The 56,849-nt window shown below is 70.5% G+C and carries 48 protein-coding genes and 5 tRNA genes (1 of these 53 running past the window's edge); 33 read left to right on the forward strand and 20 right to left on the reverse strand.

Annotation, left to right across the window (positions count from 1 at the left end; all coding sequences use genetic code 11):
* Window positions 1-87 precede the first annotated feature (87 nt).
* Entirely contained in the window at window positions 88-1,617 is a 1,530-nt protein-coding gene (locus tag ACFXI4_RS26105; protein ID WP_384995212.1) for an MFS transporter, read from the reverse strand.
* 98 nt (window positions 1,618-1,715) lie between these two features.
* On the opposite strand from ACFXI4_RS26105, the gene ACFXI4_RS26110 reads away from it, so the two are divergent.
* A complete protein-coding gene (locus ACFXI4_RS26110) occupies window positions 1,716-2,291 on the forward strand; it encodes a TetR/AcrR family transcriptional regulator (RefSeq protein WP_362731138.1) in 576 nt (191 codons plus the stop codon).
* A 7-nt stretch (window positions 2,292-2,298) separates the two neighbouring features.
* On the opposite strand, the gene ACFXI4_RS26115 is transcribed toward ACFXI4_RS26110, so the two are convergent.
* Window positions 2,299-2,868, reverse strand: coding sequence for a hypothetical protein (locus ACFXI4_RS26115; protein WP_384995215.1), 570 nt, complete (start codon window positions 2,866-2,868; stop codon window positions 2,299-2,301).
* 58 nt (window positions 2,869-2,926) lie between these two features.
* Window positions 2,927-4,183 carry a PucR family transcriptional regulator gene (locus ACFXI4_RS26120; RefSeq protein ID WP_384995218.1) on the reverse strand — a complete coding sequence of 419 codons (1,257 nt, stop codon included), beginning with the start codon at window positions 4,181-4,183 and terminating at the stop codon, window positions 2,927-2,929.
* A 181-nt stretch (window positions 4,184-4,364) separates the two neighbouring features.
* Here ACFXI4_RS26120 and ACFXI4_RS26125 point away from each other — a divergent pair, with 181 nt between their 5' ends.
* The 3 genes from ACFXI4_RS26125 (at window position 4,365) to ACFXI4_RS26135 (ending at window position 7,579) form a co-directional block, all read left to right on the forward strand.
* Window positions 4,365-5,345, forward strand: coding sequence for a proline dehydrogenase family protein (locus ACFXI4_RS26125; protein WP_384995221.1), 981 nt, complete (start codon window positions 4,365-4,367; stop codon window positions 5,343-5,345).
* An 82-nt stretch (window positions 5,346-5,427) separates the two neighbouring features.
* The gene (gene pruA / locus ACFXI4_RS26130; RefSeq protein WP_384995223.1) at window positions 5,428-7,059 is read left to right on the forward strand and encodes an L-glutamate gamma-semialdehyde dehydrogenase; all 1,632 of its coding nucleotides are present in this window, start codon (window positions 5,428-5,430) and stop codon (window positions 7,057-7,059) included.
* 388 nt (window positions 7,060-7,447) lie between these two features.
* The gene (locus ACFXI4_RS26135) at window positions 7,448-7,579 is read left to right on the forward strand and encodes a hypothetical protein (protein ID WP_089098576.1); all 132 of its coding nucleotides are present in this window, start codon (window positions 7,448-7,450) and stop codon (window positions 7,577-7,579) included.
* Between the two features lie 137 nt (window positions 7,580-7,716).
* Here the strand turns inward: ACFXI4_RS26135 and ACFXI4_RS26140 are convergent, their stop codons facing one another.
* On the reverse strand, window positions 7,717-9,264 hold the full coding sequence (locus ACFXI4_RS26140) for a purple acid phosphatase family protein (RefSeq protein ID WP_384995226.1): 1,548 nt from the start codon (window positions 9,262-9,264) through the stop codon (window positions 7,717-7,719).
* Window positions 9,265-9,394: 130 nt separating this feature from the next.
* Here ACFXI4_RS26140 and ACFXI4_RS26145 point away from each other — a divergent pair, with 130 nt between their 5' ends.
* Complete coding sequence (locus tag ACFXI4_RS26145; RefSeq protein ID WP_384995228.1) at window positions 9,395-10,438, forward strand: 3-isopropylmalate dehydrogenase; 1,044 nt, start codon at window positions 9,395-9,397, stop codon at window positions 10,436-10,438.
* A 250-nt stretch (window positions 10,439-10,688) separates the two neighbouring features.
* Entirely contained in the window at window positions 10,689-11,777 is a 1,089-nt protein-coding gene (locus ACFXI4_RS26150; RefSeq protein ID WP_384995231.1) for a branched-chain amino acid aminotransferase, read from the forward strand.
* Between the two features lie 254 nt (window positions 11,778-12,031).
* Here ACFXI4_RS26150 and ACFXI4_RS26155 read toward each other — a convergent pair whose 3' ends face one another.
* Entirely contained in the window at window positions 12,032-13,480 is a 1,449-nt protein-coding gene (locus ACFXI4_RS26155; RefSeq protein WP_384995233.1) for a cytosine permease, read from the reverse strand.
* A gap of 154 nt (window positions 13,481-13,634) precedes the next feature.
* Between ACFXI4_RS26155 and ureA the strand changes: the two genes are divergently transcribed.
* The 6 genes from ureA (at window position 13,635) to cimA (ending at window position 20,981) form a co-directional block, all read left to right on the forward strand.
* Entirely contained in the window at window positions 13,635-14,351 is a 717-nt protein-coding gene (gene ureA / locus ACFXI4_RS26160; RefSeq protein WP_384995236.1) for an urease subunit gamma, read from the forward strand.
* Window positions 14,348-16,060 carry an urease subunit alpha gene (locus ACFXI4_RS26165; RefSeq protein WP_384995238.1) on the forward strand — a complete coding sequence of 571 codons (1,713 nt, stop codon included), beginning with the start codon at window positions 14,348-14,350 and terminating at the stop codon, window positions 16,058-16,060. The genes ureA and ACFXI4_RS26165 overlap by 4 nt, the downstream gene beginning before the upstream one ends.
* Before the next feature lie 39 nt (window positions 16,061-16,099).
* A complete protein-coding gene (locus ACFXI4_RS26170) occupies window positions 16,100-17,137 on the forward strand; it encodes an agmatine/peptidylarginine deiminase (RefSeq protein ID WP_384995240.1) in 1,038 nt (345 codons plus the stop codon).
* 18 nt (window positions 17,138-17,155) lie between these two features.
* Window positions 17,156-17,755 carry a TetR/AcrR family transcriptional regulator gene (locus tag ACFXI4_RS26175; protein WP_384995243.1) on the forward strand — a complete coding sequence of 200 codons (600 nt, stop codon included), beginning with the start codon at window positions 17,156-17,158 and terminating at the stop codon, window positions 17,753-17,755.
* 29 nt (window positions 17,756-17,784) lie between these two features.
* Window positions 17,785-19,086 (forward strand): MFS transporter, encoded by a 1,302-nt coding sequence (locus ACFXI4_RS26180; protein ID WP_362720982.1) that lies wholly within the window; start codon window positions 17,785-17,787, stop codon window positions 19,084-19,086.
* A 284-nt stretch (window positions 19,087-19,370) separates the two neighbouring features.
* Window positions 19,371-20,981, forward strand: a complete 1,611-nt coding sequence (gene cimA, locus ACFXI4_RS26185; RefSeq protein WP_384995245.1) for a citramalate synthase — start codon at window positions 19,371-19,373, stop codon at window positions 20,979-20,981.
* 77 nt (window positions 20,982-21,058) lie between these two features.
* Here the strand turns inward: cimA and ACFXI4_RS26190 are convergent, their stop codons facing one another.
* Window positions 21,059-22,924 (reverse strand): ricin-type beta-trefoil lectin domain protein, encoded by a 1,866-nt coding sequence (locus ACFXI4_RS26190; RefSeq protein ID WP_384995248.1) that lies wholly within the window; start codon window positions 22,922-22,924, stop codon window positions 21,059-21,061.
* 127 nt (window positions 22,925-23,051) lie between these two features.
* Here ACFXI4_RS26190 and ACFXI4_RS26195 point away from each other — a divergent pair, with 127 nt between their 5' ends.
* Together ACFXI4_RS26195 and ACFXI4_RS26200 are read left to right on the forward strand one after the other, a co-directional pair.
* The gene (locus tag ACFXI4_RS26195; RefSeq protein ID WP_384995250.1) at window positions 23,052-26,063 is read left to right on the forward strand and encodes a glycoside hydrolase family 3 N-terminal domain-containing protein; all 3,012 of its coding nucleotides are present in this window, start codon (window positions 23,052-23,054) and stop codon (window positions 26,061-26,063) included.
* A 41-nt stretch (window positions 26,064-26,104) separates the two neighbouring features.
* A complete protein-coding gene (locus ACFXI4_RS26200) occupies window positions 26,105-27,460 on the forward strand; it encodes a hypothetical protein (RefSeq protein WP_384995253.1) in 1,356 nt (451 codons plus the stop codon).
* 88 nt (window positions 27,461-27,548) lie between these two features.
* On the opposite strand, the gene ACFXI4_RS26205 is transcribed toward ACFXI4_RS26200, so the two are convergent.
* Together ACFXI4_RS26205 and ACFXI4_RS26210 are read right to left on the reverse strand one after the other, a co-directional pair.
* Window positions 27,549-28,331 (reverse strand): serine protease, encoded by a 783-nt coding sequence (locus tag ACFXI4_RS26205; RefSeq protein ID WP_384995489.1) that lies wholly within the window; start codon window positions 28,329-28,331, stop codon window positions 27,549-27,551.
* Between the two features lie 614 nt (window positions 28,332-28,945).
* The gene (locus ACFXI4_RS26210; protein WP_384995256.1) at window positions 28,946-29,539 is read right to left on the reverse strand and encodes a YceI family protein; all 594 of its coding nucleotides are present in this window, start codon (window positions 29,537-29,539) and stop codon (window positions 28,946-28,948) included.
* Window positions 29,540-29,984: 445 nt separating this feature from the next.
* Here ACFXI4_RS26210 and ACFXI4_RS26215 point away from each other — a divergent pair, with 445 nt between their 5' ends.
* Entirely contained in the window at window positions 29,985-31,580 is a 1,596-nt protein-coding gene (locus tag ACFXI4_RS26215) for an acyl-CoA carboxylase subunit beta (RefSeq protein ID WP_362729974.1), read from the forward strand.
* A 34-nt stretch (window positions 31,581-31,614) separates the two neighbouring features.
* The gene (locus ACFXI4_RS26220) at window positions 31,615-31,818 is read left to right on the forward strand and encodes an acyl-CoA carboxylase subunit epsilon (protein WP_384995259.1); all 204 of its coding nucleotides are present in this window, start codon (window positions 31,615-31,617) and stop codon (window positions 31,816-31,818) included.
* Between the two features lie 225 nt (window positions 31,819-32,043).
* Here the strand turns inward: ACFXI4_RS26220 and ACFXI4_RS26225 are convergent, their stop codons facing one another.
* From ACFXI4_RS26225 to ACFXI4_RS26260, 8 genes are all read right to left on the reverse strand, one after another.
* A complete protein-coding gene (locus tag ACFXI4_RS26225; RefSeq protein WP_123973912.1) occupies window positions 32,044-32,625 on the reverse strand; it encodes an ATP/GTP-binding protein in 582 nt (193 codons plus the stop codon).
* Window positions 32,606-33,175 carry a DUF742 domain-containing protein gene (locus ACFXI4_RS26230; RefSeq protein ID WP_362724264.1) on the reverse strand — a complete coding sequence of 190 codons (570 nt, stop codon included), beginning with the start codon at window positions 33,173-33,175 and terminating at the stop codon, window positions 32,606-32,608. Before ACFXI4_RS26230 ends, ACFXI4_RS26225 begins: the two co-directional genes overlap by 20 nt.
* A gap of 96 nt (window positions 33,176-33,271) precedes the next feature.
* A complete protein-coding gene (locus tag ACFXI4_RS26235) occupies window positions 33,272-33,685 on the reverse strand; it encodes a roadblock/LC7 domain-containing protein (RefSeq protein ID WP_362724269.1) in 414 nt (137 codons plus the stop codon).
* Window positions 33,686-33,695: 10 nt separating this feature from the next.
* Window positions 33,696-36,998, reverse strand: coding sequence for a nitrate- and nitrite sensing domain-containing protein (locus tag ACFXI4_RS26240; protein WP_384995263.1), 3,303 nt, complete (start codon window positions 36,996-36,998; stop codon window positions 33,696-33,698).
* Window positions 36,999-37,379: 381 nt separating this feature from the next.
* Window positions 37,380-37,955 (reverse strand): ATP/GTP-binding protein, encoded by a 576-nt coding sequence (locus tag ACFXI4_RS26245; RefSeq protein ID WP_046729249.1) that lies wholly within the window; start codon window positions 37,953-37,955, stop codon window positions 37,380-37,382.
* Window positions 37,936-38,334: a DUF742 domain-containing protein gene (locus ACFXI4_RS26250; protein ID WP_019058642.1), complete on the reverse strand. Its 399-nt coding sequence runs from the start codon at window positions 38,332-38,334 to the stop codon at window positions 37,936-37,938. The genes ACFXI4_RS26245 and ACFXI4_RS26250 overlap by 20 nt, the downstream gene beginning before the upstream one ends.
* A 110-nt stretch (window positions 38,335-38,444) precedes the next feature.
* Window positions 38,445-38,858 carry a roadblock/LC7 domain-containing protein gene (locus ACFXI4_RS26255; protein ID WP_005479910.1) on the reverse strand — a complete coding sequence of 138 codons (414 nt, stop codon included), beginning with the start codon at window positions 38,856-38,858 and terminating at the stop codon, window positions 38,445-38,447.
* A 9-nt stretch (window positions 38,859-38,867) separates the two neighbouring features.
* On the reverse strand, window positions 38,868-42,779 hold the full coding sequence (locus tag ACFXI4_RS26260) for a nitrate- and nitrite sensing domain-containing protein (protein ID WP_384995265.1): 3,912 nt from the start codon (window positions 42,777-42,779) through the stop codon (window positions 38,868-38,870).
* 572 nt (window positions 42,780-43,351) lie between these two features.
* Between ACFXI4_RS26260 and ACFXI4_RS26265 the strand changes: the two genes are divergently transcribed.
* From ACFXI4_RS26265 to ACFXI4_RS26305, 9 genes are all read left to right on the forward strand, one after another.
* Complete coding sequence (locus tag ACFXI4_RS26265; protein ID WP_362717338.1) at window positions 43,352-43,540, forward strand: hypothetical protein; 189 nt, start codon at window positions 43,352-43,354, stop codon at window positions 43,538-43,540.
* 131 nt (window positions 43,541-43,671) lie between these two features.
* Window positions 43,672-44,457 (forward strand): fumarylacetoacetate hydrolase family protein, encoded by a 786-nt coding sequence (locus ACFXI4_RS26270; RefSeq protein ID WP_384995267.1) that lies wholly within the window; start codon window positions 43,672-43,674, stop codon window positions 44,455-44,457.
* Complete coding sequence (gene gltX, locus ACFXI4_RS26275; RefSeq protein ID WP_384995270.1) at window positions 44,450-45,934, forward strand: glutamate--tRNA ligase; 1,485 nt, start codon at window positions 44,450-44,452, stop codon at window positions 45,932-45,934. The genes ACFXI4_RS26270 and gltX overlap by 8 nt, the downstream gene beginning before the upstream one ends.
* A 206-nt stretch (window positions 45,935-46,140) precedes the next feature.
* Window positions 46,141-46,863 carry an HAD family hydrolase gene (locus ACFXI4_RS26280; protein ID WP_384995272.1) on the forward strand — a complete coding sequence of 241 codons (723 nt, stop codon included), beginning with the start codon at window positions 46,141-46,143 and terminating at the stop codon, window positions 46,861-46,863.
* 91 nt (window positions 46,864-46,954) lie between these two features.
* A tRNA-Gln gene (locus tag ACFXI4_RS26285) sits at window positions 46,955-47,026 on the forward strand.
* A 39-nt stretch (window positions 47,027-47,065) separates the two neighbouring features.
* Window positions 47,066-47,138 (forward strand) — tRNA-Glu (locus tag ACFXI4_RS26290).
* A 22-nt stretch (window positions 47,139-47,160) separates the two neighbouring features.
* A tRNA-Glu gene (locus ACFXI4_RS26295) sits at window positions 47,161-47,233 on the forward strand.
* Window positions 47,234-47,254: 21 nt separating this feature from the next.
* Window positions 47,255-47,326: transfer RNA gene (locus ACFXI4_RS26300), tRNA-Gln, on the forward strand.
* A 28-nt stretch (window positions 47,327-47,354) separates the two neighbouring features.
* Window positions 47,355-47,427, forward strand: a tRNA-Glu gene (locus ACFXI4_RS26305).
* Window positions 47,428-47,498: 71 nt separating this feature from the next.
* On the opposite strand, the gene ACFXI4_RS26310 is transcribed toward ACFXI4_RS26305, so the two are convergent.
* Window positions 47,499-48,143: a MerR family transcriptional regulator gene (locus ACFXI4_RS26310; RefSeq protein ID WP_384995276.1), complete on the reverse strand. Its 645-nt coding sequence runs from the start codon at window positions 48,141-48,143 to the stop codon at window positions 47,499-47,501.
* An 89-nt stretch (window positions 48,144-48,232) separates the two neighbouring features.
* On the opposite strand from ACFXI4_RS26310, the gene ACFXI4_RS26315 reads away from it, so the two are divergent.
* Window positions 48,233-48,733, forward strand: coding sequence for a DUF4188 domain-containing protein (locus tag ACFXI4_RS26315; RefSeq protein ID WP_384995278.1), 501 nt, complete (start codon window positions 48,233-48,235; stop codon window positions 48,731-48,733).
* Window positions 48,734-48,818: 85 nt separating this feature from the next.
* On the opposite strand, the gene ndgR is transcribed toward ACFXI4_RS26315, so the two are convergent.
* Entirely contained in the window at window positions 48,819-49,535 is a 717-nt protein-coding gene (gene ndgR, locus ACFXI4_RS26320; protein ID WP_003993203.1) for an IclR family transcriptional regulator NdgR, read from the reverse strand.
* Window positions 49,536-49,740: 205 nt separating this feature from the next.
* Here ndgR and leuC point away from each other — a divergent pair, with 205 nt between their 5' ends.
* From leuC to ACFXI4_RS26340, 4 genes are all read left to right on the forward strand, one after another.
* On the forward strand, window positions 49,741-51,171 hold the full coding sequence (gene leuC, locus ACFXI4_RS26325) for a 3-isopropylmalate dehydratase large subunit (protein ID WP_384995280.1): 1,431 nt from the start codon (window positions 49,741-49,743) through the stop codon (window positions 51,169-51,171).
* A 6-nt stretch (window positions 51,172-51,177) separates the two neighbouring features.
* Complete coding sequence (gene leuD / locus ACFXI4_RS26330; RefSeq protein ID WP_362717315.1) at window positions 51,178-51,771, forward strand: 3-isopropylmalate dehydratase small subunit; 594 nt, start codon at window positions 51,178-51,180, stop codon at window positions 51,769-51,771.
* A 288-nt stretch (window positions 51,772-52,059) separates the two neighbouring features.
* Complete coding sequence (locus tag ACFXI4_RS26335) at window positions 52,060-52,290, forward strand: hypothetical protein (protein WP_384995284.1); 231 nt, start codon at window positions 52,060-52,062, stop codon at window positions 52,288-52,290.
* A gap of 140 nt (window positions 52,291-52,430) precedes the next feature.
* The gene (locus ACFXI4_RS26340) at window positions 52,431-53,039 is read left to right on the forward strand and encodes an HU family DNA-binding protein (RefSeq protein ID WP_362717310.1); all 609 of its coding nucleotides are present in this window, start codon (window positions 52,431-52,433) and stop codon (window positions 53,037-53,039) included.
* Between the two features lie 172 nt (window positions 53,040-53,211).
* On the opposite strand, the gene ACFXI4_RS26345 is transcribed toward ACFXI4_RS26340, so the two are convergent.
* Window positions 53,212-53,415, reverse strand: a complete 204-nt coding sequence (locus ACFXI4_RS26345) for a hypothetical protein (RefSeq protein WP_362717307.1) — start codon at window positions 53,413-53,415, stop codon at window positions 53,212-53,214.
* A gap of 9 nt (window positions 53,416-53,424) precedes the next feature.
* The gene (gene cofC, locus ACFXI4_RS26350) at window positions 53,425-54,063 is read right to left on the reverse strand and encodes a 2-phospho-L-lactate guanylyltransferase (RefSeq protein WP_384995287.1); all 639 of its coding nucleotides are present in this window, start codon (window positions 54,061-54,063) and stop codon (window positions 53,425-53,427) included.
* A gap of 178 nt (window positions 54,064-54,241) precedes the next feature.
* Between cofC and ACFXI4_RS26355 the strand changes: the two genes are divergently transcribed.
* The 3 genes in view from ACFXI4_RS26355 to ACFXI4_RS26365 are tightly spaced (at most 59 nt apart) and all read left to right on the forward strand, a layout consistent with a single transcriptional unit that may run on beyond the window.
* The gene (locus ACFXI4_RS26355) at window positions 54,242-55,006 is read left to right on the forward strand and encodes a lysophospholipid acyltransferase family protein (protein ID WP_362721601.1); all 765 of its coding nucleotides are present in this window, start codon (window positions 54,242-54,244) and stop codon (window positions 55,004-55,006) included.
* Window positions 55,003-56,013 carry an NAD(P)H-dependent glycerol-3-phosphate dehydrogenase gene (locus ACFXI4_RS26360; protein ID WP_362721598.1) on the forward strand — a complete coding sequence of 337 codons (1,011 nt, stop codon included), beginning with the start codon at window positions 55,003-55,005 and terminating at the stop codon, window positions 56,011-56,013. The genes ACFXI4_RS26355 and ACFXI4_RS26360 overlap by 4 nt, the downstream gene beginning before the upstream one ends.
* A 59-nt stretch (window positions 56,014-56,072) precedes the next feature.
* Window positions 56,073-56,849 carry the 5' portion of a D-alanine--D-alanine ligase family protein gene (locus ACFXI4_RS26365; RefSeq protein ID WP_384995290.1) on the forward strand. 381 nt of this gene lie beyond the right edge of the window, so only the first 777 of its 1,158 coding nucleotides appear in the window; it begins with the start codon at window positions 56,073-56,075; the stop codon falls past the right edge of the window.

Raw genomic sequence — 56,849 nt, forward strand, 5'->3', positions numbered from 1 at the left:
CTGTGGGTTAACCTGGTATCACCCCTGTGTCAGGGTTTGGGGGGGGGGGGGAGAGACTCTCGGCCCGCCCCGCACCCGTGTCTTCGGCTACTTGCCGATCCTGCGCAGCGTCACCGCCGCCCCCGCCGCCGCAGGCACCAGCAGCAGCGCCCCGGTGATCGCCGCTCCCTGCATGCCGCTGGTGAACGCCTCCCGCGCGGTGTGCAGCAGGGCGTCTCCCGTGGGCCCCGGCAGCCGGCCCGCCGTGGCCAGCGCGCCGCCCAGCGTCTCGCGGGCCGCCGCCGGAGCCGTGGCCGGCATCTCGTGACGGTAGACCGCCGTACCGACCGACCCCAGCACCGCCATGCCGAGCGCCCCGCCGAACTCCGTGCCGGTCTCCAGCAGCGAGGAGGCGGTGCCCGCCTGTTCCACCGGCGCACTGGTCATCGCGAGGTCGGTCAACTGGGACATGATCGCGACCATCCCGCAGGCCAGGACGCCGGCCCCGGCCAGCACCAGCCACAGCGAGTCGGTGCCGACGAGGGCGAGCAGGACGAACCCGGCCGCCATGGCCGTGAAGCCGCCGGCGACGACGTAGCCCCGGTCGACGCCCCGCTGGACCAGCTGTGCCGTGAGCGGACCGGCGGCCCCGATGAAGACCGAGGGCAGCAGGCTCCACAGCGCGGCCTCCAGAGGGCTCTTGCCGAGCACCGCCTGCAGGTACTGCGTGGTGTAGATCGCCGATCCCATCATGGCGAGCGAGGCGACGAGGGTCAGGACCAGTGCCGGGGTGAAGCCGTGCCCCTTCAGCAGGCCCGGCGGGATCAGCGGGGAGGCGCCGGTGCGCTGGCGCCGGACGAAGAGCGCGGCGAAGAGCAGGCCGACGGTGACCGAGACGACGTACAGCGGGCGCCAGCCCTCTGAGGGGATCTCCTTCACGCCGTAGACCACCGGGAGCACGGCGGCCATCGAGAGCGGGACGCTCAGCCAGTCGAAGCGGCCGGGGGAGGGGTTCCTGGACTCGGGGAGCAGGATCGGGCCGAGCACCAGCAGCAGCACCATCGCGGGCAGGTTGACCAGGAAGACCGAGCCCCACCAGAAGTGCTCCACGAGGATCCCGCTCATCACCGAGCCGAGCGCGATGCCGCCCGTCATCACACCGGACCACAGGCCGATCGCCTTCGCCCGCTGCCCGGGGTCGGTGAACATCGTCCGCAGCAGGGCCATCGTGGACGGCATCAGGGTCGCGCCGCCGATGCCGAGGAGCGCACGGGCGGCGATCAGGGTCCCGGCGCTGTCGGCGTACGCGGCGAGCAGCGAGGCGCCGCCGAAGGCCGTGGCGCCGATCAGCAGCAGCCGCCGGCGGCCGATGCGGTCGCCGAGAGCGCCCGTCGTCATCAGCAGACCGGCCAGGACGAAGCCGTAGATGTCCAGGATCCACAGCTGCTGGGTGCCGCTCGGGCGGAGGTCGGCGCCGATCGCCGGAAGCGCGAAGTACAGGACCGAGACGTCCATGGAGACAAGGAGCAGCGGCAGCATCAGCACCCCGAGTGCGGTCCATTCGCGGCGACCCGCACGGTAGTCGGTCTCGGCTGTGCTCGTGGTCGTGCTCGTGGTCGTGCTCGTCGGGTTCGTCATGCCAAGGAATGTACGGGCGTCTTAAACGACTGTCTAGAACGATTGTATAAGTCATCTGTCTGGGACGGTTGTATGGATCCCGGGGTAGGGTGGCCCGCATGGGACACCGTGAGGATCTGCTGGAAGGCGCCAAGCGCTGCCTGCTGGAGAAGGGGTTCGCGCGGACGACGGCGCGCGACATCGTCAAGGAGTCGGGGACCAACCTCGCCTCGATCGGCTACCACTACGGTTCCAAGGACGCGCTGCTCGCGCAGGCCTACATCGCGCTGGTGGAGGAGATGTCCTTCGAGGGCGGCGACGGCGGGCTCACCGGCGCGCCCGGCTCCCTGGAGCGGTTCCGTGAGGTGTGGTCGAACATCGTCGACAGCATGCGCGAGCCCGGCTCGATGTGGCGGCTCGGCATGGAGATCATGGTGATGGGCGACCAGATGCCCGAGGTGCGGGACCAGTTGGCGCGGTCCCAGCGCGAGGGCGGCCGGGGGCTGACCGCACTGCTGATGGGGGTACCGGAGGAGCAGGTGTCCGACGAGACCGCCGACACCCTCGGCCAGTTCTACATGACGCTGATGTCCGGCCTCATCGCGCGCTGGACCTTCGACCCGAAGACCGCACCCGACGGCGAGGCGCTCACCGACGGCCTGCGCCGGATCGTCGAGGCCGCGACCCGCGCCTGACCGGCCGTCAGCCGACGGGGTAGGTGATCACCGCGCGGGCCGGGAAGCGGAGGGAGTCGCCGAACAGCGGTGAGCGTTCGACGGTGACGCCGACGCCGTTCACGGTCCGGTAGGTGAAGACCGGGTCCCGCAGGGCGGTGCCGCACAGCCCCGCCGGGAGGGCGAATCCCTCGCCGGCGACGCCCCTGGTGCCGTACGTCTCGGCGAACAGCTCCCCGTCCCGTGGGACGAGGCCCGCGCTGCGCAGGTAGTCCGCGAGCAGGCCGCTCTCGAAGGTGAGCGCGGCGCTGCCGTTGTGGACGTAGTAGTGCACGTCGGAGGCGTCGGCGGGGATCCGGGTACCGCCGGCGCTGATCGTGCCGGGCAGCCGCTGGTCGCTGCCGGAGCAGGCCCGGTCGTCGCCGAAGGGGTGGAACAGCTCGTCCCGCAGCAGCCACACGGCCCCGCCCGCCAGTACGGCGAGGGCGAGCAGGGCGGCCGCCGCCCGGGCCGGCCGACGGCCCCGGCCGCGCCGGCCGGCCGCGTCCCCCGGGACGTCCTGCGCCGTCGCCGCGGTGGTTCTCGTGAAGTCACCCATGTCAGACCCCCGTTGACAGCCGGACGTACCAGCAGGCTGAGCATACGCCGACCAGCGACTACAGCCGCGCCCTCTTCAACGCCATGTGCAGCAGCAGCCGGTCCTCCCCGTCGTCCAGGTCGAGGCCGGTGAGCTGTTCCACGCGGGACAGCCGGTAGTACAGGGTCTGCCGGTGGATGCCGAGGGCCCCGGCCGTGCGGCCCGCCTGGCCCGCGCAGTCCAGGTACGCCTCGGCGGTACGGGCCAGTTCGCGGTGGGCCGGGGTGAGCAGGGCGGCCACCGCGGGATCGTGCGAGGCCCCTACCGGCAGCGTGGTCAGCAGCCGGTAGGGGCCGATGCGCGCCCACTCGGCGACCGGCCCGAACCGCGGCTCGGCCAGCGCGGCGCGGGTGGCGGCCGCGGCCTCCTGCCAGACCGTGCCCAGGTCCGCGAGGCCCGTCCGGGCCTCGCCCACCCCGGCGGCGCGGCCCTGTGCTGCCGCGGCCGTGCCGGTGAACCCCGCGGTGACGGCGGCGGCCGGGCGCGCCCCGGCCCCGCGCACCGGGGCCGGCCGGGCCTCCTCCGCCTCCCTGAGCAGACGCGTGGCGGCCGTCAGGGCGGGGGTGGCCGTGTCCGTGCTGCGCAGCCGGACCAGGACGGCGAGGCAGTGGCCCGCGGTCCCCCACGGCAGCGTGCACAGGGCGGTGGCGTGCGGGACCGTGCGCGGGGACGGGGCGTCGTCCGGGTCGGCGGACGGCCAGGGGGCGACGCAGACCATCGTGTGCGGACCGTCCGCGCGGACGCCGAGGGCGGTACGGAACTCCGCCACCGCCATGTCCCGCTGCCAGCCGTGCTCCGCGACCAGCACCGCCCGCAGCTCCCGGCCCAGGCCCGCTCCCGCCTGCGCCTCGTCGGCGAGCAGGGCGCCGATCCGCCCCGCCACCCCCATGGCGGCGGCCAGCTGGGCGTCGGTCGGACCCGGATCGTCGTCCAGCAGCCACACATAGCCGAGGACCACACCCCGATGGCGTACCGGCAGGCAGATCCTTCCCCGGTACACCCCCGCCTCAGGCGTCGGCGGGATGCGGACCGGTCCGGTCGCCCGGGTGATGCCGAACCCCTCGAACCAGGTGCGGACCGCCGCCGTGGAGCGCCGGGTCAGGATCGAGCGGGTCCGGACCGGGTCCAGCGCCGAGGGATCGAGGTCGCCCTCGCTGTCGTACGCCCCGAAGGCGAGCAGCTCGAAGTCGCGGTTCTCCAGGGTCGCCGGGACGCCCAGCAGCTCGGAGATCTCGTCGACCAGCTCCTGGTAGTCACCCTTGAATTCCGACGTCACCCGGGCATTCTCCCGCAATTCCCCAGTGCCTTCATACATCTGTCTGAGATCGGCGGCACGGATGCGTGACAGCTGTCGATGGCTCACGATCGGAGGGATCTCTAACTTTCACGGTGGTTCTCCGTGCCGTATCCACCTCGTCGGATCGCGGCCGTTCTGGCATGTGTTGTGGAGGTGCCCCGTGCTGGGTCCCGTGATTCTCGCCGCGTCGCGCAGCGACCGGATGCGTCGTCTCATCTCGGCTGCCCCGGTGACGAAGCAGGTCGTCGACCGCTTCATCCCCGGTGAGTCGGTCGACGACATCGTCCCGATCATCGAGCAGCTCACCGGCCGCGGCCTGGAGCTGACCATGGACGTCGTCGGCGAGGACATCACCACCCCGGAGCAGGCCACCGCCGCCCGGGACGCGTACCTGGCGCTGATCGACCGGCTGCGGGACCTCGGTCTCGGCGAACGCGTCGAGATGTCGGTGAAGCTGTCGATGTTCGGCCAGGCCCTCCCGTCGCCCACCACCACCCTGCTCGAAGGGCCCTCCGGGCCCGCACCTGCATTCCACGGCGGCCACGAGCTGGCCCTCGCCAACGTCCGCCCGGTCGTCGAGGCCGCCGCCGCCATCGGCACCACCGTGACCCTCGACGCCGAGGACCACACCACCCTCGACTCGATGTTCGCCATCCACGAGGAACTGCGGAAGGACTTCCCGCAGACCGGCTGCGTCATCCAGGCCTACCTCTTCCGTACCGAGGCCGACGCCCGCCGCCTGGCCGCGGCCGGCAGCCGGGTCCGGCTGGTCAAGGGCGCCTACAAGGAGCCCGCCGAGGTCGCCTACCAGCAGAAGCACGAGATCGACAAGGCGTACGTGCGGATCCTCGGGACTCTCATGGAGGGCGAGGGGTACCCGATGGTCGGCTCCCACGACCCGCGCCTCATCTCCATAGCGCAGGAACTCGCCCGGCGCGCAGGGCGCAAGCCCAACGAGTACGAGTTCCAGATGCTGTACGGCATCCGCGGCGACGAGCACCTGCGGCTGGCCGCCGAGGGCCACCGGATGCGTGTCTACACCGCCTACGGCACCGACTGGTACGGCTACTTCATGCGCCGGCTCGCGGAGAAGCCGGCGAACCTGCGCTTCTTCCTCCGCTCCATGCTCAGCAAGGGCTGAGGCGAACCCCTCCCGCCCGCCGCACGCCTTACTCCCACCCCCTCCCGGCACACCCGCTCACGTACAAGGAGCTACGGATCTCATGGACGCCGTTACCCAGGTCCCCACCCCCGTCAACGAGCCGGTGCACGGCTACGCCCCCGGCTCACCCGAGCGCGCCCGCCTGGAGGCCAAGCTCAAGGAGCTGGCCGAGAACCCGATCGAGCTGCCGATGACCATCGGCGGCGAGAAGCGGCTCGGCGGCGGCGAGCAGTTCCAGGTGGTGCAGCCGCACAACCACAAGGCCGTCATCGGCACCGGCCGGCACGCCACCCGGCAGGACGCGCAGGACGCCGTCGACGCGGCCCTGGCCGCCGCGCCGGCCTGGCGCGCGATGTCCTTCGACGACCGCGCGGCGATCATCCTGCGCGCCGCCGAGTTGCTCTCCGGCCCGTGGCGCGAGACCATCGCCGCCTCCACCATGCTCGGCCAGTCCAAGACCGCCCAGCAGGCCGAGATCGACAGCCCCTGCGAGCTCGTCGACTTCTGGCGCTTCAACGTCCACTACGCCCGCCAGATCCTGGCCGAGCAGCCCCCGGCCAACTCCCCGGGCGTGTGGAACCGCATGGACCACCGCCCGCTGGAGGGCTTCGTCTACGCGATCACCCCCTTCAACTTCTCGGCGATCGCGGCCAACCTGCCCACCGCCCCCGCCCTCATGGGCAACGTGGTGGTCTGGAAGCCGTCCCCGACCCAGACCCACGCCGCCGTGCTGCTCATGCAGCTGCTGGAGGAGGCCGGGCTGCCCAAGGGCGTCATCAACCTCGTCACCGGTGACGGCATCGAGGTCTCCGAGGTCGCCCTGGTCCACCGCGACCTCGCCGGCGTCCACTTCACCGGCTCCACCAAGACCTTCCAGCACCTGTGGAAGACGGTCGGCAACAACATCGAGAAGTACCGCACCTACCCGCGTCTGGTCGGCGAGACCGGCGGCAAGGACTTCGTGGTCGCCCACCCGTCGGCCGACCGCGCGGTGCTCAAGACCGCGCTGACCCGTGGCGCCTTCGAGTACCAGGGCCAGAAGTGCTCGGCGACCTCCCGCGCGTACATCCCGGCGTCCATCTGGAACTCCGGCTTCAAGGAGGAGTTCGCCGCCGAGATCGAGCACCTCACCATGGGTGACGTCACCGACCTGTCGAACTTCATCGGCGCCGTGATCGACGACCGTGCCTTCGCCAAGAACAAGGCCGCGATCGACCGCGCCAAGGAGGACCCGACCTGCACCATCGTCGCGGGCGGCTCCTACGACGACTCGGTCGGCTACTTCGTCCGCCCGACCGTCGTCGAGTGCTCCGACCCGGACAACGAGGTCTTCCGCACCGAGTACTTCGGTCCGTTCCTCGCCGTGCACGTCTACGAGGACGACAGCTACGACGAGATGCTGACCCAGATGGAGTCGGTGTCCGAGTACGCGCTCACCGGCTCGGTCATCGCCGGCGACCGCGCGGCGGCGGCGTACACGATGGAGAAGCTGCGCTACGCGGCCGGCAACTTCTACATCAACGACAAGTCGACCGGTGCCGTCGTCGGCCAGCAGCCCTTCGGCGGCGGCCGTGCCTCCGGCACCAACGACAAGGCCGGCGCCCCGCAGAACCTGCTGCGCTGGACGCTGACCCGCGCGATCAAGGAGACCCTGGTCGCCCCGACCGACTACTCCTACCCGCACATGGGCTGACCCGCAGCCCACCCGAGCACGGGCCGGGAAGCCTGACCCACGAGCAGGCTTCCCGGCCCGTTCCCATGCGCGGGCGGCCCGGCCGTCCCGTACGGCACCCCGGCCTGACGGCTCGTTCGGGTGACCCCCCGAACGCACGAAGGGGCAGCTCAGAGCGGTGTCACCCGCTCCGCCGTCTCAGATAGTAGGAAGTCCGAGTAATTGTGCAGACAGAAGCGGGCCGCTCCCCTATTTTTGTAGGAGCCGAACGTCTCGCTCGATCAAGCGAATGGCGGTCGTGAGCCGGGCCCCGTGCAGGCAACCCCTGCGGCACCGCTCCCCGCCCCTTCCGGCGTCTCGCAACCCCCCATTGCCGTACTCCCTGTGTATGCCGAAGGAGTCGATTCCCATGGCCGAGACGACCGTCCGCCGCCGCGTCCGCCACGTGTCCCGGACCAGCGAGTCCGAGCGCAAGAACGCCGCCGCCGCACTCCAGCGCGCCCTCGACCGCCGTGACAACGGCGGCGAGACCGGCCACTGATCCCACCCGGGACCGCCGGTAACACGTGTAACGCCCTTGTACGGGAGCCGTATCCGCACGGAGTACGGCGCGGCCGGGACGCCGTGCCGTACTCCGGGGCGTGCCCGCGCGGACGGCGCGGTACCGGCCCGCCGGGGTCAGCCGCCGCGGCGTATCTCGAAGTGGTCGATCCGCGCACCGCTCTGCGCCAGCGCGGACACCCTCAGCCTCGGGGTGGTACCCGCCTCCGCCTCGACCTTGAGGAACGAGAAGCCGGTGTACCGCACCCGCGACCACTCCACGGTCTCCGCCACGTTGTGCTGCCCCTCGGCCCAGTGGAAGCTGCGCACCGCGCCGTGCCGGGTGACGTGCCCCTCGTAGCTGTCCTTGACGCCGGACGGGAACGAGTACAGGTCACGCCCACCGCCGCCCGCGGTGACGTACACGATCCCGTCCCGCGTCGGGTCGGTCGAGCCGCCGACCGGGACCGCGCGCCCGACCCCGCCGCCCTTCACCGCGTCGGTGCGCTCGTAGACGTGGTTGTGCCCGTTGACGACCAGGTCCACCTGGTATCTGGTGAACAGCGGCAGCCAGGCGGCCCGGATCCCGCCGTCGGAGGCGTGCGAGGACGTCGAGTACGCGCAGTGGTGGAAGAAGACGACCACGAAGTCGACGTCCGGCGTGGTCCGCAGCTGCTTCAGCCTCTCCTCCAGCCACTTCGTCTGCCGGCCGCCGCTGTAACCGAGGTTGGCGGGGATCTCGTACGACACGTCGTTGGCGTCCAGCGCCACGAAGCCGACGTTGCCGTAGGTGAAGGAGTACACGCCCGGCGCCCCGCGCGGGTCGAAGCCGTTGTCGGGCAGGGCGAAGCGGGCGTACTGGCCGCCGTAGCCGTCGGGGGAGTACCAGGCCTCCATGTCGTGGTTGCCGGTCGTCACCATCCAGGGGACCGAGCGTGCCACCGGGTCGTTCTGCCGCAGGAACCGGTCCCACTCGCGGGCGTCGTAGCCGTCGGAGGTACGGCCGGAGCCGTTGCCGTCCGCGTAGCAGATGTCACCCGCGTGGAGGTGAAAGGCCGGGTCCTGCTTCAGCAGCGCGTTGTCGGCGGCCTTTCCGGCCTGGCTGACGCCCTGGTCGCCGAAGGCAGTGAACACGAACCGCTCCGGACTCGCGGGCGCGGTCCGGAAGGGGGCGATGGAGGAGCGGTGGCCGGGGGCGGCCGGGTCCCAGCCGTCGTGGCCGACGCCGTAGTAGTACGTCGTCCCCGGGGTCAGGCCGTCCAGGGCCGCGTGGACGTAGTACTGCTCGACCACCGGCCGCACCCCCCGCATCCCGGGCGTGTGCAGGTGCCGGATCTCCGCGGCGACGCGCCGGCCCAGATCGTCCGGGCGCGTGCCGATCCGCACGAACGGCTTCTTCACCGCGAACGGCACCTGCCAGGAGATCCGCATCCGCGTCCTCGGGTCGGCGCCGAAGGCGAGATGGCGGCCGAACGGCACGACGGCCGCCCCGCGCACCGCCGAGGTGTCCGGCGCCGGGGTCGCCGACTTCGTCGCGCACCCGGTGACCAGGCCGGCACCCGCCATCGTGCCCGCCGTCACCAGCGCGCGGCGGCTCACCAGGCGGCCGCGCAGGTACGCGTACTGCTCGGCCGTGCTCATCCGGGCGGCGAGCCGCGGCGGAATGCCGAAGTCGGGAAGGTCCATGGGAACAACGTGCCAGCGACGGCCAACACCAGCCACACGTACGGGTGAACGCCAGGCTGCGCGACGACCCGCGGTGTCCGGATGGCGGACACCGTGTGTCATCCCATGGGACGGGGAGTAGGGTGCCGACATGTCTCGCAGCATCGATCTCGCAGTGATCCCCGGTGACGGCATCGGGCAGGAAGTCGTGGCCGAAGGCCTCAAGGTCCTCTCCGCCGTCCTCCCCGAGGACGTGAAGCTGGAGACCAAGGAGTACGACTTCGGTGCCCAGCGTTATCACGCCACCGGTGAGACCCTCACGGACGCCGACCTCGACGCGCTGAAGAAGCACGACGTCATCCTGCTGGGCGCGATCGGCGACCCCAGCGTCCCCTCCGGTGTCCTGGAGCGCGGCTTCCTGCTCAAGCTCCGCTTCGCCTTCGACCACCACGTCAACCTGCGTCCGTCGAAGCTCCTCCCGGGTGTCGCCACTCCGCTGGCCGGCGACCCGCAGATCGACTTCGTCGTGGTCCGCGAGGGCACCGAGGGCCCGTACACCGGCAACGGCGGCACCATCCGCAAGGGCACCGAGCACGAGGTCGCCACCGAGGTGTCCGTCAACACGGCCTACGGTGTGGAGCGGGTCGTCCGGGACGCCTTCGCCCGCGCCCAGGCCCGCCCGCGCAAGAAGCTCACGCTGGTCCACAAGAACAACGTGCTGACCTTCGCCGGGCACCTGTGGACGAACGTCTTCAACAAGGTGGCCGGGGAGTTCCCCGACGTCACCACGGACTACATCCACGTCGACGCGGCGACCATCTACCTGGTCACCGATCCGGCCCGCTTCGACGTGATCGTCACCGACAACCTCTTCGGCGACATCATCACCGACCTCGCCGCGGCCGTCTCCGGCGGGATCGGCGTCGCCGCGAGCGGGAACATCAACCCCTCCCGCGAGTTCCCCTCGATGTTCGAGCCGGTCCACGGTTCCGCGCCGGACATCGCGGGCCAGGGCAAGGCCGACCCCACGGCCACCGTGCTGTCCGTCGCCCTGCTGCTGCGTCACCTCGGCTACGACGCGGAGGCCGCCCGGATCGAGGAGGCGGTCACCGCCGACCTCACCGAACGCCAGGGCAGGCCCGCCCGCTCCACCTCGGAGATCGGCGACGCCCTCGCCGTACGAGTAGCCGGCTGACCCGCCGCGCCGCCGAACCACTTCGAAGCCGCCGGGTCGCACAAGCGCCCGGCGGCTTCCCCATGTCTGCCGCCGGGTGCCACCATCAACCCCGGGTCCGCTTTCACCCTGATTCCTTCCGCCCCGGCCCCCGCGCGATAATCGAACGCGGAGCCGCGGTACGAGGGAATGCTCGGACGTCCTACCAGTGGACACCGGCGTACGGGCGTGAGCGCGGCCCATCACTACAACCGGTGAAGGATTACCACTCATGACGACGCCCACGATCGAGCTCAAGCCGTCCGCGCATCCGCTCGCCGCCGCCGAGCGCGAGGCGATCCTCGCCAACCCCGGATTCGGCCGCCACTTCACCGACCACATGGTGATGATCAAGTGGACCGAGGGCCGTGGCTGGCACGACGGCCAGCTCGTTCCGTACGCGCCGATCCCCCTCGACCCGGCCACCAACGTCCTGCACTACGCCCAGGAGATCTTCGAGGGACTGAAGGCCTACCGCCGCCCGGACGGCTCGGTGGCCACCTTCCGTCCCGACCAGAACGCCAAGCGCTTCCAGCGCTCCGCCCGCCGCCTCGCCATGCCCGAACTGCCGGTGGAGACCTTCATCGAGGCCTGTGACCTGCTCGTCCAGCAGGACAAGGACTGGGTTCCGGCCCACGGCGGCGAGGAGTCCCTCTACCTGCGCCCCTTCATGATCGCCACTGAGGTCGGTCTGGGCGTCAAGCCGGCCAACGAGTACCTCTTCCTGGTCATCGCCTCCCCGGCCGGCGCCTACTTCCCGGGCGGGGTCCGGCCGGTCTCCATCTGGGCCTCCGAGGACCGGGTGCGCGCCGTCCCCGGCGGCATGGGCGACGCCAAGACCGGCGGCAACTACGCGGCCTCCCTGCTCGCCCAGGCCGAGGCCGCCGCCCAGGGCTGCGACCAGGTCTGCTACCTCGACGCGGTCGAGCACAAGTGGGTCGAGGAACTGGGCGGCATGAACCTGTACTTCGTGTACGGAGACAAGATCGTCACGCCGACCCTCAGCGGCTCGATCCTCGAGGGTGTCACGCGTGACTCCCTCCTCACCGTCGCCCGCGACCTCGGCTACGAGTCCGAGGAGGCGCGGGTCTCCATCGAGCAGTGGCAGCGCGACGCGGAGAACGGCACCCTCACCGAGGTCTTCGCCTGCGGCACGGCGGCCGTCATCACCCCGGTCGGCACGGTCAAGCGCAGCGGCGCCGAGTGGCTGCAGTCGGGCGGTGAGCCGGGCGAGGTGACCATGAAGCTCCGTGAGGCCCTTCTCGACATCCAGCGCGGCAAGGTTGTCGACAAGCACGGCTGGATGCACGAGCTCGGCTGACCGGTCCGGCCGTCCGCGCGCCACGCGCCGTCTCCCCCGCGGGGGAGGTGCGCCGGCGGGTGGCGGGACACCCCGGACGCAGACGCGATGCCGCACCCCGGCACCGGCCGGGCGCGGCCCTGCCCCCGGACTGCCTCGACGCCGGCCGGTGTGCGGGGCGAGCAGGTCGCCGGCGGGCCCGGGGTCCGGTGCGACCGGCGCGGCGGCCGGGTGCCGGTCGCCGGTTCGGTGCCACGGGACGGACGGGCCCGGTCTCAGACGCCGGTGGGGCTGGGACGCGCCGCCGCGCGGGCGTCGTCCTCGGCGGCCGGCCGGGTCGGGCCGGCCGTGCGTGCGGGCAGCAGCAGGTAGAGCGCGCCGCCCACCAGGCCCGACAGCAGGAAGCTGCAGTCCACGCCGCCGGTCAGCGACAGCAGCGGTCCCTCGTACGACGGGAGGGAGACCGCCAGCAGGCCCACGCCCGCGCCCACGGCCCAGGAGAAGGTGGCCCGGACGTTCCAGCCGGCCCGGTACCAGTAGATCCCGCCGTGTGACCGGCGGTTGAAGACCTGGAGCGCGTCGGCGTCGTAGACCCCGCGGCAGCGGCGGAAGCCGATCAGGGTGATGACCGCCCAGGGGGTGCCGATCGACGTCAGCAGGAGCACGAAGGACGTCATCGCGGACTGCGCGTTCCAGGCGTAGTGGCCGACGAAGACGCAGGCCGTGGCGACGATCGCGACCGTGCAGGTGGCGCGGGCCCGGGACGCGCGGGGCAGGATCGCGTCCAGGTCCAGGCCCATCGAGTACAGCATCAGGCCCGCGTTGCCGACCGAGCCCGCCGAGGCGGAGAGCAGGAGCGGGATCAGGTACCAGGCGGGGGAGGCGGACACCAGCGGGCCCGCGTAGTCCGTCGCCGACCGCGCCGCGTACGCGGTGAAGGTGCCGAACAGCTGCGGCACCAGCAGGCCCAGGAGCAGCCCCAGCCAGGTCCCGTGCAGGACCCGGCGGGAGGAGTGGCGGGCGGGGGAGATGTAGCGGGTGTAGTCGCCGAGCAGGGTGACGAAGGCGACCGGCCCGGAGAGCCCCGCCGCGACCGCCGCCAGGCACCACGTCGGCCAGAAGCCGCCGAGCAGACAGCCGCCCGCGTCCGGCAGCGGCGAGGTGGTGAAGTGCGGCGCGTACGCGATGATCCCGAGGATCAGCAGGGCGGTCATGCCGACGGCGAGCACCTTGGACATGGCGAGCAGGACCCGGTAGCCGTAGACCGCGCCCGCCACGGTCGCCGCCGCGAGCACCCCGTAGACCACGGCGTACGACACCCCGTCGGCCGGCAGCCCGAACAGCCGGTTCAGCACGCCCACCGTCACGTCGCCGCCGATCCACACGGTCAGCGCGGTGTAGCCGAGGGCCAGCAGCAGGCCCACCACCGAGCCGACCAGCCGCCCGCGCACCCCGAACTGGGCGCCGGAGGAGGTGGACAGGTTGGTGCCGGTACGCAGTGAGACCAGGGCCAGCGGAGCCGTGAACGCCGTGCCGGCCACCGTGCCCGCCACGATCGCGCTCACCGACGCCCACCAGCCGAGCCCGAAGGACGGCGGCAGCCAGCCGAAGATGATCACGCCGAGGCAGAGGTTGGAGCCGAGCAGGATCGAGACCAGGTCCTTGGGACCGCTGGTGCGTTCACCGTCCGGGATGGTGTCGACTCCGCGCTGTTCGATCGGCATGGCTGGTCTCCTTCGACGGCCGCCCGAGAGTTAGAGCGACGTTCAATGTGGGTGACCTTGATGTTGATGTCAATGGTTCCCTTCTCGCAACGGTGCGTTTAGAGTGTTGCTCCAAGCCGGGCATGCCAAGAGGAAGCGAAGGAGGTACCGGGACGTGCGACTGACCCCCACGGAACGCGACCGGCTGCTGCTCTTCGGAGCCGCCGAGCTGGCCCGGGCCCGCCGCGCCCGGGGCCTCAGGCTCAACGTGCCGGAGGCCACCGCGCTGATCGCGGACACCGTCTGCGAGGCGGCCCGGGACGGCAGGCGGCTCGCCGAGGCCGTCGAGGCCGCCCGCTCCGTCCTCGGCCCGGCCGACGTGCTGCCCGGCGTCGCCGACGTCGTCACCGAGGTGCACGTCGAGGCCGTCTTCGACGACGGCTCACGGCTCGCGGTGGTCACCGACCCGATCGGGGGCGGCGGGCGGGGCGAGGCGGGGCCGGGCGCACTGCTCCCGGGTCCCGGCCACACCGACCCGGAGGCGGTCCTGCGGCTGACCGTGACCAACACCGCGACCGTCCCCGTCTCCGTCACCTCCCACTTCCACTTCTTCGAGACCAATCCGCGCCTCGACTTCGACCGCGCCGCCGCCTACGGCCTGCGGCTCGCCGTACCCGCCGGGTCCTCCGTCCGCTTCGGGCCGGGGGAGTCGCTGGAGGTCGGCCTGGTGCCGATCGGCGGCGCCCGCGTCGCCATCGGCTTCGCCGGGCTGGTCGACGGGCCGCTGGACGCGCCCGGCGCCCGCGAGGAGGCGCTGCGCCGCGCGGCCGCCTGCGGCTACCTGGGTACCGGCGCCGTTCACGGCATCCGCGACGAGGAGGCAGGCCGATGAGCCGTCCCGGAGGCCACCCGGCCGAGGCCCGCCGCCTCACGCCGTACGAGTACGCGGCCACCCACGGCCCCCGTGCCGGCGACCGGATCCGCCTCGGGGACTCGGGGCTGGTGATCCGCGTGGAGGACGACTCCCAGCGCCACGGCGACGAGTTCCTGGCCGGCTTCGGCAAGACCGCCCGCGACGGACTGCACCTGAAGGCCGCCGCGGTCCGCGAGACCTGCGACGTCGTCATCAGCAACGTCGTCGTCATCGACGCCGTGCAGGGCATCCGGAAGGTGTCCATCGGCATCCGCGAGGGGCGGATCCGCGCGATCGGACGGGCCGGGAACCCCGACACCCTCGACGGCGTCGACGTCGTGGTCGGCACCGGCACCTCGATCGTCTCCGGCGAGGGCCTGATCGCCACCGCCGGGGCCGTCGACACCCACGTGCACCTGTTGTCGCCGCGCATCATGGAGGCCTCGCTGGCCTCCGGCGTGACCACGATCATCGGGCAGGAGTTCGGCCCGGTGTGGGGCGTCGGCGTCAACTCGCCCTGGGCGCTGAAGCACGCGTTCGGCGCCTTCGACGCCTGGCCGGTCAACATCGGCTTCCTCGGGCGGGGTTCGTCCTCGCACGCGGCCCCGCTGGTCGAGGCGCTGGCCGAGGGCGGCGCCTCCGGCTTCAAGGTGCACGAGGACATGGGCGCCCACACCCGGGCGCTGGACACGGCCCTGCGCGTCGCCGAGGAACACGACGTCCAGGTGGCCCTGCACAGCGACGGACTGAACGAGTGCCTGTCGGTGGAGGACACCCTCAGGGTGCTGGAGGGCCGCACCATCCACGCCTTCCACATCGAGGGCTGCGGCGGCGGACACGTGCCCAACGTCCTGAAGATGGCCGGTGTCCCCCACGTCATCGGCTCCTCCACCAACCCCACCCTGCCCTTCGGCCGGGACGCGGTCGCCGAGCACTACGGGATGATCGTCTCCGTCCACGACCTGAAGACCGACCTGCCCGGCGACGCCGCCATGGCCCGCGACCGCATCCGCGCCGGGACCATGGGCGCCGAGGACGTGCTGCACGACCTGGGCGCGATCGGCATCACCTCGTCCGACGCGCAGGGCATGGGCCGGGCCGGGGAGACCGTCCGCCGCACCTTCGCCATGGCCGGCAAGATGAAGGCCGAGCTGGGCGCGCCCGACGACGGCCACGACAACGAGCGCGTGCTGCGGTACATGGCCAAGCTGACCATCAACCCGGCGATCGCCCACGGCCTCGCGCACGAGGTCGGCTCCATCGAGGTCGGCAAGCTGGCCGACATCGTCCTGTGGTCGCCCGAGTACTTCGGGGCCAAGCCGCAGCTGGTCCTCAAGTCCGGCTTCCCGGCGTACGGCGTGACCGGCGACCCGAACGCGGCCACCGACACCTGCGAACCCCTCGTCCTGGGACCGCAGTTCGGGGCCCACGGAGCGACCCCCGCGGAGATCTCGGTGGCCTTCGTCGCCCAGGCGGCCCTCGACCAGGGCAACGACACGATGCCCACCCGGCGCCGCCGGGTCGCGGTCCGCGGCACCCGTGGCATCGGCCCCGCCGACCTGTGGCGCAACTCCCGTACCGGAGCGGTCGACGTGGACCAGCGCACCGGGCTGGTCACCCTCGACGGCGAGCCGCTGCGCTCGGAGCCTGCCGACTCCGTCTCCCTCAACCGCCTCTACTTCCTCTAGATGCCACAGCCTGTGAAGGACCCCCACATGGACCCGCGCATGAGCACTCCCGCCTCCGACGGCTTCCGGATGCCCGCCGAGTGGACCCCGCACGAGCGCACCTGGATGGCGTGGCCGGGCCCCAACCCCACCTTCGACGACCCGGACGACCTGCGCGCCTCCCGGATGGCCTGGGCCTCGGTGGCCCGCGCGATCCTGCGCTTCGAACCGGTGACGGTGGTGTGCGGCCCGGGCCAGTCGGCGGACGCCCAGACCCTGCTCGGCCCGGGCGTCGACACCGTGGAGCGCGAGCTGGACGACGCCTGGATGCGGGACATCGGGCCCACGTTCCTCAGCAACGGGCGTGAACTGGCCGCCGTGGACTGGACGTTCAACGGCTGGGGAGCCCAGCACTGGGCCCGCTGGGAGCACGACGCGAAGATCGCCGCGTACGTCTCGGACCTCGCGGGCGCCAAGACGTACGCCTCGAAGCTGGTGAACGAGGGCGGTGCGATCCACGTCGACGGAGAGGGCACCGTGCTGCTGACCGAGACCGTGCAGCTGGGCCCCGAGCGGAACCCGGACCGGACCCGGGAGGAGGTCGAGGCGGAGATCCACGCGATGCTCGGCACCCGCAAGGCCGTATGGCTGCCCCGCGGTCTCACCGGCGACTACCCCCCCTACGGCTTCGGCACCCTCGGGCACGTCGACATCGTCGCCGCCTTCGCCCGCCCGGGTGTGGTCGTCGCCCACCACCAGCCGGACCCGGCGCACCCCGACCACGAGGTGACCCGGGAGGTCATCGGCCTGCTCAGGTCCCAGACCGACGCGCGCGGCCGGGCACTGGAGGTCGTCGAGGTCCCGGCCCCGACCGTCCTGGAGGCCGACGGCCACTGGGCCGACTACTCCTACATCAACCACTACCTCTGCAACGGCGGGGTCGTGCTCTGCGGCTTCGACGACCCGGGCGACGAGGTGGCCGCCGGGATCTTCCGCCGGCTCTTCCCCGAGCGGACGGTCACCCTGGTGGACGCCCGTACGATCTTCTCCGGCGGTGGCGGCATCCACTGCATCACCCAGCAGCAGCCGAGGATCTAGTACGACGAGGAGCAGCACATGGCCGGTGGGCGCAGACAGGCCCCGCCCCGCGAGGACGTACTCGCCGCGGCCATGGACATGATCGCCGATCGCGGTCTGGAGAAGCTCACCATGGCGGCGCTCGGCCACCAGGTCGGCATGAGCAGCGGCCATCTCCTCTACTACTTCCGCTCCAAGGACGAACTGCTGCTGCAGACCCTGGAGTGGAGCGAGGGCCGGCTGGGCGCCGAGCGCGGCCGGCTGCTCACCGGCCGCGGCACCGCCGGCGAGCGCCTGGACGCCTACGTCGACCTGTACGTGCCCGTCGGTCACCGTGACCCGCACTGGACGCTCTGGCTGGAGGTCTGGAACCGCTCGCAGAACGCCGACGAGGCGGCCCGCGACCGCCAGGCCGCCATCGAGGGCGCCTGGCACCGCGACCTGGTGGCGCTGCTCGCGGAGGGCATCTCACGCGGCGAGTTCCGGCGCGTGGATCCCGACCGGTTCGCCGCACGGCTGCGTTCCCTGCTCGACGGCTTCTCCATCCACGTGGCGATCGGCCTGCGCGGCACGGACCGGGCGCAGGTTCTCGGCCATGTGCGCGAGTTCCTGGACGCGGATCTCCTCGCGGACAGGTGACATCCCGCCGTCCCGGGCAGGTAGGGCCCATGGGACGACATCACTGGAAGAAGATCTGGGTCGGTTCGGCGGGCAACATGGTCGAGTGGTTCGACTGGTTCGTGTACGCGAGCTTCGCCACGTACTTCGCGGGGGCGTTCTTTCCCAGCGGCGATCCCACCGCTCAGCTGATGAACACCGCCGGCATCTTCGCCGTCGGGTTCTTCATGCGCCCGGTGGGCGGGTGGCTCCTCGGCCGGGTCGGCGACCGCAGCGGCCGTAAGGCCGCTCTGACCCTCACCGTCACCCTCATGTCGGTGTCCGCGCTGCTGATCGCCGTCGCCCCGACCTACGGCGTGGCCGGCTACGGCGGAGCCTTCGTCCTGCTCGTCGCCCGCCTGCTGCAGGGCCTTTCGGTGGGCGGTGAGTACGCGGCCAGCGCCACCTACCTCACCGAGGCCGCCGACCCGCGCCGGCGCGGCTTCGCCTCCAGCTTCCAGTACGTGTCGATGACTCTCGGCCAGATCGCCGGCCTCGGCCTGCTGATCATCCTTCAGCACACCCTGTCCGACGCGGCGCTGCACGACTACGGCTGGCGCATCCCCTTCGTCGTCGGCGCGCTCGGTGCCGCCGTGGTCTTCTATCTGCGCCGGACCATGCTGGAGACCGAGGTCTACGCGCAGGACGCCTCGGACACCGCCGAGCGCGGCACCCTGCGCGCGCTGTGGCAGCACCGGCGGGAGGCGTTCCTGGTCGTCGCGCTGACCATGGGCGGCACGGTCGCCTACTACACGTACACGACCTACCTCACGAAGTACCTCTCCAACTCCGCGGGCCTGTCCAAGGAGACCGCGACCCTGGTCTCCTTCACCGCGCTGACCGTCTTCGCCTGCCTCCAGCCGCTCGCCGGCGCCCTCTCCGACCGCATCGGCCGCCGCCCGCTGCTGATCACCTTCGCGGTCGGTTCCACCGTCCTCACCGTGCCGGTCCTGTCCCTCCTCAAACACGCGAACGGATACTGGCCCGCCCTCGGCCTCTCCCTCCTCGCCCTCGTCGTGGTCACCGGCTACACCTCGATCAACGCCTGCGTGAAGGCCGAGCTCTTCCCGACCGGTGTCCGTGCCCTGGGCGTGGCCCTGCCCTACGCCCTCGCCAACGCCCTGTTCGGCGGAACGGCGGAGTACGTCGCCCTGTGGTTCAAGAACGCCGGGATCGAGTCCGGCTTCTTCTGGTACGTGGCGGGCTGTGCCGCCGTATCCCTGGTGGTGTACGTCACCATGCGGGAGACGAAGGACCTGGATCTGGCCCGGATGAGGTCCCGGGAGCCATCCACCGTGACGACCGCATCCTGAGACGGTCGGTGAGCCCGGGGCGGGGTTGTGCCAGACTTCCCCCGTGCTCTCGTTCGCCATGATTATTGGCAGCAGGCGCGCCGGTCCGCAGTGACCACCACGTACGACCAGGTACGGGTGGCCATCGTCGTCCTCGACCCGCGCGCAGACCTCTCGCACCCGCGAGGGGTTTTTTCGTTTTCCGGCCCACCTTCAGCCGGAAGGCCAGCGCGAGGGACCATGGAGGGACGGTGGAGCCGGTCATTCCGGTACGACCGAGATTCGACATCAGGAGCCTAGAGACCATGACCGAGACGGCAACCGGCGAGCTGGACGACTCGTTCCACGTCTTCGACACCACGCTGCGCGACGGTGCGCAGCGCGAGGGCATCAACCTCACCGTCGCGGACAAGCTGGCCATCGCACGGCACCTGGACGACTTCGGCGTGGGCTTCATCGAGGGCGGCTGGCCGGGCGCCAACCCCCGGGACACCGAGTTCTTCGCCCGCGCCCGGCAGGAGATCGACTTCAAGCACGCCCAACTGGTCGCCTTCGGCGCCACCCGCCGGGCGAACGCCAAGGCGTCGGAGGACCCCCAGGTCAGGGCATTGCTGGAGTCCGGAGCCCCGGTGATCACCCTGGTCGCCAAGTCGCACGACCGCCATGTCGAACTGGCGCTGCGCACCACCCTGGACGAGAACCTGGAGATGGTCCGCGACACGGTGTCCTTCCTGAAGGACCAGGGCCGCCGGGTCTTCGTCGACTGCGAGCACTTCTTCGACGGCTACCGCGCCGACCCCGAGTACGCGAAGGCGGTCGTGCGGGCCGCCTCCGAGGCGGGTGCCGACGTGGTCATCCTCTGCGACACCAACGGCGGCATGCTCCCCGCCCAGGTCAACGCCGTGGTCTCCACCGTCCTGGCCGACACCGGCGCCCGGCTCGGCATCCACGCCCAGGACGACACCGGCTGCGCGGTCGCCAACACCCTCGCCGCCGTCGACGCCGGCGCCACCCACGTCCAGTGCACGGCCAACGGCTACGGCGAGCGCGTCGGCAACGCCAACCTCTTCCCGGTGGTCGCCGCCCTGGAGCTGAAGTACGGCCAGAAGGTCCTCCCCGACGGCCGGCTGCGCGAGATGACCCGCATCTCCCACGCGATCGCCGAGGTCGTCAACCTCACGCCCTCCACCCACCAGCCCTACGTCGGTGTCTCGGCCTTCGCGCACAAGGCCGGCCTGCACGCCTCCGCGATCAAGGTCGACCCGGACCTGTACCAGCACATCGACCCCGAACGGGTCGGCAACACCATGCGCATGCTGGTCTCCGACATGGCGGGCCGCGCCTCCGTCGAGCTCAAGGGCAAGGAACTCGGCATCGACCTCGGGGGCGACCGCGAACTGGTCGGCCGGGTGGTGGAGCGGGTGAAGGAGTACGAGCTCAAGGGCTACACCTTCGAGGCCGCCGACGCCTCCTTCGAACTCCTGCTGCGTGCCGAGGTGGAGGGCAGGCGGCGCAGCTACTTCCGCGTCGAGTCCTGGCGGGCCATCGTCGAGGACCGCCCCGACGGCACCCACGCCAACGAGGCCACGGTCAAGCTCTGGGCCAAGAGCGAGCGGATCGTCGCCACTGCGGAGGGCAACGGACCGGTCAACGCCCTGGACCGGGCGCTGCGCGTCGGCCTCGAAAAGATCTACCCCCAGCTGGCCAAGCTCGACCTGGTCGACTACAAGGTCCGCATCCTGGAGGGCAAGCACGGCACCCAGTCCACGACCCGGGTCCTGATCTCCACGTCCGACGGCACCGGTGAGTGGTCGACGGTGGGCGTCGCGGAGAACGTCATCGCCGCCTCCTGGCAGGCCCTGGAGGACGCGTACACCTACGGTCTGCTGCGGGCGGGCGTGGAGCCGGCGGAGTAGCGGCGGCAGCGGGAAAGCCGGGGGCTGGGCTCACAGCCCCCGGCTCGTTCCGCGGCACCGCCCTACCGGCCGTACCTCTATTGCAGGCGCCACTTCTGGTTCGCGGCGCCCGTGCACGTCCAGATCTGGGCGCGGGCCCCGTTCGCGGACGAGTTGTCCGTGACATCCAGGCACTTGTCGGCCGCCGCGTTCACCACGTCACCCGTGGCGGCGTTGTACGACCACTGCTGCGCGCCGGTGCCGTTGCAGTCGTACAACTGCACCTTCGCGCCGTTCGCCGTGGAGGCCGAGGTCACGTCGAGGCACTTGCCGAGCGCGCGGACCGAGCCGTCGGACTGCACGGTCCACTGCTGGGCGGTGGAGCCGTTGCAGTCGTAGAGCTGCACGGCCGTGCCGTTGGCGCTCGAACCGCCTGCCACGTCCAGGCACTTGCTCGCGAGCCCCACGAAGGCGCCGCTCTGGCCGCCGCCGCCCGACTGGGTGCCGGACCAGGTGAAGGTCGCCGAGGTCTTGCCGGGCAGCGAGTAGGTGGCGTGCTGGCCACCCCAGTTGACGGTGACGGTCTTGGCCGCGGAGGCGTCGTTGTAGGCGATCAGCGCCTTGGAGCCGTCCGGGTTGCGCCAGGCCACGTTCGGCACGGCGGTGGACGCGGTGGAGGCGATCCGCTGCGCGCCCGGCCGGACGAACTTGGTCAGGTGTCCCATCGTGTAGTACTCGACCGTGTAGTCGACGGTCCCGCTCGCGCCGTCCCCGTTGTGCACGGTGATCAGCCCGGTGCAGGTGCCGCAGCCGCCGTTGTGCGGGCCCATGTTCTGGTCCACGGCCAGCGACCACTTGGTCACCGACTTCGCCCAGTTGCGGGTGTAGTCGATGATGTTGTTCATGTCCTCGCGCTGCTGGTTGGCGATCCAGGTGCCGCCGGAGTGCTCGGTGCCGAAGGCGTCGAGGTCCGGGTACTGGTTGTGCACGGTGGTCTGCTTGTTGATGTCGCCGCCGTACCCGTGCCAGGCGATCCCGCCGAAGTTCGGGTGGTTGCGGATCGCCGCGTCGTCGACGCTCGCGGCCGCGTAGGAGTCGTACACGTCCCAGTTCCAGTCGTGCGCCAGGACCTTGGTGGAGAGCCCGGCGGCCTGGAGCTTCGGCAGCAGCTCGCTCCCCAGGAAGTACTGCAGGCCCGAGGCGTTCCAGCTCATCGACGGATAGCCGGAGCAACAGGTCGGCTCGTTCTGCGGGGTGACGTAGGAGACCTTCACGCCCTGCGCCTGGTAGGCCTGGAGGTACTTCACGAAGTACGAGGCGTAGGCCCCGTAGTCCTCCGACTTCAGCCAGCCCCCGTTGAGCGAGCCGCTGTCCTTCATCCAGGCCGGCGCCGTCCATGGCGAGGCCATGACAGTCAGAGAGGGGTTCAGCTGGAGCGCCTGCTTGGTGAGCGGGACGACGTCCGCGAGGTCGTGGGAGAGGGAGAAGCTGTTGAGGTTCGGGTCGGTCTGCCCGGCGGGTATGTCGTCGTACGTGTACCCGTACCGTGCCAGGTCCGAGGCGCCCATCGGATTGCGCAGGAACGACAGCCCGATCCCGTCCGTGGGGGAGAACAGCTTCTTCATGGTGGCGTCCCGGGTGGCCGGGGACAGCGCCCCGCTGCTGTTCATCAGCCAGGCCGCGGTGTCGGTGAAGGACGCGCCGCCACCGGTGAAGGTCTGGTAGCGGGTGTTCTCGTCGACGGTGATGTTCTCGCCGCTGCCGCCGCTCCCGGACTGGAACGCGAACGGCGTCTGCGCCTGGAGACCGCGGGTGACGTGGCGGCCGCCGGAGTCGTCGGTGGTGGTGAGGTACGCCGTGACCTGCTCACCGGCCGCGTGCGCGGACGGCACGACCGCGCTGAGGCCGGCCACGGTGAGCAGTCCGGCCAAGAGCAGCCGGACCGTGTGGGGGGTGGTTCTCATGGACACATCGCCCTTCCTGACGGGACGTCTTGACGGGGGTGCGAGCCGTTAGTTAACTCACGTCGTGATCTAAGCCATGAGTGAACTGTGAGAGCCCCGAGTGAACCAGAGAGTCGAGGGAAGGTCTATGCCAAGAGCCGCCCTGCTCGTGTCCACCGCCCTACTCGCAGCCCTGATGCCCCTGTCGGCGGCCCGCGCCGCCGACGACCCCGCACCCACTCCCGTCGACCGCTTCGAGGGCGAGGTCCCCTTCGCCTCCCAGCCCGCCGAGGGCATCTTCACCTGGGGAGGCGACAGCGACGACCCGCCCGCCCTCCAGCTCGCCGACCGGGCCGACGCCCCCGAGGGTGCCAAGGTGCTCTCCGGGACCTACGGCATCAGCGGGTACGGCGGCTTCACCCATGACTTCGCCGCCACCGAACCCGCCCACGACTGGTCCGCCCACAAGGGCATCCGCTTCTGGTGGGACGGCCAGGACAACGGCAAGAAGATCGCGTTCGAGATCAAGGACGGCGGCGCCGACGGCGAGGCCTCCGAGCTGTGGACGACGTCCTTCACCGACGACTTCACCGGCTGGAAGCAGATCGAGATCCCCTTCACCGACTTCGTCTACCGCACGGACTACCAGCCCGTCGGCGGCATCGACCACGTCCTCGGCCTGGACCGGATGTGGGGCTACGCGCTCACCCTCCCGGTCGGGCTCCAGGGTCACTTCGCCATGGACGACGTGGAGTTGTACGGCAAGGCCGACCAGTCCCTGCGCGCCTCCGTCTCCACGGACGCGGCCGTCTACCCGGTGCGGGAGGGCCGCACGGCCACGGTGAAGGTCTCCGTGGGCACCACCGGCTCCGCCCCGCTGGACGAGCCGGTCACGGTCTCCTACGAGACAGCCGGTGGCACCGCCACCTCCGGCAAGGACTACTCCCCGGTCTCCGGCACCCTCACCTTCCCGGCCGGCACGGTCTCCGGCGCCACGCAGACCGTCAGGGTGCGCACACTGGACGACCGGTCCGCCGAATCGGCCGAGACCATCCCGCTGAAGCTCACCGTCACCGGCGCCAAGGCCCCCGCCGAGACCCCGCAGGTCGTCGTCGACGCACACGGACTCCCCTATCTGGACAGCAAGTTGCCCGTGAAGAAGCGGGTCGCCGACCTGCTCTCCCGGATGTCCCTGGCCGAGAAGGTCGGCCAGATGACCCAGGCCGAGCGCGGCGCGGTGGGCACCGGCGGTGACGTCGCCGCCTACGACCTCGGCTCGCTGCTCTCCGGCGGCGGCTCGACCCCCACGCCCAACACCGCCGAGGCCTGGGCGAAGATGATCGACGGCTTCCAGCTGCGCGCGCAGGCGACCAGGTTCCAGATCCCGCTGATCTACGGCGTGGACGCGGTGCACGGTCACAACAACCTGGCCGGCGCCACGATCATGCCGCACAACATCGGCATCGGCGCGACCCGCGATGCCGCCCTCGCCGAGGACACCGGCGCGGTGACCGCCGCGGAGGTCCGTGCCACCGGCGTCCCGTGGGACTTCGCCCCCTGCCTCTGTGTCACCCGCGACGAGCGCTGGGGCCGCTCCTACGAGTCCTTCGGTGAGGACCCCGCCCTGGTGAAGTCCATGGAGACCATGATCCAGGGCCTCCAGGGGCGTGCGGACGGACGGGACCTCAAGGACGACGACAAGGTCCTGGCCACCGCGAAGCACTTCGTCGGCGACGGCGGCACCGAGTACGGCTCCTCCACGACCGGTTCGTACACGATCGACCAGGGCGTCACCAAGGTCACCCGGCAGCAGTTGGAGGCCGTCCACCTCGCGCCGTACCAGACCGCGGTCGACCGCGGCATCGGCACGGTCATGCCGTCGTACTCCTCGCTCGACATCGCGGGCGACGGCCTCGGTCCGGTGAAGATGCACGCCCGCGCCGACATGATCAACGGTGTGCTCAAGGGCCGGATGGGCTTCGACGGCTTCGTGATCAGCGACTGGAACGCCATCGACCAGCTCCCCGGCGACTATCCGGCCCATGTCGGCACGGCCGTCAACGCGGGCGTCGACATGATGATGGTCCCCTACAGCTACCAGGACTTCACCAGGACCCTGACCGACGAGGTGAACGCCGGCCGGGTCAGCGTGAAGCGGATCGACGACGCCGTCTCCCGGATCCTCACCCAGAAGGTCAAGCTGGGGCTGTTCGAGCACCCGTACGCCGACACCAGCGGCGCCTCCAAGATCGGCTCCGCCAAGCACCGGGCGGTGGCGCGGCAGGCGGCCGCCGAGTCGCAGGTCCTGCTGAAGAACTCCGGCGGGGTCCTGCCCCTGAGGAAGTCGCAGAGGGTGTACGTCGCCGGGTCCAACGCCGACGACCTGGGCAACCAGACCGGCGGCTGGACCATCACCTGGCAGGGCCAGTCCGGTACCCACACCACGGGCACGACCGTCCTCCAGGGCATGAGGAACGCGGGGGGAGACGTCACCTACTCCAAGGACGCCTCGGCACCGACCAGCGGCTACGACGTCGGTGTGGTCGTCGTCGGCGAGACCCCCTACGCCGAGGGCGTCGGGGACGTCGGCAACGGCAACGACCTGGCCCTGACCCCGGCGGATCAGGCCGCCGTGGACAAGGTGTGCGCGGCCATGAAGTGCGCGGTGCTGATCGTCTCCGGGCGCCCGCAGCTGATCGGCGACCGGCTCGGCGAGATCGACGCCCTGGTGGCGTCCTGGCTGCCGGGCACCGAGGGCGACGGCGTGGCCGACGTGCTCTACGGGAAGAAGGCGTTCACCGGCCAGCTGCCGGTCACCTGGCCGAAGTCCGAGGCCCAGCTGCCGATCAACGTCGGCGACGCCACGTACGACCCGCAGTACCCCTACGGCTGGGGCCTGACGACCCTGACCAAGCCGTCGAAGGGCGGCGAGGCCACCCTGCGGTCGCTCGGCGTCGCGGCGAAGGCCGCGGAACGGACGGGCGCGGACGCAGCCGGCCGGAAGCTGGTCACCAAGGCGCGGCTGCTGGTGCAGGCCGAGATCGGGCAGTCGATCACGGCGGCGGTCTCGAAGCCCTTCGCCGACGCCGACCACCTGCTGCTGACCGGCAGGTACGCGGCGGCGGTGGAGAAGCTGAGGGAGGCGTACGAAGCAGCATAAGAAATGACTGGTTATGGGAGGCTTCGGGTAAATTGCGAAACATGAAGGCCGTGCTGCGGACCCGAACCCGAGGCCTCCCAGGCCTGCTGCTGGCCCTGCTGGTGATCGCCCTCACGGCGTTCGCCCCGCAGGCCACGGCGGTCACCGGTGTCTCGACGATCGCCGCCGCCCTCCGCAAGAGCCCGGTGTACGTCGACCCGGCGGCCGCCGCCCAGCTCTCCACGGCCGAGGCCGACACCCTGGCCCGGCAGATCAAGGACGCGGACAAACCCCTGTTCATCGCCGTCCTGCCGGCCGGCTACCCCACCAAGGACCTGTTCACGGACCTGCGCACCGCCACCGGCGTCACGGGCCTGTACGCGGTCCGGCTCGGTGACCGCTTCGACGCCCGCGCCGACTCCTCGGTGCTGCCCCGGACGGCCGTGCAGAACCTGGTCACCAGCGTCCAGGGCGAGAGCGCGAACACGCAGCTGCGCGACTTCACCGACCGCGCGCTGGCCAACCTCGGCGGCAAGGCCCCCGCGTCCTGGGGCGGCGGTGCGGACGGCTCCGGCGTCTCCGGCGCGGCGCTGATCACGATCGGCGCGGTCGTCGTGGCCGGCGGGGCGGGCGCCTACGCCCTGGTCCGCCGCAACCGCCGGCGTCACCAGGAGGAGCAGCGGGCCGCCCTGGACCGGCTCCGGGTGGTCGTGGACGAGGACATCACCGCCTTCGGCGAGGAGCTGGACCGGCTCGACTTCCAGCCGGGCGAGCCGGGCGCCGACGACACCATGCGCGCGGACTACGAGCGCGCGCTCAACGCCTACGACCAGGCCAAGCAGTACATGGCGGACGCCCGGCGACCGGAGGACGTCCGCGCGGTCACCCAGGCCCTGGAGGACGGCCGCTTCTCCCTGGCGCAGCTGGCCGCCCGGCGCGAGGGCCGCCCGCTCCCGGAGCGCCGGCCGCCCTGCTTCTTCGACCCCCGGCACGGTCCGTCGGTCACGGACGCCACCTGGACCCCGGCCGGCGGCTCGCCCCGCGAGGTCCCGGTCTGCGCGGCCGACGCCACCCGGCTGGCCGACGGCCACGACCCGGCGATCCGCGAGGTCGACACCGACCACGGCCGCCGCCCCTACTGGGAGGCGGGCCCGGCCTACGGCCCCTGGGCGGGCGGCTACTTCGGCGGAGGTCTCCTGCCCGGGCTCCTCATCGGCACCGCCCTGGGCGGCTGGATGTCGGCCCCCGCCTACGCGGCGGACTACGGCACCGGATACGGCGACTTCCAGACCGGCGGCTACCAGGGCGGCGACCTGTCGGGCGCGGACTTCGACCCCGGGGACTTCGGTGACTTCGGCGGTGGCGGCGACTTCGGCGGCGGGGGCGGCGACAGCGGCGACTTCGGCGGCGGTTTCTGAACGCAGGAGGTACGGGCCCGGCGCACGGCGGCGCCGGGCCCGTACCCATGGCTGCTCTACGCGGTGCACGGGGCGTGCGGGGCGTGACTCAGAGCGTCGCCGCCGCGGCGGCGATGGCGGAGGCGAAGGTCGAGACCTCCGAGTAGACGCCGGGGGCGTTGGCCCGGGCGCAGCCGATGCCCCAGCTGACTATGCCGACCTGGATCCACGCGCCGGCGTCGTCCTTGCGGAACATGGGGCCGCCGGAGTCGCCCTGGCAGGTGTCGACGCCGCCCGCCGCGTAGCCGGCGCAGATCTCGTCGCTCGCCACCAGGCCGCTGTAGCCGCTGTAGGAGCGGCAGGTGGCGTCGCTGACGAACGGCACGGTCGCCTTGAGGAGGTAGCGCTGCTGGGCGCCGCCCTCGGTGGCCGAACCCCAGCCGGCGATGGTGAAGGTGCCGGTGTTGTACGTCGTGGTGGTGGCGATGGGCAGCGTCGTCAGGTTGACGGGCGAGGCGAGCTTGATGAGCGCCCAGTCCTTGCCGTTGCCGTTGTAGCCGGGGGCCCGGTAGACGTAGGTGGACCTGACCTGGACCCGGCCGGTGGTCGACTGGAGGTCCACGGCGCCGGCGGTGGCCGTGATGCTGGTGTTGGCGCCGGTGCGGCTCACGCAGTGGGCGGCGGTGAGCACGATCTGTGGGGTGTAGAGCGCGCCGCCGCAGCCCATGGAGAGCCGGACCATGAACGGGAACTCGCCCTGCGTGGCCCGGGTCCCGCCGACCACGGGTGCCGGGGCGGCCTGCGCGGCGGAGACGGGCTGAAGACTGACGACCGCGAGGACGGCCGCACCGGCGACCGCGCATCTCCTGAGCACCTTGAGGAGGTTCTTCAACGTGGTGCCTTCCGTGGGGAGTGGTGACGTGTGCATGTCAACAAGGAAGGTTGTGAGCCGTAAAGGAATACCCATGTGCTGGCATGCGCTCGTCAAATTCGGTTGCTGGATTATGGGAACGCCGTGGGTGTTCACACAAGGGGTCCGATCCGGCCAGTACCCGGCCCGTGATCCAGTCGTGGCACAGCACTTGACGCGGCGTGCTTGCGGCGGAAGCCCCCCTGCGCAGGCTGGACAGCCTCACAGCCTCACAGCCTCACAGCCTCACAGCCTCACAGCCTCACAGCCTCACAGCCTCACAGCCTCCGGCCCTCGGTCGACGTGCGCCGGGTGGCGGAGCCGACCCCATGCCGGCTGCATGCGTCCCGCAGGTCTCGCGGAGGTGGCCGCCGCCCGGGCGCCTTCGACGCCCGGGGCGGGCGGGTACCAGGTGATCCTCGGGCTGGTCACGGCCCGCACCGGAAGGGCCGGGCCGCCGGTCCGGCGGCCGCCCTGGCCGGCCCGGCCACGGACACGACCGCGCGCCCGGCCTCCGTGCGGGAAAGGGGAGGGCGGGCGCTACGGACGGAGGGGAGCGGAGGCCGCGGGCGAGACCGCGGGTCCGCGCCGCCGGGTCACGCGTTCTTGATCGCGGAGATGTCGAAGTTCAGCTTGATCTTGTCGGAGACCAGGACGCCGCCGGTCTCCAGTGCCGCGTTCCAGGTCACGCCCCAGTCGGAGCGCTTGATCTCGGCCTTGCCCTCGAAGCCGACGCGGTCGTTGCCGAACGGGTCCTTGGCCGCGCCGTTGAACTCCAGATCGATGGTGACCGGCTTGGTGACACCGAGGATCGTCAGGTCGCCGGTGATGCGGTAGTCGTCGCCGCCGAGCGCCTCCGCCTTGGTGGAGCGGAAGGTCATCGTCGGGAACTCGTCCGTCTTGAAGAAGTCCGCGGACTTCAGGTGACCGTCGCGGTCCGGGCTGCCCGTGGTGATGCTGTCCATCACGATGTCGAGGGAGGCGGTGGACTTCGCCGGGTCCGAGCCGTCCAGGTGCAGCGTGCCCTCGAACTGCTGGAAGCTGCCCTTGACGTTGGTGACCATCGCGTGGCGGGCCACGAAACCGAGCGTGGTGTGCGCCGGGTCGACCGTGTAGTCGCCGGTCAGCGCGGCGGTGTCGGCGCCGGGGACGGTGGCGGCGTCGTCGTTCTTGCGGCCGAAGATACCCATGAGGTGCTCCTTGAGGGGGACGGATCGCTGATGTTTAACGTTCAACGAACTCAACGACGCCTACCGTAACCCTATTCCGTACAACATTCAACATCATCGGTTCGCGTGTCGCGCTCATCACGCACCGTAATGGCATGTGGGGTGGATCGCCACGTGGTGTGAGGGTGTGGCGGGGGTGCGGTTAGGCTCGGAGGGGGACGGGGCGGCAGGGGGCGGAGCCCGCCGTCCGGGGGGCCCGTCACTCCTGGGGTGGTACGGGCCGCCCGTGAATGTGAGCCGTGTCTCAGGTCCTGCCTTTGTGGCACCCCTACAACGCCACGGCCCCCTGAGCAGTTGGAACGGCTGCATGCGGTTCTGGTTCTGTTCAGTGCTTCCAGGAAAACGCGTCGGAGACTGTACGGAGTCGACGTCTCACAATCCTTGGTGTCCTTCGTAAGGTCGCTACATGACCGTTTTGGAAGAGACGACGGGTGAGCCCACCGGTGAGCCGACGGACGCGCGCGGGCGGGTAGCCGAGCTGCACGAGATCCGTGCGGTGGCCGTGGCGGGACCCAGCGAGAAGGCGACCGAGGCGCAGCATGCCAAGGGCAAGCTGACGGCCCGGGAGCGCATCGAGCTGCTCCTGGACCCGGACTCCTTCCAGGAGGTCGAGCAGCTGCGCCGGCACCGCGCGGTCGGTTTCGGCCTGGAGGCCAAGAAGCCCTACTCCGACGGCGTCATCACCGGCTGGGGCACCGTCGAGGGCCGTACGGTCTTCGTCTACGCCCATGACTTCCGGATCTTCGGCGGCGCGCTGGGCGAGGCTCACGCCACCAAGATCCACAAGATCATGGACATGGCCATCGCGGCCGGCGCCCCGCTGGTCTCCCTCAACGACGGCGCCGGCGCCCGTATCCAGGAGGGCGTCTCCGCGCTCGCCGGCTACGGCGGCATCTTCCAGCGCAACACCAAGGCGTCCGGTGTCATCCCGCAGATCTCCGTGATGCTCGGCCCGTGCGCGGGCGGCGCGGCCTACAGCCCCGCCCTCACCGACTTCGTGTTCATGGTCCGCGAGACCTCGCAGATGTTCATCACCGGCCCGGACGTCGTCAAGGCGGTCACCGGCGAGGAGATCACCCAGAACGGCCTCGGCGGCGCCGACGTGCACGCCGAGACCTCCGGCGTCTGCCACTTCGCGTACGACGACGAGGAGACCTGCATCGCGGAGGTCCGCTACCTCCTCTCCCTCCTCCCGCAGAACAACCGCGAGAACCCGCCGCGGGCCGACTCCACGGACCCCGTCGACCGTCGCAGCGACGTCCTGCTCGACCTCGTCCCGGCCGACGGCAACCGGCCGTACGACATGACCAAGGTCATCGAGGAGATCGTCGACGACGGCGAGTACCTGGAGGTCCACGAGCGCTGGGCGCGGAACATCATCTGCGCGCTGGCCCGGATCGACGGCCAGGTGGTCGGCATCGTCGCCAACCAGCCGCAGGTCCTCGCCGGTGTCCTGGACATCGAGGCGAGCGAAAAAGCTGCGCGCTTTGTGCAGATGTGTGACGCTTTCAATGTTCCGATCGTCACCTTCCTGGACGTACCGGGCTTCCTCCCCGGCGTCGACCAGGAGCACGGCGGGATCATCCGTCACGGCGCGAAGCTCCTCTACGCCTACTGCAACGCGACCGTGCCCCGGATCTCCCTCATCCTGCGCAAGGCGTACGGAGGTGCCTACATCGTCATGGACTCCCAGTCGATCGGTGCCGACCTGACGTACGCCTGGCCGACGAACGAGATCGCGGTCATGGGCGCCGAGGGCGCGGCCAACGTGATCTTCCGCCGGCAGATCGCCGCAGCCGAGGACCCCGAGGCCATGCGGCAGAAGATGGTCAAGGAGTACAAGGCCGAGCTCATGCACCCCTACTACGCGGCCGAGCGCGGCCTGGTCGACGACGTCATCGACCCGGCCGAGACCCGCGAGGTGCTCGCCAGGTCGCTGGCGATGCTGCACACCAAGCACGCCGACCTGCCGTCCCGTAAGCACGGCAACCCCCCGCAGTAATCCTGCGGAAACCTCTCTCACGGAGACTGAAGCCATGAACTTCCCTGACATTCGCGTGGAGAAGGGCAACGCGGACCCGGAGGAAGTCGCCGCCATAACGGCGGTCCTCCTGGCCCGCGCGGCCGCCCGGCCGACCGCCGACGACACCGAGCAGACCCACCGAGGCCGCGCGAAGGCCGGCTGGCGCCGCCTGGAACGCGAGAACGGCTTCCGCGCCCCGCACAGCTGGCACGGCTAGGCCGCGCCGCCGGCCCCGGCCGGTACGCAGGAGAAGGGCCCCTCTCACTCGAGAGGGGCCCTTCTCCGTGGGCGCCAACGACCGCCGACACGGCGGGGAATGAACTCGGGCCCCTTCGAGGAAGGGGCCCGTACCGCGCCCCGACGGGGGCGCGAGGAACTGCGCGACAGGCCACGAACCACCCGCGGCCGGCGTACTGCCGGCCGTGGCGGCCCGGCCGCCGAACTACCGCAGGCGAGCCATCAAGGCGTGCTCCACCAGCGTGATCAGCGCCGACTTCGCATCGGCACGGTGCCGGGCGTCCGTCGTGATGATCGGGGTATCGGGACCGATCTGGAGCGCCTCGCGGACCTCTTCGGGGTTGTACGGCTGGCTGCCGTCGAAACCGTTGAGGGCGACGACGAACGGCAGACCCGAGTTCTCGAAGTAGTCGACCGCGGGGAAGCAGTCGGCGAGGCGACGGGTGTCCACCAGGACGATGGCGCCGATGGCACCGCGTACCAGGTCGTCCCACATGAACCAGAAGCGGTCCTGGCCGGGCGTGCCGAACAGGTACAGGATCAGGTCCTGGTCGAGCGTGATACGTCCGAAGTCCATGGCGACCGTGGTGGTCGTCTTGTCCCCGGTGTGGGTGAGGTCGTCGATGCCGGCCGACGCGGACGTCATCACGGCCTCTGTGCGCAGCGGGTTGATCTCCGAGACGGCACCGACGAACGTGGTCTTGCCCACGCCGAAGCCGCCCGCCACCACGATCTTCGCGGAAGTGGTGGAGCGGGAAGGACCGCCGCTAGAGCTTGCGAAGTCCACTGAGCACCCTTTCGAGCAGTGTCACGTCTGGCTGGCCGCCGGCGCTCTCGTCGCCGCCGGGCTGATGGATGGCGACCAGGCCCGCCTCCGCCAAGTCGGCGACGAGGATCCTGGCCACGCCGAGAGGGATCGACAGGAGGGCCGAGACTTCGGCCACCGACTTGATCTCCCGGCAGAGGTTGCAGATCCGCTGATGCTCGGGCAGTTGGCCCTGCATCTGGTGCGGCTGCGCGGTGGTGTGCACCAGTGCCTCGATGGCGAGCTGGTACCGCGGGCGGGTCCGGCCACCGGTCATGGCGTACGGACGCACCAAGGGGTTGTTCGCCCCCGAGGCCGGCGCCGGCTCGGGACGGCGCTGTGGCTGCACCGGCTGGATACGGGGCGCCGGCGGCTGGTCGTACGGTGACGGGCCGGGGCCCTGCGGGGCGTACGGCTGCCGGTGGCTCGGGGTGGAGGGGAAGTTGTACCGGTTCGCGGAACCGTCGCCCTGGCCCTGCGCAGGACCGTACGACCAGTTGCCGTTATTCGAACCGCCTGGGGGTGTTGCCACTTTCTCTCCTCCTCCGACCGTGCCGGGCACCGTTCCCTATGGAGCCGCGTCCCGAAACCTTACGGCCCCGGGACGCCAAAACGCACCGTCTGGCCGTTAGTTGAGAAGGCTTCCCTGGAGTTCCTGGCGCAGATCCGGGGTAAGAACCGTGCCCGCACGGTCCACCAAAAGGGCCATCTCATACCCAATCAGACCGATGTCGGCCTCCGGGTGGGCCAGAACGGCCAAGGAGGACCCATCGGAAATGGACATGATGAACAGGAACCCCCGCTCCATCTCCACAACTGTCTGATTCACGCTGCCTCCCTCGAAAATCCGGGAGGCGCCTGCCGTCAGAGACGTCAGACCGGAGGCGACGGCCGCGAGCTGGTCGGCGCGGTCGCGGGGGAAGCCTTCGGACATCGCCAGAAGGAGTCCGTCGGCGGAGACCACCACCGTGTGGGACACCCCCGGGGTGTTGTCCACGAAGTTGGTGATCAACCAGTTCAGGTTCTGTGCCGCCTGGCTCATCGGGCTCACACTAACGCTCCTGGTTGTAGGTGCTGTCAGGACCACTGTGCTGATTCCTAGTGGCCTGGCCGTTCGTTTCACTGCCTGCGTTGCGCCCGCGCTGGACGCCCCTGCGCAGGTTGCTCAGCCTGCCCCGGACATCCTCCGGGGCGCGGGAGACCTGTGGGCCTCCCTGAGGGGTGTTCTCGGCGGCTCCCTCGACCAGGTTGGCCTTGGGAACCCGCCTCGGCAGGCCGGAGGAGGTGACTCCGCCCGCCTTCGGCTTGCGCAGTGCCGAGGCCTGCTGCCAGCGTTCGTCGTTCGCCGAACGCCAGTTGCTGTCTCCGCCGGCCGCCGGAGCGGAGGCCGCCGGAGCCGAGGACGCGGCCGGAGCCTGCTGTGCGGGAACCGTGCCGTTCGGGCCGCCGGATCCACGGCGGGGCAGTCCGGCGTCGGTCAGCTGGTGGCCGGCGGCTGGGGCCGCTCCCGGGCGGTCGAAGCCTACGCCGTTCCGCTCCTCCACGTCACCGGCCTGCGCTGATTCCGCTTCCGGAGCGTACTGGGCCGGGTAACCGTTCTGGTAGCCGTCCTGCCGCTGCCCCTGCTGTGGCCAGTCGTCCTGGTAGGGCTGCTCCCCGAACCCCTGGAAGGACTCGGACGTGGCGGCGGGCGCGGCCGACGGCTCTTCCTGGGCCGGTTCCGGATAGGCCGGTTCCGGGTAACCGCCGTTGGTCGTGAAGGCCTCCGGCGAGAACGTGTCGTGCTGCGGCAGGCCGCCGTTCGGCGCGTAGTACTGCTCGTCGTACGCGCCCTGCGACTGTTCCTGGTACTGCTGCCCGGCGTCGAAGCCCGTGGGCTGTTCCTGGAAGCCCGTCCCGCTGCTGTCGTAGCCCTGCCGGCCTCTGTCGAACTCGTCGACGTACGCCGGGATCTCGGCCGTCTCCTGGGGGTTCTGCGGCAGCTGTCCGGCGTTCGGGGGCTGTGCCTGGGCCTCCAGGGCCGCACGTCGCTCCTCACGCATCAGCGAGCGGCCGACGGGGTCCAGGTCGCGGATGTCGTCGGGGACCTCCACGTAACGGCTGTCGTCGAAGCCCAGCTCGGCCGCCGTGCGCATCGGCTGGAGCTGCGGCTGCTGGCTGAAGTTCTCGGCCTGGAACTGCTGCTCCGGGATGATCTGCGAGACGGTGAACTCGTCGCGGTCCAGCTGGTGTTCGCCACCGCCACCGTGGGTGATGGCATCCGGCAGCATGACCAGTGAGGTGGTGCCGGCCTGCTCGCCGGAGGGGCGCAGCTGGACCCGGATGCCGTGCCGGTCGGAGAGCCGGCCGACCACGAAGAGGCCCATGCGCTGGGAGATCGCGGCGTCCACGGTCGGTGGGTTGGCCAGCTTGTGGTTGATGTCCGCGAAGTCCTCGGCGGTGAGGCCGATGCCCTTGTCGTGGATCTCGATCATGATACGGCCGTCGGGGAGACGGGTCGCGGTGACGCGGACCTTCGTCTGCGGCGAGGAGAACGTGGTGGCGTTCTCCAGCAGCTCCGCCAGCAGGTGCACGAGGTCGGTGACCGCGCGGCCGTGGATCTCGGCCTCCGGGACGCCGGAGAGCTCGATGCGCTCGTACTGCTCCACCTCGGAGGAGGCGGCGCGCAGCACGTCGACCAGCGGGACCGGCTGGTCCCAGCGGCGGCCGGGCTCCTCGCCGGCGAGGACCAGGAGGTTCTCGCCGTTGCGGCGCATACGGGTCGCGAGGTGGTCCAGCCGGAAGAGGTTCTCCAGCTGGTCCGGGTCGGCCTCGTTGTTCTCCAGGTCGGTGATCAGGGTCAGCTGGCCCTCGATGAGCGACTGGTTGCGGCGCGAGAGGTTGGTGAAGATCGCGTTGATGTTGCCCCGCAGCAGGGCCTGTTCGGCGGCGAGCCGGACGGCCTCGCGGTGGACCTGGTCGAAGGCGCGGGCGACTTCGCCGATCTCGTCGGTCGAGGTGATCGGGATCGGCGCCACCCGGGTGTCGACCCGGCCGGGGTCGGTGCGGGAGAGCTGGTCGACCAGCATCGGCAGGCGCTGCTCGGCGATGCCGAAGGCGGCGTTGCGCAGCTGGCGCATGGAGCGGGACATCTGGCGGGCCACCATGCCGGCCAGGATGAACGCGGCGAGCAGGGCGACCACGACCGCGGCACCGGTGATGAACGCGTCCGTCTTCGCGTTGTCGGCGATGTCGGAGGCCTCGCTCACCGCCTTGTCGGCCATGTCCGACTCGATCGTCCGGTAGGCCTGGTACTTGAGGGTGTTGACCGTCCACCAGTTCTCGGCGGTCACGCCCTGCGAGGCCAGTGCCTGGCGGGTGCTGGTGTCGGTGTCCTGCAGCGTCGCCAGCGCCTGGACCATCGCGTTGTCCTTGGACGGCGGGGCCACGTAGTTCGGGTCCTTGGCCTTGGCCTGCTGGACCAGGGCCGCGCCTTCGGACTTGATCTTCGTCTGCAGGTCGGCCAGCTTCTGCGCGTCCGCCTCGGTACCGCCGCCCAGGTACTCCTCGACGGCGATGCCTTCGAGGTAGGCGTACGAGGAGAGGGCGACCCGCTGGCTGGCCAGGTTGCCGGCGTCCGGGCCGGGCTTTATCAGCAGGTGCATGCCGATGGAGCGCTCCAGCGACAGGGCCGCCTTGGTGAGCGAGATGGCGTAGACGGTACGGCCGTAGGAGGTGATGTTTCCGGTGCCCAGGCCGAGCTCGTTGGCGAACTCCATCAGGGGATGGGCGACCTCGACGTATCCCTCTTCGGTCTGTACACCGGTGAGCTTCGTGGTGTACGCGAACCCGCGCAGCTTCGTGAGGGTGGGCTCCGCCTCGCGGAAGAGCTTCAGGCGGCGCTCCAGGCCGGCCTTCCGCGGCATGTTCTGCGCGGCCGCGTCGAAGGCCGCGGCAGCCTTGTCGGTGTTGGCGCGGGCGTCGGACACCGTCTTCTTGTCGGCGGCGTTCTGCAGCGGGCCCTTGAGCAGGGGAGCCGCGGTGACGTCACGCTCCTGGTAGAGGGCGTCGGCGTAGGTCAGGGAGGCGCGGACCAGGCGCGCGGTGTTCTCCGCGTCGCGCGCCTCGTTCCAGGTGTCGATGGAGCTCTTCACCTGGAAGCCGCCCATGACCAGACCGACGACCACGGGTATGAGCAGAATCGCGTTCAGCCTGGTCGGCACTCGCCAGTTGCGCGGCGAGAAACGGCCGCCGCTCTTCGCGGGTGCGGCCGGTGGTGGTTCCGCGGCTGGCACAGGGGTGGGCGCCGCAGCACGCGGCGGCGGGGTGAAGTTTCCCCGCGCCGACGGCTCGGGACCGTTCTTGCTTCGCCTCACTCGACCAACAACCTCTCGGCGGCGGGCACCTGTCGTCGTGCCGCAGTCTCTCAGAGCCCGGTGTGTCTCAGACCACTACTCAGTACGTCCTTGACTAATGGGCAGTTCAGGCATTCCAGCATGGGGGCCTGCGCACTTCCAAACAGTGGAAAGCGGGGGAGTGCGGTGTTGTAAGGCCCAGATAAAACGGTCATAAAGAGCGAGCCCCGCCAAAAGACGGGGCTGTTGTGAGCGCAGCGGTACCGCGCGACCGCGACGCGTGGCGATACCACCCGATTCCTCTGCCGAAACGTTATGAACACCGGAGCCGACCGTGTCAAAGGCCACAGCCGGCTCCGGTTTCCGTACGGCAACTGCCGTACACCATGTACGACTTGGGTGCTACCGCAGCCGTGCCATGAGGGCGTGCTCCACCAGCGTGATCAGCGCACTCTTGGCATCGGCACGGTGCCGGGCGTCCGTCGTGATGATCGGCGCGTCCGGGCCGATCTGCAGCGCCTCGCGCACCTCTTCGGGCGTGTACGGCTGGTGCCCGTCGAAGCCGTTGAGGGCTATGACGAACGGCAGACCGCTGTTCTCGAAGTAGTCGACCGCGGGGAAGCAGTCGGCGAGGCGACGGGTGTCCACCAGGACGACGGCGCCGATGGCACCGCGTACCAGGTCGTCCCACATGAACCAGAAGCGGTCCTGGCCGGGCGTGCCGAACAGGTACAGGATCAGGTCCTGGTCGAGCGTGATACGTCCGAAGTCCATGGCCACCGTGGTGGTGGTCTTGTCCCCGGTGTGGGTCAGGTCGTCGATGCCCGCCGAGGCGGACGTCATCACGGCCTCCGTGCGCAGCGGGTTGATCTCGGAGACCGCTCCCACGAACGTGGTCTTGCCGACGCCGAAGCCGCCCGCCACCACGATCTTCGCGGAGGTGGTGGCCCGACCTCCGTCAGAGCTTGCGAAGTCCACTGAGCACCCTTTCGAGCAGCGTCACGTCAGGTGCGCCACCGTTGTTCTCGTCGCCGCCCGGCTGGTGGATGGCGACCAGGCCGGCCTCGGCGAGGTCGGCCACCAGGATCCGGGCCACACCGAGCGGCATGGCGAGCAGTGCCGAGACCTCGGCTACCGACTTCACCTCACGGCACAGGTGGCAGATGCGCTGGTGCTCCGGGAGCAGCCCCATGAGCGCTGCCGGGTCGGCCGTCGTGCTGATCAGCGCCTCGATGGCGAGCTGATAGCGCGGCCGGGTCCGGCCGCCGGTCATCGCGTAAGGACGTACCAGCGGCTGGTCGCCCTCGTCCCCGTACGGCTCCGCGTACGGATCATGAGAGGCGGTGGGCGGGGTCATCGTTCCTCCGGGCGGGACAGCAAGTCGGTCAGTCGTGCCGTCGGACGTGGCCGGTGGGGGGATTGTGGCGGCCGGACGGTGATTTGGTGAGGCGGGTTGGATCCGGGCTGTCAGTGGAGCAGACTGCCTTGCAGTTCGGCACGCAGGTCGGGCGTGAGCACCGCGCCCGCGCGGTCGACCAGGAGCGCCATCTCGTAGCCGACGAGGCCGATGTCGCACTCGGGGTGGGCCAGGACCGCGAGGGACGACCCGTCCGAGACGGACATCAGGAACAGAAAGCCGCGTTCCATCTCCACGACCGTCTGCGCCACGTCGCCGCCCTCGAAGATCCGGGACGCCCCGGCCGTCAACGAGGTGAGCCCGGACGCGACGGCCGCCAGCTGGTCGGCTCGGTCGCGGGGGAAGCCTTCGGACATCGCCAGAAGGAGTCCGTCGGCGGACACGACGACGGTGTGGGACACACCTGGTGTGTTGTCCACGAAGTTGGTGATCAACCAGTTCAGGTTCTGTGCCGCCTGGCTCATCGGACTCAACTAACGCTCCTGCTGGTGAGTGGGGCTCGGGAAGCTGCCGGTCTGCGGGCCGCCGGCCTGCCGACCCTGCGCGATACCCCGACGGAGATTGGTCAGCCGGCCGCGGACGTCGTCAGGCGCACGCGAGACCTGCGGACCGGTGTGGTGCTGTTGCTGCTGAGCCGTGCCCGGGACGAGGTTCGCCCTGGGCACCCGGCGCGGCAGACCGGAGGTGGTGACACCGCCCGCCGCCGGCTGCCGTACACGCTCCGCCTGCCGAACGAGGTCGTCGTTCGGAGAGGTGCGCCAGGCTGCCTGGGCGGGACGCTGGGGGGCCGCGGCGGCCGGAGCCGGCGGCTGCTGGGCAGGAGCGGGCGGGATCGGCGCCGAGCCGTTCCCGTGGCCGCTGCTCTGCTGCGGGTACTGCTGCTGTTCCTGCTGGCCGCCGTGGAACCAGTTGGTCTCCAGCGTGTCGTACAGCGGGGTACGACCGTCACCGGGACCGCTGGCCGGCGGCAGGGCCTCGGGCTCCTGGCGGACCGGCGGGGCCGGCGGACGCTGTGCCGCACCGAAGTCGGTACCGCGGCCGTTGGTCCCCGGACGCTCGAACTGGCCCGTGTTGTGGCGGCCGTTGCCCGGGTAGCCGTTCTGGTGGCCGGGCAGCGGGTGCTGGCCGGTCGAGCCGTTGTCGTAGCCCTGCGGTGCGCCGAACTGGCCGGTGGAACCGTTGTCGTAGCCCTGAGGAGCCGCGAACTGGCCGGTGTTCTGGGAACCGCCCTGCGGTCCGCCCTGGCCGCCGAAGACGTCGGAGCGGACGAACTGCCCCGAGTCCTGCGGGCCGTTGACGTTGGGCCGCGGGAAGGAGCCCGTGTCCTGCGGACCGGCCGTGCCGGGCCGTTGGAACGAGCCGGTGTCCTGCTGGCCGTTCATGCCCGGGCGGGAGTACGAGCCGGTGTTCTGCGAGCCGCTCGGCAGGTTGAAGTCCGGGCGCGGGAACTCTCCGGTGGACGACGGCCCCTGCGGGATCGCCGGCATCTGCGAGGTGGCGCCGAGGTCCTGCCGGTCGTCGATGCGGGGCATCGGCGCGGTCTGCGACGGGTCCTGCTCGTCGTGGCCGCGCGGGGTGTCCAGCGAGGCACGGGAGAGCGGCGGCTGGGCGTTGTCGTCGCTCCAGCTGGGCCTGCCCTGCTGCGGGTTGCCGCCGGGCAGCTCGGCCCGCGGGCCACCGCGCGGCGGCAGCTGCGGCTGACGGCCCTGGTCGGAGGGGGAGCCGGAGCGCTGCGGCGGGACCGGACCCCGGTTGCCGAAGGCGTCCTGACCACCGAAGGCGTCCTGACCACCGAAGGCGTCCTGCCGGTTGCCGAACGCGTCCTGGTCGCCGAAGGAACCGCCGCCCGGCCGGCCCTGCGGGGGAGCCGCCGGACCCTGCTGGCCGCGGGCGCCGCCCGGCGCACCGGGACGGCCGCCGCTCTGGCCCGCGCCGGGCAGCGCGGCCCGAGGACCCTGGCCCGCGCCGACCTGGCCGCGAGGAGCCGCACCGGCGCCGAGCAGTCCACCGGAGGGGCCGCCCGAACCGAGGGCACCACCGCGCGCACCGGCACCGGCACCGCCGCCGCCGAGGGCCGCCGCGGGAGCGCCCGCGCCGAGCGAACCGCCCTGGCCGCCGCCCCGCCGGGCCGCGGCCGCACCGGCCGCGGCCTGCGCGGCGGCCGGACCGCCGGACTGCCCCGGAGCACCGGGCTTGCCGGGAGCGGGCTTCTTGCCGCCCTGCGCGACATCCACGGGGAGCATGACCAGCGCGGTCGTACCACCGGAGTCGGAGGGACGCAGCTGGATGCGGATGCCGTGCCGCTGGGACAGCCGGCCGACCACGAACAGACCCATGCGGCGGGAGACCGAGACGTCCACGGTGGGCGGCGAGGCGAGCCGCTCGTTGATCGCCGCGAGGTCCTCCGGGGAGAGACCGATACCGGTGTCGTGGATCTCGATCAGGACGCGGCCGTCGGGCAGCGCGTGACCGGTGACCTTGACCTTGGTCTGCGGAGAGGAGAACGAGGTGGCGTTCTCCAGCAGCTCTGCGAGCAGGTGCACGAGGTCGTTGACCACGCGGCCGGCCACTTCGGTGGTCGGCACGGCGGCCAGTTCGATGCGCTCGTACTGCTCCACCTCGGACGCGGCGGCGCGGAGCACGTCGACCAGCGGGACCGGGCGGGTCCAGCGGCGGCCGGGCTCCTCGCCCGCGAGGACCAGAAGGTTTTCACCGTTCCGGCGCATACGGGTCGCGAGGTGGTCGAGCTTGAAGAGGGAGGACAGCTGGTCCGGGTCGGCCTCGCGGGACTCCAGTTCGGAGATGAGCGAGAGCTGACGCTGGATAAGGCCCTGGGAGCGGCGCGAGAGGTTGGTGAACATCGCGTTGACGTTGCCCCGCAGGAGGGCCTGCTCGGCGGCGAGGCGGACGGCCTCGCGGTGCACGTCGTCGAAGGCCGCGGCCACCTGGCCGATCTCGTCCCGGGAGTGCACACCGACCGACTCCACGGACGTGTCGACGTCCTGCGGGTCGGACTCGGAGAGCTGCTTGACCAGCTCGGGCAGCCGGTCCTGGGCGACCTTGGTGGCGGTCTCCTGGAGGCGGCGCAGCGAGCGGATCATGGAGCGGGCCACGATGAAGGCGCCGACCAGCGACACACCGAGGACGAGCAGGATCAGCGCACCGGAGACGATCGCTTCCTGCTCGGAGGAGGAGCGCAGCTCGCGGGCCTTCTGCTCCATGTCCTCGAGCAGCGTGTGCTCGATCTTCTTCATCTGCTCGATCTTGGTCGAGCTGTCGTCCACCCAGTCGCGGTAGGACCGCTTGGCCAGCTCGTTCAGACCGTTCTGGGCACCCAGCGCACGCTTGGAGTAGGTGTTGGCGGCCTCGATCGTCGGGTTGTTCTCGTCGACCGGCTTGAGCAGCTCGGCGGCGTTGCCCGCGTAGATCTTCCGGAAGATCGTCAGTTCGGAGGTCTCGCTCTCCTGGGCCGACTCGCCGTAGAGGCGGTCGTTCTCGGAGAGGTCGCCGGTGCTCGAGTCGTTCGCGGGCAGGGCCGCGGCGATGACCGCTCGCTGCACCGACGCGTACTCCTTGGCGGTGGAGAACGCCGCCAGGGCGCGGGTGCGCTGGATCATCTCCGGGTTGCTGGAGGCCTGCGCCATGTCCTGCGAGAGGTCGATCAGCTGGGTGATCAGCCGGTGGTAGGCCTCGACCGTCTGGGTCGAGTTCTCCTTCTGCTGGTACGCGTCCTTGCGGATCTTCGCCAGGTCGTCCAGCTGGCCGGCCAGACCGACGAGGCTGTCCCGGACGCCCTGGAGCTGACCGTTCTTGCTCGCGGTGTCGATGGCCTCGGAGGCGTTGAGGAAGTTCTCGCGGGCGCGGTCGGTCTGGGCCTCCAGGCCCTTGACCGCGATGTTGTCGACCGACGTGCCGTGCGCCAGCGGGCCGGCCGTCTCGTCGCGCTCCGCCTGGAGCTGGGAGGCCAGCTCGGTGGCCTGCTTGGTCATGGCGGTCAGCAGCTTGATGTTGTCGAGCTGCTGAATGCTGTCGAGTGACTGGTTGATGCGGACCGCGCCCAGCGAGGTCGCCGCCACCACGGGGAGCGCGAGCAGCGACACCAGGCGCGTGGAGATGCGCCAGTTGCGCAGTGCTATGCGCGAGCCGGGGCCGGACGGGCCCGCGGGCTTGGTCGTGGGCGCCGGTGCGGCGGTCGGCTGGGGGCCCGAAGATCCCGAAGCCGTCGAAGACGCCGACACGGCAGGGCGCCCGGAGCGCTCGCCGCCGTCGCCACCGCCGGCCGGGGCCGGGTTCTGGGCGTGCTGGGGCGAGGAACCGCGGTCGGTCCCGCCGTGCGCCTCAGGCTCCGCCGAAGCGCTGCCATCCCTCTTGAAACGTCCCTGCACTAGCGTCGCAACCTCTGGACCAGGCGCCCCTCCGCTGAACGGAGAGACACGGTGTCGGCGTTGATAGAGGGGAGCGCCCTGAATGCGCGCCCCCTGTTGGTCGTGAGTGTGACCGGCGCTGGCTCCCCCTGTCTCGCCGCCACCCGGCGCTGCGTTGCGCCCCTGCGCGCCGGCTGGATCCCGCGGCGGTCCGTGGAATTCCAGCACAGTGCCGGATCTCCAACAAGGGCCGTGGACCGAGCTGTGACCTCCGTGACAGCGTGTGAGTGACACGTTACGAGACGTCGAAGTCGATCGCGTACATAACGGGCGTATCCCTGCCAGTCGCAGGCGCCTCACTCGTGTCCCAGTCGCCATGATCAGGAGCGGAATGACAGGTTCGGCGCGGCAATGTCCGTTTCATTGCGGTGAGTTGTCGGCCGGGAATGCCCGGTTTGGGCTCGGCTTCGTGAGCAAACTCACACGCGGATCACGGCTACTCGGCGGCTTCCGCCGGGAATTCGATGTTTAGCCTGGCGCTTTACAAGAGGGAAGTTTCTGCCAACCGACACATGACGGGGTCCACGACAACCGTGAAGACGACGATGATGTTCCGCAACATAGCCAACCCCCGGCGCACCACCCTCGCCCACCTCAAGGACGCCGAGGAACTGCAGACCCCGGAATTCCCCGAGCACTCCCTCGAACTCCCCGCCCAGACGGCCAACCCGCGGCGCACCGTCCTCATGGACGTCCCGGTCACGGCCTCGGCCGCCGAGTAGCCGCCGGTACGGGCACGGCCGCCGATCGCCCGCCCGCCGGGTCACCGGGCTGGCTTCACGGCGGCCACCCCCTACCGCGCTAGCCTGGAGTGTCAGACTCCAGCCGGCTCAGTGAGGGGCGCAAGGATCCCGTGCGCATCGCCAGGTTCTCCATCGACGGGAACGTCGCCTTCGGCGCCGTCGAGGGCGACAAGCAGGACGAACTCGTCCTCGACATCATCAAGGGCATTCCGTTCACGGACTTCGAGCTCTCCGGCACGAAGGTCCCGCTGAACAAGGTGCGGCTGCTCCCGCCGGTGCTCCCCAACAAGGTCGTCGCCTTCGGCCGCAACTACGCGGAGCACGCCAGGGAACTGGGCAACGAGGTCCCGGACGCCCCGTTCGCGTTCTTCAAGCCGTCCACCTCGGTGATCGGCTCCGGCGACGAGATCCAGTACCCCTCGTTCTCCCAGGACCTCCACCACGAGGCGGAACTGGCCGTGGTCATCGGCCGTCTGTGCCGCGAGGTCCCGCGCGAGCGCGTCCAGGACGTCATCTTCGGCTACACCTGCGCCAACGACGTCACCGCCCGCGACGTCCAGCGGCGGGAGAAGCAGTGGGCCCGGGCCAAGGGCTTCGACACCGCCTGCCCGCTCGGCCCCTGGGTGGAGACGGACCTGGACCTCGCCACCGCGTCCGACCTGACGATCCAGCTCACCGTCGACGGCGAACAGCGCCAGCTCGGCCGTACGAGCGAGATGATCCACTCCATCGCGGACCTGATCGTCAACATCACCGAGGCCATGACGCTGCTCCCCGGCGACGTGATCCTCACCGGCACCCCGGCAGGGGTCGGCCCCCTCAACGTCGGCGACGAGGTCGCCGTCACCATCGAAGGCATCGGCACTCTCACCAACAAGGTTGTCAAGCGTGGCTAGCGCACCCGGCTCCCCCGTACGCGTCCGTTTCTGCCCCTCGCCCACCGGTAACCCCCACGTGGGCCTGGTCCGCACCGCCCTGTTCAACTGGGCGTTCGCCCGGCACCACCAGGGCACGCTGGTCTTCCGCATCGAGGACACCGACGCGGCCCGCGACTCCGAGGAGTCCTACGGCCAGCTGCTCGACGCGATGCGCTGGCTGGGCTTCGACTGGGACGAGGGCCCCGAGGTCGGCGGCCCGCACGCGCCGTACCGCCAGTCCCAGCGCATGGACATCTACGCCGACGTCGCCCGTAAGCTGCTCGACGCCGGCCACGCCTACCACTGCTACTGCTCCCAGGAGGAGCTGGACACCCGCCGTGAGGCCGCCCGCGCGGCCGGCAGGCCGTCCGGCTACGACGGCCACTGCCGCGACCTGACCGCCGACCAGGTGATGGAGTACAAGGCGCAGGGCCGCACCCCTATCGTCCGCTTCCGGATGCCCGACGAGACGATCACCTTCACGGACCTGGTCCGCGGCGAGCTGACCTTCACCGCGGAGAACGTCCCGGACTACGGCATCGTCCGCGCGAACGGCGCCCCGCTGTACACGCTGGTCAACCCGGTCGACGACGCCCTGATGGAGATCACCCACGTCCTGCGCGGCGAGGACCTGCTCTCCTCCACCCCGCGCCAGATCGCCCTGTACAAGGCGCTCATCGAGCTCGGCATCGCCCAGCAGGTCCCGGCCTTCGGCCACCTCCCCTACGTCATGGGCGAGGGGAACAAGAAGCTCTCCAAGCGCGACCCGGAGTCCTCGCTCAACCTCTACCGCGAGCGCGGCTTCCTCCCCGAGGGCCTGCTGAACTACCTCTCGCTGCTCGGCTGGTCGTTCTCCGCCGACCAGGACATCTTCTCGATCGAGGAGATGGTGGCGGCCTTCGAGATCTCCGACGTGAACCCCAACCCGGCCCGCTTCGACCTCAAGAAGTGCGAGGCGATCAACGCCGACCACATCCGCATGCTGGACGTGAAGGACTTCACGGAACGCTGCGCCCCCTGGCTGAAGGCCCCGGTCGCCCCCTGGGCGCCGGAGGACTTCGACGAGGCTCAGTGGCAGGCGGTCGCCCCGCACGCCCAGACCCGCCTGAAGGTCCTGTCGGAGATCACCGACAACGTCGACTTCCTCTTCCTGCCCGAGCCGGTCTGCGACGAGGCGTCCTGGGCGAAGGCGATGAAGGAGGGCAGCGACGCCCTTCTGGCCACGGCCCGCGAGAAGCTGGAGTCGGCCGACTGGACCTCCGCGGAGTCCCTGAAGGAGGCCGTCCTGGCCGCCGGTGAGGCCCACGGCCTCAAGCTCGGCAAGGCCCAGGCCCCGGTCCGGGTGGCCGTCACCGGACGCACGGTCGGCCTGCCGCTCTTCGAGTCCCTGGAGATCCTGGGCAAGGAGAAGACGCTGGCGCGGATCGACGCGGCGCTGGCCAAGCTGACCGCGTAACACGCGGGCGCAGGTGAGGGGCGGCACCCGTGGACTTCGGGTGCCGCCCCTCAGGCGTCTGCGAAAGCCCGCTCTCACGGCCAAGTCCCGCCTTCTGCACGGGCGTTGGACCTCTCCCGCGCACCTGAGGCGGGCGCGCGCCCGGCACCGGCTCGGGGCCGGGCCCGCGGTCCCGCCGCCGGCGGTTGCGGAGTACGGTCGGTGCCATGACGATCAGGGCCGTGGTCTGGGACGTGGACGACACTCTCTTCGACTACACGAGCGCCGACCGTGAGGGCATGCGGGCGCATCTGGAGGCGGAGGGACTGCTCGCGGGCCCGGAGGGGGCGGAAGCGGCACTGGTGCGGTGGCGGGAGATCACCGACGCGCAGTGGGCGCGGTTCTCGGCGGGCGAGGTCACCTTCGAGGGGCAGCGCCTGGACCGGGTACGGGTGTTCCTGGGCGAGGAGCTGACCGACGAGGAGGCCGACAGCTGGTTCCGCCGCTACCGGGCCCACTACGAGACGGCCTGGACGCTCTTCCCGGACGTCCTGCCCGCCCTGGACGCGCTCGCGGCCAGCCACCGACACGCCGTGCTCTCCAACTCCAGCCTTCACGTCCAGGACCACAAACTGCGCACGCTCGGGGTCCACGACCGCTTCGAGGCCATCCTCTGCGCCGCCGAACTGGGCGTCTCCAAGCCCGCGGCCGGAGCCTTCCTCGCCGCCTGCGAGGCGCTGGAACTGGCCCCGCACCAGGTCGCGTACGTCGGCGACCACCCGGAGATCGACGGACGCGGTGCCGCGGACGCCGGACTGCTGTCGGTCTGGCTCGACCGGCACGGGGCCGGGAACGCGCCGGCCGGCGGCCACCGGATCGGCTCCCTCGCCGAACTGCCCGCGATCCTCCGCGCCGATACCCGTTTTGGAGCCCCGTCCACCTTCAGGTAATGTTCTTCCTGCGCCGCCGGGGAGCGGGCCGAAAGGCCGGAACCGGAGACGCGAAACTAGAACAAGATCCCCGCAGGGGCTTGCGTTCCGGTGGCCTATGGTGTAATTGGCAGCACGACTGATTCTGGTTCAGTTAGTCTTGGTTCGAGTCCAGGTAGGCCAGCTCGCAGAGCTCATCTGCACGAGCGGATCAAATCCGCAAGCCCCCGTTGTGTAGCGGCCTAGCACGCTGCCCTCTCAAGGCAGTAGCGCCGGTTCGAATCCGGTCGGGGGTACGGTGATCGAAGGATCGCTAGGGCCCCCGTTGTGTAGCGGCCTAGCACGCCGCCCTCTCAAGGCGGTAGCGCCGGTTCGAATCCGGTCGGGGGTACGAACTGGTCTAAACCATCATTGGTCTATGGTGTAATTGGCAGCACGACTGATTCTGGTTCAGTTAGTCTTGGTTCGAGTCCAGGTAGACCAGCTCGGATCTGCGGAAACGTAAGATCCATGCCCCCGTTGTGTAGCGGCCTAGCACGCCGCCCTCTCAAGGCGGTAGCGCCGGTTCGAATCCGGTCGGGGGTACAGAAGGAAAGAACGAGGCCCCTCATTTCGGTGAGGGGCCTTCGTCGTGCCGCCGTATGCCGCCCGCCCGCTCACTCGAAACCGTAGCGGCGGGCCGTCTCCTCCTCCTGGGCCAGCCGGTGCAGTGCCTGGAGCATCGGCTCCACCAGGACCGCGCTGGCCACCGCGACCTCCACCTTCTCCTCCTCCGACTGGTGGGTCTCCAGGAAGTCCAGGTCGGCGACGGCTGCCTGGTGCATCAACTTGGCGTGCGACACGAGGAGTTCGGCGTCCCAGTCGTAACCGAGCCGGCGGAACGCGGCCACCGCGACCACCAGCCGGCGGTACGCGGGGGAGATGGCCGTCAGCTGTTTGGCGTTCTCCCAGCCGAGGACGTCCAGCAGGGCGTCGACCTCCTGGTGCGCGCTCCGCACGAACTCGTCCTCCTCGTCCGGCTCGGGCACCTGCGGCAGCGCCCACAGTGCGGCGCCCACCCTGATCGTGCGGCCCAGCGAGTCGTCGTCGACGTGTCCGAGCACCTCGCGGACGGTGGCCACGGGGATCCGGCCGACCTGGATCATCGCCCGCACCAGCCGCAGGCGCCGCAGGTGCTCCTCGTCGTACTCGGCGGTGGTGGCGTTGACCTGGCGGCCCGGCGGCAACAGGCCTTCGCGCAGGTAGTACTTGATCGTCGCGGCGGACACGCCGCTGCGCTCGCTCAGCCGGGCAAGCCGCATGTCTTGCGCCCTTCTTCGGTCAGTGCCACTATCCAAGCATCGAAGCGAAGGATAGTGCTGCTATCCGATGAGGATCCGGGGGCGTCGTCATGTTCGCGAAACCGATTCCGGGCCGTACGACCGCGGCGCACGAGGGCGACGCGGTGGTTGTGCTGATCGGCATGCGGGTCAACCACTTCTGGGCGGTCCACCAGTGGCTGCCGGTCGGGCTGTCGATGTTCCGCATGCTGCGCGAGCTCGAACGGGACCCCGGCCGGGGCCTGCTGGGACGCATCCTGCTGACGGCCTCGCCACGCACGTACTACGTCGTCCAGTACTGGGAGTCCAAGGAGAAGCTGTACGCGTACGCGAGCTCGCCCGAACTGTTCCACCACAAGGTGTGGAGCATCGTGAACCGCAAGGAGCGCGCGGGGAAGCTGCACGGGCACGTCGGGCTGTGGCACGAGGCGTACGTGGCGCCCGAGGGTGGTTACGAGTCGATCTACTTCGACATGCCTCGCTTCGGGCTGGGTGCGGCGAGCGGAGTCGTACCGGTGGAGAGACGGGGCCGGTACGCGAAGGACCGGTTCGCTCATCGCTCCGGGAGCTGAGCTGCCCAGCGCCCTTACGGGAGGCTTCACTCCCGTCGGGAAAGACCTGCCGCGGCGTTGAGGCCGGCCTCTCCCGGTGGAGGTGTCAGCCGGTTCGGCGCAGGGCCTCGGAGAGGCGGCCCGCCGCGTCGATGACCGCCTGGGCGTGCATCCGGCCGGGGTGCCGGGTCAGGCGCTCGATCGGCCCGGAGACGGAGACCGCCGCCACCACGCGGTTGGAGGGCCCCCGTACCGGCGCCGACACCGAAGCGACCCCCGGCTCGCGCTCGCCGATCGACTGGGCCCAGCCGCGGCGGCGGACACCCGACAGGGCCGTCGCCGTGAAACGGGCGCCCTGCAGGCCCCGGTGCAGCCGCTCCGGCTCTTCCCAGGCCATCAGGATCTGCGCCGAGGACCCCGCCTTCATCGTGAGCGTCGAGCCGACCGGGACCGTGTCCCGAAGGCCGGACAGGCGCTCCGCCGCGGCCACGCAGATCCGCATGTCCCCCTGGCGTCGATAGAGCTGCGCGCTCTCGCCGGTGATGTCCCGCAGGTGCGTGAGCACCGGGCCCGCCGTCGCGAGCAGCCGGTCCTCGCCGGCCGCCGCGGCCAGCTCCGCGAGTCGCGGCCCGAGAATGAAACGGCCCTGCATGTCGCGTGCCACCATGCGGTGGTGTTCCAGGGCCACGGCCAGCCGGTGGGCCGTGGGCCGTGCCAGTCCGGTGGCTCCGACCAGACCCGCGAGGGTGGCCGGACCGGACTCCAGAGCGCTCAGGACAAGGGCCGCCTTGTCCAGAACGCCGACGCCGCTACTGTTGTCCATGCAACGATACTCACGTCTCACTCTGTGAAACGCAAGTTCAATTTTCGGTGGAACGCGCCACCCTGGATGGACACAGTGGCCCGCGAACCAACGGGCCCGGCGGCGGAAGCCCGGAACCACGACTTCAGGGGCCCGGAGAACGGGCAGCCGCTACCTCAAGATCTCTAGTTGGGCCGGTGCACGTCTGCCGGCCGGAGGGAAAGCGATGGGTAGGACACTCGCGGAGAAGGTCTGGGACGACCATGTCGTCCGGCGCGCCGAGGGCGAGCCCGACCTCCTCTTCATCGATCTGCACCTGCTGCACGAGGTGACCAGCCCGCAGGCCTTCGACGGTCTGCGCCAGAACGGCCGCCAGGTGCGCCGCCTCGACCTCACCATCGCGACCGAGGATCACAACACCCCGACCCTCGACATCGACAAGCCCATCGCGGACCCCGTCTCCAGGGTCCAGCTGGAGACGCTGCGCAAGAACTGCGCCGAGTTCGGTGTCCGGCTGCACCCGCTGGGCGACGTCGAGCAGGGTGTCGTGCACGTCGTCGGCCCGCAGCTGGGTCTGACCCAGCCCGGTACGACCGTCGTGTGCGGTGACTCCCACACCTCCACGCACGGCGCCTTCGGCGCGCTCGCGTTCGGTATCGGCACCTCCCAGGTGGAGCACGTGCTGGCCACCCAGACGCTGCCGCTGGCCCGCCCGAAGACCATGGCCATCACGGTCGACGGCGAGCTGCCCGAGGGCGTCACCGCCAAGGACCTGATCCTGGCCATCATCGCCAAGATCGGTACCGGCGGCGGCCAGGGCTACATCCTGGAGTACCGCGGCTCCGCCATCGAGAAGCTCTCGATGGAGGCCCGCATGACCATCTGCAACATGTCGATCGAGGCCGGCGCCCGCGCGGGCATGATCGCCCCCGACGAGACCACCTTCGCGTACATCAAGGGCCGCGCCCACGCCCCCGAGGGCGCCGACTGGGACGCCGCGGTCGAGTACTGGAAGACCCTGCGGACGGACGGGGACGCGGTCTTCGACGCCGAGGTGCACATCGACGCCGCCGCCCTCTCTCCGTTCGTCACCTGGGGTACCAACCCCGGCCAGGGCGCACCGCTTTCGGCGGACGTCCCCGACCCGGCTTCGTACGAAGACGCTTCGGAGCGCCTCGCCGCCGAAAAGGCCCTGGAGTACATGGGCTTGGAGGCCGGACAGACGCTGCGGTCCATCAAGGTGGACACCGTCTTCGTAGGCTCCTGCACCAACGGGCGCATCGAGGACCTGCGCGCCGCGGCCGCGATCGTCGAGGGCCGCAAAGTCGCCGACGGCGTACGGATGCTGGTCGTCCCGGGCTCCGCGCGGGTGGGTCTGCAGGCCGTCTCCGAGGGTCTGGACGTCGTCTTCAAGGAGGCTGGCGCCGAATGGCGGCACGCGGGCTGTTCGATGTGCCTGGGCATGAACCCCGACCAGCTGGCGCCGGGTGAGCGCTCCGCGTCCACCTCCAACCGCAACTTCGAGGGCCGGCAGGGCAAGGGCGGCCGTACCCACCTGGTGTCGCCGCAGGTCGCGGCCGCCACGGCCGTCCTGGGCCACCTGGCCTCGCCCGCCGACCTGTCCGACGCCGACGTTCGTACGCCCGCTGGAGTCTGATCAGCCATGGAAGCATTCACCACGCACACCGGCCGGGCCGTCCCGCTGCGCCGCTCCAACGTCGACACCGACCAGATCATCCCTGCTCACTGGCTCAAGAAGGTCACCAGGGACGGTTTCGAGGACGGGCTGTTCGAGGCCTGGCGGAAGGATCCCGAGTTCGTGCTCAACCGGCCCGAGCGGCAGGGGGCGACCGTCCTGGTGGCCGGCCCCGACTTCGGCACCGGCTCCTCGCGTGAGCACGCCGTCTGGGCGCTGCAGAACTACGGCTTCAAGGCCGTCATCTCGTCCCGCTTCGCGGATATCTTCCGGGGTAACTCGCTGAAGAACGGCCTGCTCACGGTCGTGCTGGAGCAGAAGACCGTGGACGCGCTCCAGGCGCTCACCGAGAGCGACCCGCAGACCGAGATCACCGTCGACCTCCAGGCCCGTGAGGTGCGCGCCGAGGGCATCACCGCCTCCTTCGAGCTGGACGAGAACTCCCGCTGGCGGCTGCTGAACGGGCTGGACGACATCTCCATCACCCTCCAGAACGAGGCCGACATCGCCGCGTACGAGACCAAGCGGCCGTCGTACAAGCCGAGGACGCTGCAGAGCTGACCGGGAGCCCGCTTCCGGCCTGATCGACCACATCTGAATACGGCTGGTTTCAGCCACCGCCACGCCCCGCCTGTACCCCCGATCGCCACGATTGGGGGTACAGCCATGTCTGCACCCGAACGGACGCTCGCGTTGTCGCAGGTCTTGCCAACTTCCCACGTTAGGACGGATGTTGTGGGGGTAGGTGAGTGCTGTATCCGTGGCTTCCGCAAGTGCCCGGAAGGCCATTTGAGGCGGCAGTTGCCCCCTGCGCAGGCGACAACTCGCCCCAGATGGCACAATCTGTGCATGGAACACGACGGCCAACTCCAGCTCTATGCGGCGGTCGCGGACCAACTGAAGGAAGCGCACACAACAGTGCGCGCACTGCAAGTCCCGGAGGGCGTACGGATGGCGCTGACCCGGAAGCTGCTGGTCATTACGGCCGCGGCCAAGCACGACATCGCCGACGCGGCAAGACGGCTGGAACGGTTCAACGCGGACCTCGACGCGGGTCGATTCCCCGAAGAGGAACGCTGACTGAACCGCCCTGGACGACCGAGTCCGTTGCGGCACAAGGGTGATAAGCCCGTTTCGTGTTTGATTTGCGGTATATATCTGCCTAACGTGCGAAAAAGCTTGAACACTTTCGTTCTGGCGATGTCTCCGAAGGGGAAGACGTGAACAAGGCGCAGCTCGTAGAAGCGATTGCCGACAAGATGGGCGGCCGCCAGCAGGCGGCCGAGGCTGTCGACGCGGTTCTGGACGCCGTCGTCCGTGCGGTGGTCGCGGGTGACCGTGTCTCGGTCACGGGCTTCGGGTCCTTCGAGAAGGTGGACCGCCCGGCGCGTTACGCCCGCAACCCCCAGACGGGCGAGCGGGTTCGGGTCAAGAAGACCTCCGTGCCGCGCTTCCGCGCCGGTCAGGGCTTCAAGGACCTGGTGAGCGGCTCGAAGAAGCTCCCGCGTGGCGGCGAGGTCGCGGTCAAGAAGGCGCCCAAGGGCAGCCTGACCGGCGGCGCTTCGGCGACGGTCAAGAAGGCGGCGGCGAAGAAGAGCACCGCCAAGAAGGTGACCGCGAAGAAGGTCACCGCGAAGAAGACGACGGCCAAGAAGACGACGGCTGCCGCCAAGAAGACCACGGCGAAGGCGACCGCGAAGAAGGCCACGGCCACGGCCAAGAAGACGACCGCGAAGAAGGCGCCGGCCAAGAAGGTCACCGCGAAGAAGGCGCCGGCCAAGAAGTCGACGGCACGGAAGGCCACCGCCAAGAAGACGGTTGCGCGCTAGGCACCGGCGTCCCGGGGATACTCACGCGACGGGCCGGACTCCTGGGGGAGTCCGGCCCGCGGTGTGTCCGGCACGGGTCGCGTTCCCGGGTGCGGCCTGACGGGGGCCGGTCGCGCGGTTCCCCTCCCGGCCTTCGGCCCCGGGGGACTCGCAGCGCCCCTGGTCTCCCGCCTCAGAGTGTCTGCAACGTCACCAAGGTGATCCGGAGGCCGGCTCCGGCCCCCTCGGTTTCGATCCGCACGCGCTGACCGGGACGGAGCAGTCGCAGCCCGCCCGCCTCGAACGCGACGCCGTCGAAGGGCACCGCGGTCCCGTCGTCCAGGAGCACCTGGCCGCTGCGGCTCTCGGGGTCGTACGTGTATGCGGTCGCCTGCATGACGGCAGCCTACTGGTCCGGGATCAGCAGGCGCGCCGCCACCGCCGCCGTGCGCGGGCCCACGCCCAGGGCCAGGGCCGTGCGCAGGTCGGCGCCGGTGTCCACGTCCTGGCGCACCGACTCCACCCCGGCCGGCCGCAGTTCCACGGCGCCCGAGGCGGTGTGGCGGGCGCGGGAATCCGGGCCGAATGCGGGTGCCAATTCATTGCCGGGGGCCGCGGCCAGCAGGGTGGTCCCGATAGCCGCCGCGTCCGGGAGAAAAGCGCGCGGGAATTCCGCGGCGGCGTCGAGCACCCGGGACAATTCCAGCGGACGCAGCGCCGGCAGGTCGGCGTTCAGGGCGGCCACCGGGCTTTCCGGACGCGACGAGCGTACGACCGCCGCGCCGTGCCGCAGAGCGGCGTTCAGGCCGCTTCCCGGCGTGTCCGGGACGATGTGCGCACCCAGCGCCGAGAGCTCGTGTCCGGCCAGCGTGTCGTCCGTGACGACCGCCACATCCTTCACGGCCTGGCAGGCCAGCGCCGCGGCCACCGTGTCCTGGGCGAAGGCCAGCGCCAGTCCGGGACGCAGCCCGTCCGTCGCGGTGTCCGCGAGCCTGCTCTTGGCTCGCGCCAGGGGCTTGAGGGGTATCACCAAGGTCCACTGCACCGACGTACCGTCCCTCCCTTGTTGCCTCATTGTCACCCGGGCCCCGAGGCAGGCGCGGCAGCGAGGCGTACGGTGTTCCTCGACAGACCGGCGGTCCGGGGTGACACTTCTCCCGGCCCCCCGGTCCGGGAGAGGAAGTCCCGGGGACCGGGAAGAAGTCCTAGAGGAAGGTGTGCGCGTGCCCCGCCGGAGAATCGGCTTCTGGTACCGCTTCGCTGCAGTGCTCTGCAAACCGCCGCTGGTGGTCCTGATCAAGCGGGACTGGCGCGGAATGGAGAACATTCCGGCAGAGGGTGGATTTATCACCGCGGTGAACCACAATTCCCACATCGACCCCTTCGCCTACGCGCACTATCAGTACAACACCGGGCGTGTTCCACGATTCCTGGCGAAGAGCGGGCTTTTCAAGAAGGGATTCGTCGGCGCCGCCATGCGGGGCACCGGTCAGATCCCCGTCTACCGCGAGTCCACCGACGCCCTCAGCGCCTTCCGGGCCGCGATCGACGCCGTGGAGCGCGGCGAGTGCGTCGCTTTCTACCCCGAGGGAACGATCACCCGCGACCCGGACCAGTGGCCGATGGCCGCCAAGACCGGCGCCGCCAGGGTCGCCCTGCAGACCAAGTGCCCGGTGATCCCGGTCGCCCAGTGGGGTGCCAACGAACTGCTGCCGCCGTACGCGAAGAAGCCCAGCCTGCTGCCGCGCAAGACACACCATGTCCTCGCGGGCCCGCCGGTCGATCTCAGCCGCTTCTACGACAAGGAGATGACCCAGGACGTCCTCAGGGAGGCGACCGAGGTCATCATGGCGGCGATCACGCGCCAGCTGGAGGAGATCCGCGGCGAGAAGGCTCCCGAGACCCCCTACGATCCACGCCAGGTGCGGATCGAGCAGCGGCGCCGGACGCGTGCGCAGAGCGGTCTGGAAGAGGAGAGCGGCAAGTGAGCATGCCTGCCAAGGCGGCGGTCTTCAGCGCGGGTTCATGGGGTACGGCCTTCGGGATGGTGCTCGCCGACGCCGGGTGCCAGGTCACCCTGTGGGCGCGGCGGGCGGAGGTGGCCGAGGCCATCAACTCCGGCCGCACCAACCCCGACTACCTGCCCGGCGTGGAACTCCCCGAGAACCTGCGGGCCACGACCGACCCCGCCGAGGCCGCGAAGGGCGCCGACTTCACCGTTCTGTCGGTGCCCTCCCAGAGCATGCGCGCCAACCTCGCCGACTGGGCGCCGCTGCTCGCGCGCGGCACCACGCTGGTGTCCCTGATGAAGGGCATCGAACTCGGCACCACCATGCGGATGAGCCAGGTCATCGCGGACGTCGCCAAGGTCGGCCAGGACCGTATCGCCGTGGTCACCGGCCCCAACCTGGCCCGTGAGATCGCGGCCCGGATGCCGGCCGCCGCCGTGGTCGCCTGCACCGACGGGGCGGTCGCCGAGCGCCTCCAGGCCGCCTGTCACACCCCCTACTTCCGGCCGTACACCAACACCGACGTCATCGGCTGCGAACTCGGCGGCGCGGTCAAGAACGTCATCGGGCTCGCGGTCGGCATCGCCGACGGCATGGGGCTCGGTGACAACGCCAAGGGCTCGCTCATCACCCGCGGCCTCGCCGAGACCACCCGACTCGGTGTCGCGCTCGGCGCCGACCCGCTGACCTTCTCCGGCCTCGCCGGCCTCGGCGACCTGGTGGCGACCTGTTCCTCGCCGCTGTCCCGCAACCACACCTTCGGCACCAACCTCGGCAAGGGCATGACCCTGGAGGAGACCATCGCGGTCACCCGGCAGACCGCCGAGGGCGTCAAGTCCTGCGAGTCCGTGGCGGATCTCGCCCGCCGGCACGGCGTGGAGATGCCGATCACCGAGACGGTGGTCGACATCGTGCACGAGGGCAAGCCGCCGGTGGTCGCCCTCAAGGAGCTGATGTCGCGCAGCGCGAAGCCCGAGCGACGCTGAGCGAACGCACCCGGCGGACGCTGTATCGGGGCCCTACCACCGGGTACTCTCATCGCGATATGAGCATCGAGAACCTCTCCCAAAGCCCTGAGCAGCCCGCTCGCAAGCCCCGTGTGGCCGTCGTGTTCGGCGGCCGCAGCTCCGAGCACGGGATCTCCATGGTCACCGCCGGAGCCGTGCTGAGCGCCATCGACCGGACGAAGTACGACGTCCTGCCGATCGGCATCACGCGGGAAGGCCGCTGGGTGCTCACGGCCGACGAACCCGAACGCATGGCGATCAGCGACCGCCGTACGCCCGAGGTCGGCGACCTCGCCGAGTCCACCGAGGGCGGCGTGCTGCTCCCCGTCGACCCGGCCAACCGCGAGGTCGTCTACAGCGAGCCGGGCTCCGTGCCCAAGGCGCTCGGCGAGGTCGACGTCGTCTTCCCGATGCTGCACGGACCCTACGGCGAGGACGGCACCCTGCAGGGCCTCCTGGAGCTCTCCGGCGTCCCCTACGTCGGCTCCGGCGTGCTCGCCTCGGCCGTCGGCCAGGACAAGGAGTACATGAAACGGGTGTTCACCTCGTTCGGGCTGAAGGTCGGCCCGTACCTGGTGATCCGTCCCCGCGAGTGGAAGCAGGACGAGTCCGCCGCCCGCCGCAGGATCGTGGACTTCGCGGGCGAGCACGGCTGGCCGCTGTTCGTGAAGCCCGCGCGGGCCGGGTCGTCGATCGGCATCACCAAGGTCGACGACCTCTCCGGTCTGGACGAGGCGATCGCCACCGCACAGGTCCACGACCCGAAGATCCTGGTCGAGGCGGCGCTGCGCGGCCGTGAGTTGGAGGTCGGCGTC

Origin of the sequence: Streptomyces sp. NPDC059224 (assembly GCF_042754285.1) — a bacterium.
In the GTDB taxonomy this organism is placed as follows: Bacteria; Actinomycetota; Actinomycetes; order Streptomycetales; family Streptomycetaceae; genus Streptomyces.

What these genes read in the sequence shown, in the direction of transcription:
- ACFXI4_RS26105 (WP_384995212.1), bottom strand. Translation starts at nt 1,617, where the DNA reads ATGACGAACCCGACGAGCACGACCACGAGCACGACCACGAGCACAGCC.
- ACFXI4_RS26110 (WP_362731138.1), top strand. Translation starts at nt 1,716, where the DNA reads ATGGGACACCGTGAGGATCTGCTGGAAGGCGCCAAGCGCTGCCTGCTG.
- ACFXI4_RS26115 (WP_384995215.1), bottom strand. Translation starts at nt 2,868, where the DNA reads ATGGGTGACTTCACGAGAACCACCGCGGCGACGGCGCAGGACGTCCCG.
- pruA (WP_384995223.1), top strand. Translation starts at nt 5,428, where the DNA reads ATGGACGCCGTTACCCAGGTCCCCACCCCCGTCAACGAGCCGGTGCAC.
- ACFXI4_RS26135 (WP_089098576.1), top strand. Translation starts at nt 7,448, where the DNA reads ATGGCCGAGACGACCGTCCGCCGCCGCGTCCGCCACGTGTCCCGGACC.
- ACFXI4_RS26140 (WP_384995226.1), bottom strand. Translation starts at nt 9,264, where the DNA reads ATGGACCTTCCCGACTTCGGCATTCCGCCGCGGCTCGCCGCCCGGATG.
- ACFXI4_RS26145 (WP_384995228.1), top strand. Translation starts at nt 9,395, where the DNA reads ATGTCTCGCAGCATCGATCTCGCAGTGATCCCCGGTGACGGCATCGGG.
- ACFXI4_RS26150 (WP_384995231.1), top strand. Translation starts at nt 10,689, where the DNA reads ATGACGACGCCCACGATCGAGCTCAAGCCGTCCGCGCATCCGCTCGCC.
- ACFXI4_RS26155 (WP_384995233.1), bottom strand. Translation starts at nt 13,480, where the DNA reads ATGCCGATCGAACAGCGCGGAGTCGACACCATCCCGGACGGTGAACGC.
- ACFXI4_RS26165 (WP_384995238.1), top strand. Translation starts at nt 14,348, where the DNA reads ATGAGCCGTCCCGGAGGCCACCCGGCCGAGGCCCGCCGCCTCACGCCG.
- ACFXI4_RS26170 (WP_384995240.1), top strand. Translation starts at nt 16,100, where the DNA reads ATGAGCACTCCCGCCTCCGACGGCTTCCGGATGCCCGCCGAGTGGACC.
- ACFXI4_RS26175 (WP_384995243.1), top strand. Translation starts at nt 17,156, where the DNA reads ATGGCCGGTGGGCGCAGACAGGCCCCGCCCCGCGAGGACGTACTCGCC.
- ACFXI4_RS26180 (WP_362720982.1), top strand. Translation starts at nt 17,785, where the DNA reads ATGGGACGACATCACTGGAAGAAGATCTGGGTCGGTTCGGCGGGCAAC.
- cimA (WP_384995245.1), top strand. Translation starts at nt 19,371, where the DNA reads ATGACCGAGACGGCAACCGGCGAGCTGGACGACTCGTTCCACGTCTTC.
- ACFXI4_RS26190 (WP_384995248.1), bottom strand. Translation starts at nt 22,924, where the DNA reads ATGAGAACCACCCCCCACACGGTCCGGCTGCTCTTGGCCGGACTGCTC.
- ACFXI4_RS26195 (WP_384995250.1), top strand. Translation starts at nt 23,052, where the DNA reads ATGCCAAGAGCCGCCCTGCTCGTGTCCACCGCCCTACTCGCAGCCCTG.
- ACFXI4_RS26200 (WP_384995253.1), top strand. Translation starts at nt 26,105, where the DNA reads ATGAAGGCCGTGCTGCGGACCCGAACCCGAGGCCTCCCAGGCCTGCTG.
- ACFXI4_RS26210 (WP_384995256.1), bottom strand. Translation starts at nt 29,539, where the DNA reads ATGGGTATCTTCGGCCGCAAGAACGACGACGCCGCCACCGTCCCCGGC.
- ACFXI4_RS26215 (WP_362729974.1), top strand. Translation starts at nt 29,985, where the DNA reads ATGACCGTTTTGGAAGAGACGACGGGTGAGCCCACCGGTGAGCCGACG.
- ACFXI4_RS26220 (WP_384995259.1), top strand. Translation starts at nt 31,615, where the DNA reads ATGAACTTCCCTGACATTCGCGTGGAGAAGGGCAACGCGGACCCGGAG.
- ACFXI4_RS26235 (WP_362724269.1), bottom strand. Translation starts at nt 33,685, where the DNA reads ATGAGCCAGGCGGCACAGAACCTGAACTGGTTGATCACCAACTTCGTG.
- ACFXI4_RS26250 (WP_019058642.1), bottom strand. Translation starts at nt 38,334, where the DNA reads ATGACCCCGCCCACCGCCTCTCATGATCCGTACGCGGAGCCGTACGGG.
- ACFXI4_RS26255 (WP_005479910.1), bottom strand. Translation starts at nt 38,858, where the DNA reads ATGAGCCAGGCGGCACAGAACCTGAACTGGTTGATCACCAACTTCGTG.
- ACFXI4_RS26280 (WP_384995272.1), top strand. Translation starts at nt 46,141, where the DNA reads ATGACGATCAGGGCCGTGGTCTGGGACGTGGACGACACTCTCTTCGAC.
- ACFXI4_RS26310 (WP_384995276.1), bottom strand. Translation starts at nt 48,143, where the DNA reads ATGCGGCTTGCCCGGCTGAGCGAGCGCAGCGGCGTGTCCGCCGCGACG.
- ACFXI4_RS26315 (WP_384995278.1), top strand. Translation starts at nt 48,233, where the DNA reads ATGTTCGCGAAACCGATTCCGGGCCGTACGACCGCGGCGCACGAGGGC.
- ndgR (WP_003993203.1), bottom strand. Translation starts at nt 49,535, where the DNA reads ATGGACAACAGTAGCGGCGTCGGCGTTCTGGACAAGGCGGCCCTTGTC.
- leuC (WP_384995280.1), top strand. Translation starts at nt 49,741, where the DNA reads ATGGGTAGGACACTCGCGGAGAAGGTCTGGGACGACCATGTCGTCCGG.
- leuD (WP_362717315.1), top strand. Translation starts at nt 51,178, where the DNA reads ATGGAAGCATTCACCACGCACACCGGCCGGGCCGTCCCGCTGCGCCGC.
- ACFXI4_RS26335 (WP_384995284.1), top strand. Translation starts at nt 52,060, where the DNA reads ATGGAACACGACGGCCAACTCCAGCTCTATGCGGCGGTCGCGGACCAA.
- ACFXI4_RS26345 (WP_362717307.1), bottom strand. Translation starts at nt 53,415, where the DNA reads ATGCAGGCGACCGCATACACGTACGACCCCGAGAGCCGCAGCGGCCAG.